This is a genomic window from Brevibacillus sp. JB24b (assembly GCF_051713385.1).
Classification (GTDB): Bacteria; Bacillota; Bacilli; order Brevibacillales; family Brevibacillaceae; genus Brevibacillus_B; species Brevibacillus_B laterosporus.
In genome coordinates this window covers 362501-420171 of record NZ_JBNVQV010000001.1, presented here as the reverse complement: position 1 = coordinate 420171, position 57671 = coordinate 362501, and the positions used below count along the sequence as shown (strand labels likewise).

Here is a 57671-nt window from a genome sequence, read left to right as displayed (position 1 = left end):
AATCCCCTTTCTTTGGCAATCGTAGCACGTGTACGACGCTTTTGCTTATAGGGACGATAAAGATCCTCCACCTCCTGAAGTTTGGTGGCCTTTTGAATAGCGATTGATAATTCTTCTGTTAGCTTTCCTTGTTCTTCAATTAAACGAAGAACCTCTTCTTTTCGGGCAACTAAATTTCGTAAATAACGTACACGCTCTTCAATATCCCGTATTTGTGTTTCGTCTAATTGACCAGTCATTTCTTTCCTATAGCGAGAAATAAATGGAACGGTATTCCCTTCATCCAGTAAGGTTATTGTTTGTACAACCTGCTGAACACCTACACCTAGTTCTCGTGCAAGGGTGGCAGCCATCTGTTTAACATCCATGTACCTATCCTCCCAAGGTTTACAGAAGTTCTCAATCTTTTTACATCTATCTAGTATGATAGCCCCCTGAGGTTTCGTTTACAAGTTCACCTAGATTGGCTCACAGGGTTTCTCGTAGTTTTACAAAGCTCTGCGTTGTCATAAAACGACATTCATCTCTACTCCGCTGAAAAAAGGACCCTTCGCATGTATTCAGCGAAAGGTCCTTTTTTCATCCGTTATTAAAAATCTATTAATCCGAGGCTGATCTGAAGTGATTCATTCACTCTTTCCATCATCTCATCGTCCAGATGAGTGATTTTATCAGTCAACCTTTGCTTATCAATGGTTCTTATTTGTTCCAATAAGATGACAGAGTCACGATCAAACCCATATGTTTTTGCATCGATTTCCACATGCGTAGGCAGCTTTGCCTTTTGAATCTGAGCAGTGATCGCAGCGACGATAACCGTCGGACTAAATCGATTTCCAATATCGTTTTGTATAACTAATACCGGTCTAACTCCACCTTGCTCGGAGCCAACCACAGGGGAAAGGTCCGCGAAAAATACATCGCCACGTTTAACATTCACTTACTACACCCCGCTAACTAAGCGGTCTAAGGTAAGATCGGCTTCCTCTTCTGCTTCAAAAGCCTCCGATGCCATATTGAGATTGATTTTAGCCATTTCCAAATAGCCACGTTGCATTGTTTCTCGTATAAATCGTTTTTTTCGCTCCTTGAGGTAGAGACTCATCGCTTGACGAATCAATTCACTTCGGTTTGATCTCTCTTTTTGCACGACTCCGTCTACCTCTTGCAATAAATGTTGCGGCAAACTGATCATGATACGTTTTGTATTGCTTTTAGACAAGACAAATCCACCTCCAGCCATGACCGTAACCTCTGTTCTCGAACGCTCTCCGTTCTCTTTATCTTATCAGTACCATTATGTCGAACCATATGCAAAAATATACCTTTTTGATGCTTTTCACCGATGCATGATGCCCACCTTAAAAGGTATTCGATCTTTTCCGCTAAATTCCTGCCATTTTTCGATATTCTTCCAAGAATTTATTGGCAATTCCATGACAGATACCGACAATTTTCCCATTTCGTAAATAAACGCGAGGAATGCGATAATTGAGCATACATGTTACTTCATAATTGATCGTTCCCAGACACTCAGCTATCTCATCGAGAGTAATTTCTTCATTCCCCTGTTTTCCGTACAAAACTACTTCATCTCCAACCTGAGCATCTCCTGAGTGAATATGAAGAATGGTTTGATCCATACACACTCTTCCTACAATCGGCACTCGTTTGCCATGACACAAAGCGACACCTCGATTTGACAATAAACGTGAAAATCCATCTCCATATCCAATTGGTACAGTAGCTATCTGTTCGTGATCGGTGGTTGTATAGGTGGCTCCATAGCTGACTGTAGAATGTGGGGGCATATTTTTAACATGGGAAATCCGGGTTTTTAAGCTGAGGGCTGGTCTTAGATCAAGAGTATGCTGTTGTTTTATGAAGTCAGAAGGATACAATCCGTATAAGCCTATGCCCAATCGAATCAAATCATAACTCCATTCTGGAAAAACAATAGCTGCAGCCGTATTATTGCAATGAATGAGAGGAAGTTTGTAGCCCGCTTTCTCAACAGCTTTCAGACGTTCTTGAAATAAGGCATGCTGGCCTTTTACATGTGTAGTGTCTTCCTCATCCGCACAAGCAAAGTGCGTGAATATTCCAACCCAACGCATAGAATCATTCGTAGTTATCGCATGGATAAGCTCCAGTAACTCTGCTTTATCACTAACCCCAATGCGTCCCATACCTGTATCAACTTTTACATGAACCTCCAGTTGATGAGAACTACCTACCAATAGATTGGCAGCCTCGTGCAACCACTGAAGATGATAAACAGTCAATTGAATATTCTCTTCTACAGCGGTTTGCATAGCATCTACGGGGGTATAACCTAAAACAAGGATCGGTGCTGTAATACCTGCTCGTCGCAACACAAGCGCCTCATCTAGAGCAGCTACCGCTAGTCTGGTAGCTCCATGCGCAAGTGCTTCTCTGGCCGTATATTCTGAACCATGACCATATCCATCCGCTTTAACTACTGCCATAATTTCTGAGTGGGCAGGGATATGTTGGCGCAGGGCAGAGACATTAGCCGCAATCGCATCCAAATCAACTTCTATCCATGTATCGCGGGCATATGGCTTCATGAATTATCGCCTCTTATTCTTTCTGTTAATAACATGCAGTCTCTCATTTAAATGAGCTAAAAATTTATGAGATATCATGAGGGGCATACGTTTCCCATTAATACGGTACATATGTCTCCCTTCAATAATCGGCTCTACTTGCGTTAGTGGATACGCTGTTTCTTGTCCACGAATATTGATAATGAGATGAGATTTCGTCACAGTGTAAGCAGGACGAAGGCTCCATTTATAAAAGAAAGGAGCTAATCCCACCAGTGCCACGGCACTTGCAATGGCGAATACTTTAAATACTGTGCTATCCCGATCTCCAAACAAACCCGAAAGCAGAATCATTATTATCACAAAAAGTACTGTTTCCATAATTCTCATCTTTGCATTTTTACGTAAGAATAAATCTGAATAGGTCGCTTTTTCGTGATAGAGTACCTCACCGTATTCATGTTTCATCTAAGCTGAATCACCCCTTATAAATAACTCGTTACGTATCTTACCGTTTTTTTAGGGAGCCTGTCAATGAAGCAACATGAAATGTCAGAAAAATTTGTATATATTTGTCGGTTTGATATTGCTAGGATAGACACCTAAAATCCCTAGATAATAAATATTTTGGTACTTTCATAGAACGACAACATAGAAAAAGAGACGAAGACTTCCTTCGCCTCTATTAGCTTTAACATCTTATTTACCGCCTACTCCATAAGTAGATTGTGCTACTTTTAGCATTTCATCTTCAGGAAGATCGCCAGATAGTGTGAATTCGACACCATCCAACTCCCATTTCAGAATGCGTTTTTCTTCAGCAGTCTGATATAGAACACCAATGGTAAAACCTAGATCAACAGGCATGCCTTGTTCATAGGAGACTGTAGCAGCAGTTGGCCGGCTTTCCATCAAAGAATAGTTGTACTCTCCTTTATACTGTAACAATACGCTCTTCTCTTTATTATGCGTCACCGGTTCAATGTTGTTTAGCTTAATTCCTGCTGGTACATAAGTAGGTTGTATCACCCCAAATTGGCTCGTAGGTTTCTTCACACCAGTTTCAGCTTGACCCATAGTGGGAACAGAAGGGAGCGCACTTGTCATGTTCTTATCTTTATCGAACGCATCTTTCGGAAATTCAGGATTAAAGTTGAACTCAGTGAAATTAATCTCTACCAGCTTATTCATGTTATTATCCATAATCTCTGCTCTCATCGGTCTCAAATCATTGCTCATCCAAATCTTTTGCTTACTAAAAGAACGATTACCACTGTAATTAGCTTTTACTTCAAAAACATACTCCTTATCATCCATTTTCAATTTACGCTCAGTATCATTTACGATGCTGTTAACCAACGTTTCATATAAGTAGAGGGGTCCATTATTTTCTGGCCATCCACTTTGGAAACGGAAGCTTTTTTTGAGATGTGGGGTTAAAACAAAAACACCTTCATCATTACGTAAAATGATTTGCGTAATGTTACGCTGTTTAGAAGTGAGAGCTACGCGATAATTGTTCTGCTTAGAATACCAGACCTCTACATCATATTCTTGTGGTGTCGTACCGGTCTGCAGAGTTAACACTGCATTGGTCTTGTAACCGGTAATTTTGTCCATTTTCCCTCCTAATTCATTCACTACATCCTCTGGTGTCTTTGTCCCGAAGCATCCCGTCACGAGCAACGAGAGCACCAATAGCATGACTAAACCTAAAGCTCTACGTTTCATTACCTCAACTCCCCTTGTCTGGTTTCGACAATGAAGGGCTTGACTGTCTATTTCCTAGGAAATTTGTCAGATCGTTATCCAGTTTCAGTCAACATATACTACAAGCTGACTGAATCTTGTACATTCCGCAAATATTCCTGCGCTAACAGAACTTTAGTAAGTCTGTAGAGCTAACAGTTTCCCCTCCTGCTCTATGCGTTATATATCTATGAGCCTTCTCGTCCCAATATGCAGACAAGTTGGAGTTTGTCTTGTATAGGATCAAAAAACCTGTGTTCCTTTCATATAAGGCTTCTGTACAAGAAAAAGACCCTCACCCTGAAGGGTGAAGGTCTTTCGCGAAACCTATTATTTAGTAGCGTTGTTTTGTTGTGCAGCGCGAGCAGCAGAAGCTCGATTCTTTTGCACTTGAGCTACGTTTGTTTCGCTTGCGAACTCAGTCGCTGTATTTTGTTGGGCAGCACGAGCAGCAGAAGCTTGATTTTGGTTTTGCACTTGAGCTACGTTTGTTTCACTTGCAAACTCAGTTGCTGTGTTTTGCTGTGCAGCAGCACGAGCAGCAGAAGCTTGATTTTGGTTTTGTACTTGAGCTGCGTTTGTTTCACTTGCAAACTCAGTTGCTGTGTTTTGCTGTGCAGCAGCACGAGCAGCATTGTTCAAACCTTGTTGTTTGTTTTTCATGGATATCTCACCTCCCTTGATACACATATAATTTGTGCTTAATCAAAGGGGCGTATCCACACCTTATTTTAACAGGTATATCTCAAAATGATTTTTAAACAATCATTTAAATCCTATATTTTACCCGGAATTTTTTCGCCATTTCTTTATTGCCATACAAAAAAGGAGCCTCTGCTAGCACTCCTTTTAGTATGATGGTCTTCCCTATTTAACTGCTTAAGGTTACGCGCTGTTGCTTTTCAACAAGTGGCTTAACATCAGGCAAATGCTCAAGAATAAGCTTCATAACTGGAGCAGCATCGTTGTTTAGGGAGTAAAATACCCAAGCCCCACGCCGCTCTTCTTTTACCAATCCTTGTCCTTTTAGTTTAGCCAAATGCTGCGAAACGGATGGCTGAGAAGCTTGTAAAATTTCTACCAAATCACGTACACATAGAGATTGAACTTGTAACAAAGCCATAATGGTTAATCTCGTCTTGTCACCGAGTAGTTTGAATAGGTCAGCAAGCACCATCATTTGAATCACATCTGTGGTTTCCATATTCTTCCCACCTTTGTATGAACTTTCTTCACCAAGTATACTATATGGATAGTGATAATTGGAATCCAAGGTTTTGATTTCTCTGAGTAATAGCACGATTTTTACAGTTACACTGGAATTGAGGTAAAAAAAAGAAACGGCTTTAGCCGCTCTTCAAAATAAAGGGGGTATAACTGTATCTCATAATCAGCCAAAACGGCCGGAGATATAATCCTTCAGGCGTTGATCTGTTGGATTCTCAAACACCTCAGTGGTTTGCTTCATTTCAATGCACTCACCTTGTAAAAAGAAAGCGGTTTGATCGGAAACGCGAGCAGCTTGTTGCATGTTATGCGTTACCATAACCAACGTATAGCTTTCCTTTAGTTGTATCAATAGCTCCTCTATTTTAGCTGTAGCAATAGGATCAAGAGCAGATGTCGGTTCATCTAACAGGATGACCTTTGGCTCTACGGCTAACGCCCGTGCAATACATAAGCGTTGCTGTTGCCCCCCAGATAAACCATGTGCTGGTTTATACAAACTATCTTTTACCTCTTCCCACAAAGCCGCTTTTTGCAAGCTTGCCTCAACCAATTTCTCTAGTTCCTTCTTATCTCGAATACCATGCAACTTCGGACCATATACAATGTTTTCATAAATGCTTTTTGGAAAAGGAGTAGGCTTTTGAAACACCATTCCAACTTGCTTACGTAATTGTTCCACATCCCAATTGGCGTCATATATATTTTTACCCGCAATCTGAATGCTTCCTGTAATTTTAACTTGCGGGATCATATCATTCATGCGGTTAATTGTCCGTAAAAAGGTTGATTTTCCACAGCCGGAAGGACCGATTAAAGCGGTAATTGACCTTGGTTCAATTTCCATTTCAATATGCTTTAAGGCATGGGTTAATCCGTAATAGACATGCAGGTCTTGCACCTTAATCATGCTCAAGAGTTTCGCTCCTCTCCTTGCTTCTATTCACAGATTACATTACACACATGAAGCCTGTATTAGATTTATGTAAATTTTTTTTAAAGGTGCACAGGCAAAAGCTATTCATGAATAATCTAATTTTGAAAAGGAAATCATGAAACTAGTTACAAAGAAAGGAGTGAGTAAGGCATGGATAAATTAGTATTGCTTCTTGTTATTATTGGTGCAATCAACTGGGGACTAATTGGCTTATTCCATCTTGATCTGGTTTCCACCTTGTTTGGGGGAATGAACTCTATCCTAAGCCGTATCGTTTACACGATAGTAGGCATTGCTGGAATTTATGCTATCAAGTTTTTTGGGAGCGACCGTCAACGCACGTAGAAAAATAGCTTATACATGTAAGCCAAATCATATAAAAGCGGTGCGTCATTTATAGACACACCGCTTTTTGATTCTATCTTCATTCTTTCCAGGGTTGTTTTGTTATGGTGTAGAGCGAGTTAACGGTTCATCAATACTAACATGCCCCATTAGGGATTCTGTCTTCTTACCATCTACTAAGATAATGATTTTCATAACCTCTGGGAATTGAAACATGGTCTGTTGTAAGGCATCAATGGCAAAAGCTTCGCCACTAGAACCCAGATTATATTGGTTTGTCCCTTTAGCATCAATTGTTAACGTACCATTTTCAAACGTAATGGAGTGGTATTCAAAATTTTTCCAAAGAGCATTATGTTCAGGCTTGGATGGTTTCCCCAACAATTCCATTGCCTTTTCATACTTGTCCTTATCAGACACAGGGTTTGTAATCTGTTGTTTCTCCTCCATTAGCTTGGTTAGATCATTATCTACATAATAAAGGGTAAGCGTTAGTTGCTGTCCTTCCTTAGCAGGTTGTTCTGTCTTGGTATCATTCCCTGGTTCCACTGTTACAGAATTATTACTGCATGCAGCCACCAGTAAGGCCAGAATGGTACACATGATAAGAGCTATTCGTTTCATCTCACACCCTCCTTTCTTGAATTAATAGGTTTGATAATATTCAAAGATCGCATCTGCTAATGATTTTGCTACTTTGTCTTGAAATTGCGGGGACATTAACTGAGTATTTTCGATTTGATTCGTTAGAAAACCTGTTTCTGTCAATACCGCAGGCATTTTCGTATTCTTTACAACGTAAAAATTGTTTTGTTTTACTTTTCGATCAGGAAATTGAGTGGCCGCTAGCAGATGCTTATGAACAACACGCGCTAAATCCAAGCTGTTCTGATTGTAATAGTATGTTTCGGTTCCTCTCGTTTCCGGATTAAAGGAGTTAGCATGCACGGAGATAAATACATCAGCATCTATCTCATTAGCTATATCTGTACGCTCCTTTAACGTCAAATACGTATCGTTGCTACGGGTTGCGATCACTTGAAATTCTTTATGCTGCTTTAGGTACTCCACTAAACGATTAGCTACAGACAGATTAAAATCCTTTTCATAGTTTCCAACCGTTCCCTTGGCTCCCACATCATGACCACCATGTCCTGCATCTACAACAATAAGGTAGCCTGTTTTCTGTGGCTGTGCTTGCAATTGTAGTTTTACACCATCACTTGTCGATACTAGCTGATATTTACTTGATCGATTCAATTCCACCACGACTCTGACCATTTTTGGATTGTCTTGATATTGGCTGTATCGAATTGAACGAATAAGCGGTTGAGTCTGTTGGCTAACTGTACTAAAAGATGCATTATCGGATTCTACATCACCTTTTTCCAGTCTTTCTGGACTATCCATATTAGAGGAGTAATAATCGGAGGTTCCACTACTTTTCCCTTGATCAATCACAATCTCTTTACTTTCATCATCGCGCATTTTATTGGATAGTTCCATTTCCGGGAAATCCATTACAATCCGATAGGGATTTTGTAAGACGGACACAGTTGGCGATACCTTATATCTGGTTTCCATCTGCACGCTGTCATCTTGTGGTTCAATACCTGACAATCTGTTCATTCGAGTGATAACCACTTCATTTCGCTTTTCATCCCACTCAGCGACATCTGTTCCGATACTTTCTTCTATATCTTGTAACGATACAACTGTCGTCGTAGAATCAATTACTTTCTTCAAGCTGGCTTTGGCTGTTAGCTCGTCTTGGGAAACCCCCAGCTTGTCTGCAATTGTCTTCGCTGGTAATAAAATTTTGTCCTCCCAGCGGTATACTTTTTCACTAGCCGATAGGGTTTGTCCATTAATTTGCGCTTGAACTGGTTGATTGACAATCACAGTCCGACTATCATTGTCCCATCCTATCGTCGCTCCTAGTGCTTCTCCCACAAATCGGAGAGGCAATAACATCCGATTATTAACGAGCTGGGGAGCGGCCTCCAAGGTTTGCGCTTTACCATTTATGTAGGCTTTCTTGTTGCTTAGCTGCAATACAACCTCTCGATTATCTTTCGTAATCTTGGCTTTTCGCTCCTCCTGATTCCAATCAATTTTTGCTCCCAAACCTTCTGCAATAACACGAACAGGGACAAGGGTACGTCCATTGGAGATGAGCGGAGGAACTTCCGCATTAACGCTCCTGCCCTCTATCCGTAATTGAATATTGCCCTGTGTCGACTGTCCTGCGGCATCTATTGCTTGAGGCGCCATCCAAATAAAACTGCTCAAGGCAACCAAGCCTAATACAAACTTTTTCAAAATTTCTCCTCCCCTATCTTGCTGTTCATTACTTTAGACGTAACTTGTCGAAAAAAGTTTTTAGGCTTTTGGTACTAAAAATCCTCACGCTTGTATTTCAAGTGTCGACAACTTATGATAGCAGAACAATCAAGTTAGTGGTTCATTTTTAGCCCCTTACCATCATAAAAAACTGCCCCAAGGGTCTTTCACTTGAAGGGGCAGCTTTTTATCATACTCTTTTTTACATATTTAACTTTTGTTTTAATCAATAATACAAATCTTTTTCGTTACCCTTTTTTTATCGTATTTTTAACTGGAACTGGTAGGTTGTTTGTTTGAAGGTTACCTAATAACTGCTGGACCACATTAGCTACGGCAGGATTAGAAAGTAACTGCATAGTATCCTTCATCTTAGATTTAGATAATTTAGGCATCATTTTACTAATTTCCGGCATTATTGAACTTAGCTGAGGGAGCAACGGTAGTACTTGTTCCAAATTAATTCCGAGACTTGGTTTTGGTGCTTCTTGCACAATGACAGGCTCTGGCGGCTTCCTTCTCCTAGGAAAAAGACTAAAGCTAAGCCGTTTACGTTCTGGCTCGGTAGGTTGTAATCTCCCCAGCATGGTTTTTATTTCGTGAATTTCTCGTCGGAGATTGGCCATTTCCTGTTGAACATGTACATACTGGTTTTGCTGGAGTGTAGATAGCATCTTTAGTTGGTTGCTCTGGGTTGGATTTCGCCGTTTAAATGGTGTCTTCTTAGAAATGACAACCCTCTCCTTTACTTCATCCCTTTTTTGATTTTGTCTATATCACTTTGATCCAGGCCTTTTTTCTTTAATTGATCCAGCATACTGCCAACGTCTTTTTTCTGCATGAATTTCTTTACCTGCTCCGTATAATTGTCTAAGTCCCTTTTTGATAAATCTTTGCCTGATCTACTGGCTAAATCCTTGATAACATCACGAATACCTGATTCCGTTTTTAATTTATTCTTGTCAACTGTCGCTGCCATTTTCAAAATCTTTCCCCAGTCCATAATCATCCTCCCCTGTTATCATCGTTCTCTTTACTCTATGAAATAGATGGCGAACTCGCTTGGTCATTTGTCCTATCAAAATGAAAAAAACAGAATTCCCTCTGGAACTCTGTTTTTTTCTGTTACGATTTATACGGTTTTTAACGTCTTTCACGTTTATTCAAAAGAAGTCCACTTGTAATCTACATTACCCATGGCATCTACAACAACGCCTTTAAGGTTGTCATTTTGTAACCATACGTTAGAGTCAAAGTAGATCGGAATAATCGGCATTTCATCAATTATAATTTTCTCTGCATCTGCCAAATACCCTTTACGTACCTCTGGGTTTGTTTCAGCATCAGCTTTATTTAGCAATTCTTTGTATTTTGGATTTTCCCACTTGGTGTCGTTGTTACCACCTGTTTTATCTTTATAAATCTGTAAGAAGCTAATTGGATCATTATAGTCGGCATTCCAACCATTGCGACCTACTTGGTAGTTACCTCTGTGCAGGTCATCAATAAATACTTTCCATTCTTTGTTAGTAAGCTTCACGTCAATATCAAAAGCCTTTTTCCATTGATCTTGAATCGCTTCAGCAATCTTCTTATGTTTTTCTGCTGTGTTAAAGGAGATTTCAATTGGTGGAAGCTTCGTTAAGCCTTCTTCCTTCATACCTTCAGCAAGAAGCTTTTTCGCCGTATCCACATCACCATCTTTAAAGAATCCTTCTTTTGCTAAAGCCATAGTTGGTGGCAGCAGATTAGTAGCAGGGGTTTGGCCAGATTGTGTAATGTTATCTGTGATTGTTTTGCGATCAATTGCGTATGCAAATGCTTTACGGATTTTAGCATTATTAAACGGTGCCTTTTCCGTATTAAATTTGTACCAATAGATACCTGCCTTAGGCTGAACGTGCGCCTTGCCAGATGCCATGTTAGGAGCAATTGCATCAATTGGCAGCATACCATTAGGCTGACCTGCCCAATCGAGATCTCCATTTTCAAACATGGATAGCTCTGTATTTTCATCATCAATCATTTGGTAGATGATTTTTTCTAATTTCACATTATCTTTATCCCAATAATTATCGTTTTTCACAAGAACAATTTCATTTTTGTGCTTCCAGGATTCCATTTTAAATGGTCCGTTCCCAATATGCGTGCTTGCTTCCCCTGCCCACTTATCGCTAGATGCCACAACTTTTTCATTTACAGGATAAAGCGTATAGAATGCTGTTAGCTCCAAGAAGAACGGGGTTGGATTGTTCAGGGTTACTTCGAGCGTGTGCTCATCAAGTGCTTTTACACCGACGTCCTCAGCCTTTGCTTGCCCTTTGTTATAAGCTTCTGCATTTTTCAAATAATACAATTGATAAGCATAAGAAGCCGCTGTTTTCGGATTAAGTACTCGTTTCCATGCATATTCAAAATCTTTTGCTGTTAATTTTTCACCGTTAGCCCATAGTGAATCACGTAAAGTAAATGTATAAGTTTTGCCATCTTCAGAAACTTTATAATCTTTCGCTACAGAATTTGTTACTTTGCCGTCCTTATCTGAGCGCATCAAACCATCAAAAGTAGCTCTCAAAATAGCAGAAGAAGCATTGTCATCTGCAAGACCAGGGTCCGCAGTAGGTGGTTCTGAATGTAGATTCACACGTAGAACTTGTTCATGAGTAGTACCACTAGCCGCTCCCGTTTTATTCTCAGAAGCTGTACCGCCACCACAGCCAGCTAATGCTGTACTAAGAACTAATATGGAGCTTACAGCTGTAAAAATGCTTTTATTCATGTGTATTATGCCCCCCTAAAAAAAGATATATAGAAATAAATATACCTTGTTTTTTTCGAGAACAAACACTTTTATAACAAAAATTAATTTTAATTTATGTTATAAAATTTACATTTATATGTTCAAAAAAATAAAGAGGAGCATCATTTGCCCCTCTTTTTATCTATCTGTTTTCTATCAACCTTATTGTTCTAAATCTGCCCATTTCCAGTCAATGTTACCCATAGCATCAAAGCTTACACCCTTCAGCTTAGGATTTTGCACCCAAGAATCGGTGTAGAAGTAAACTGGGATAACTGGCAGTTCGTCCATAAAGATTTCTTCTGCTTTTTGTAGTAACGCATCACGCTTCGTTTTATCTAGCTCTTTTTGAGACTCGTTCACAAGTTTTTTGTATTCAGCATTTTCCCAGTTGGTATCGTTGTTTCCACCCTTTTTATCACGGAACAACTCAATATAGTTAATTGGATCGTTAAAGTCAGCGTTCCAGCCCATACGTCCAATTTGGTAGTTACCTTGGTGAAGTTTATCCAAGTATACTTTCCACTCGGAATTCTCTATCCTCACATCAACATTCAGACCTTTTTTCCATTGGTCTTGAACTGCTTCGGCAATTTTTTTATGGTTTTCAGAAGTGTTGATCGAAATAGTAATTGGAGGAAGTTTATCCAAACCCATTTCTTTCATACCTTCTGCTAATAATTTTTGAGCTTCTTCAACATTATTGTCTTTAAAGTAGCCCTCTTTTTTAAATGCCATAGTAGGTGGTAGCATACCCATTGCCGGAATTTGTCCTGATTGTGTTACGTTCTTAACGATCGCATCACGATTCACAGCATAGGCGAATGCTTTACGAATTTTGGCGTTATTGAATGGTGCCTTCTCTGTATTCATTTTATACCAATAAATGGATGCTTTTGGTTTTGTAATCAACGAATTATTTTGTTGCAGGGCAGGGATAGAGTCCAACGGGATATTGCTTAGAGGGGCACCTGCCCAATCCAATTCACCGTTATCATACATGGAAAGCTCTGTATTTTCATCCTCTACCATAGAGAATTCTAGCTTGTCGATTTTAACTACATCGGCATCCCAGTAGTGTTCATTTTTTTCAAGAGTCATTTTGCTCTTATGTTCCCAGTTAGTCATTTTAAATGGTCCATTACCAACGATAGTCTTAGCTTCTTTTGCCCAATCCTTGTTGGATTCAACCAGCTTCTTATTTACAGGATAATACGTATAGAAGCTAGTAAGCTCCAGGAAGAATGGTGTTGGGTTTGCCAATTCTACTTCCAGGGTCTTATCGTCAGTCGCTTTAACACCTACATCCTCTTTCTTACCTTTTCCAGTGTTAAATGCTTCTCCACCTTTAATGTAATACAGCTGGTAAGAATAGTTAGACGCTGTCGCTGGATCTAATGCACGCTTCCAAGCGAATTCAAAATCATGCGCTGTTAGAGGCTCGCCATTACTCCATTTAGCATCTCTCAAATGGAATGTATATTTCTTTCCATCAGGTGAAACGTCAATTTTTTCTGCTACGGATGGTTGAGGTTTCCCCTCGCTATCGGTACGAGTCAAGCCGTCATAGATTGCGCGTACCACTGCACCAGAAGTGGAATCCTCCGCAATACCTGGGTCAGCTGTTGGTGGTTCAGTGTGCATGTTCAATCGTAATACTTTCTTCTCACCTTTTGAAGCTTCTTGTTTCGTCCCATCAGTAGCTGCCGGTGCTGATGTATTTGTGTTACCTCCGCAACCTGCTAAAGCTGCGCCTAAAACTAAAACGGAACTCATTAGTACAAAAATATTCTTTTTCATCTTTTTGTGTCCCCCTTTTTTCTTTCTCATATGCTTTACTATACCCTTTATCAGAATAATATAATATAATTTTCTTTTACATTTAATTATTTTTTATTAATTATCAAGATAAATAAATAAAAATAAAGTGTATTTTTGGTAATATAGAACTAAAGATGAATTTCATGGAAAATCGTAGTTCTAATTTACTAAATAAAAGGTAGATTTTCAATTAGATAACTCTGTCAAATTGTAAAATGAATTCCATTTAGGTAACCAAAAGATTAGGCTCTACTTCTAGTTTTATCCTTCCCTTTTAGTAAAAAAAGTACCTTTTTGAACAGCTTTCATCCACTGACTGTCTTTCTACCAACATGAAACATAAATGGACAATTGGAATAACTGTTCCTTTTGTTTATATTCTCGTTCAAACATGGGGTTACATGCATCTTCTTCTCTACTTCACTATATGGAAAGAAGCGTTATTTATACAGTTTTGGATTGATTACTGAAAATTGTAAATTTATATTGAAATAAGCATGATAAAAAGATACAATTTTCGTTAGATAATTCTGACAATTGCTTTTTTATCACCTGCTCGTGCTTACCAGATGTGTTATGGATAGTTGCCTAAGCTACCCCTATCCTTGTTTCTATACCTAAAAGGAGTTGGATTGTATGGAACAAAGACCTATCTTAAAAGAAATTCACCCTATTATTGAAATTGGCTCCGACACTCTCCAATTTGGACAAGTATCTGGCTTTCTCAATCATATTCCCGATGAAACTGGGTCCATCAAAACATTAATTCAGTTACTTGATGGAACACGCACTACTAAGAAAATACACCAGGAGCTTGTCAGCAAACATCCCGAAGTCACATTTAAGGAACTAACCGAGGCAATTACTGCTCTTAACTCTCTAGGATATCTTGAAGATAAGACATGGGAAGAAACAACTACTCTATCAACAGCTCAAAAGGATCGATACCGAGCTAATATTCGTTTCTTTTCGATCTATTCAGATATAGACAATCCTCCTAGTAAGATTCAGGAAGTTTTATTGCAAAAGAAAGTAACGATTCTTGGATCAGGTGCCTTTGGCTCTACTCTGTTGTCTAACTTTGCTGGTCTAGGCATTACAAATGTCCGTATTGCCGACTTCGACCGTGTGGAGCTTAGTAATTTAAATCGCCAATTACTTTTTAAAGAGGATGATATTGGTCGATTAAAAATCGAAGTAGCAGAAGAATTCGTTACAAAACGCAATTCAAGCATGTCGGTAGAAACCATTATGAAAAAAATCTCCTCTGCTACTGATGTCAAAGAACTTATAGCAGGCAGTGATCTTGTTATTTTAGCTGCTGATACTCCCTTTTTCTTTATTCAAAGATGGGTAAATACAGCATGTGTTGAATTAGGAATCCCCTATATTGCAGGAGGAGTCAATTTAACAGAAGGAACTTTTTATCATATTCACCCTGAAAAAACTCCTTGCTTGGATTGCTTCCATCTGCATCACTATGATCAAAATCCAGATCATTACGAAGAAGAGGTCAAGTATTTGGTTGATTCAGGATACCATCTTCCTACAGCCACTATCGCTCCAAACTTAGCCATTATTACAGGGATTATCGCTTCTGAAGCATGCAAAATTCTTACAGACACCAGTCAAGTTCAATCGCAAGGTAAATTTATGTCGATCAACTTCTTAACGTATGAAACCAAAATTCTTTCAGAAATAGAACGAAAAGAATTAGATTGCCCGACCTGCGGCGAAGGAAATCGAACACTTTCTATCTTCTCGTTGGAGCAACCAGCCGAAGAAGTGCTTAGCTAACGGAGGAATTAATCAATGGAACTAACTAATAGTAGCATGTTGCGTATGCATCCCCTACAAAAACGCCAAGTAAATGAAGAAGAAACCATAATTGGCAGACCCGATAAAAGTGAATATATCATGCTACCTACCTTTGCTGTTGAAATTATTGAGATGTTAGATCAGGGACAAACCATTACCCAAGTAGCTGAAGAAATGGAAAGACGCTTTGGTGAACCTGTCGATGTTCATGATTTTGCACTTGATCTGATTAACGAATATCAATTTGTATATACAGTAGATGGAACAGTAGTTAATGAAAAAGAGATACGCATCGATCATTTTCCATGGATATCCGAACGGGTTGGAAAAGTACTTTTTAATAAATTGACATTCTCTATCTCTATTGCCTGCTTTTTATCTGCTGTTACTCTTCTCTTTTTTCAGCATGAATATTTTCCTGTCTTCACCGATATTTTTAGCTCGCCGTCTTTGAGCGCTTCTCTTTTGTTAGCAGTTGTTGTTAACTATCTTTTTTTGTTTATACACGAGACAGCTCACTTAACGGCTGTGCGTTCTCTAGGGGTGGGGAGTCGAATCGGTTTTAGCCATCGCTTATTCTTTCCTGTGGCAGAGACAAACATGTCAGACATCGTTCTAGTTGAACCACATAAGCGTTATACAGCCTACCTCGCTGGCATGTCTGGAGATGCGCTCTTTTTTAGTATTGGTGTCTGGCTCTTGTATGCTAATGATGTAGGAGCCATCATGTTATCTGATTTTATGCTCTCCTTTATCAAATTAATGAACTTGAATTTCTTAATGGCTCTGGGCTTTCAATTTATGTTCTTTATGCGAACGGATATTTATTATGTATTCACTACCTTTTTTGGCTGTAATAATTTATTTGATAATACCCAGTTGTTCTTACGTAAATTTTACCGCAAGTGGACTCCTGCTGATCAAGAGCTATGGGACACGGTAGATATGCGAGAAAAACAAGTGATCCGCTGGTACTCCATCTTCTTTTTGTTAGGCTTTTGTTTCGCGCTCTATTTCTTCTTCAATTTCTTCTTGCTTCAATCAATCGAGATTATTCGTCGAATTACGACTGATTTCTTGCAATATCCCATTCTCTCTTGGCAATTCGTTGATGGCATTCTCTTACTTCTATTAACATTGCTTCCATTTGGTATTGTACTGTGGTCATGGAATCGCCAAAGAAAAATGACCCGTAACGTAACCCGCCAAGTATCGTGAACCTTGTAAACATAAGTAGGCTGGAAAATTCAAGCGAAAAAAGATGACCAGGGATTATTCCCAAGGTCATCTTTTTTCTATTTTGTATCTCTTTTCAGCTAAAAAACTGCCGGTTTTATCCGACAGTTTTTTCGACATTATTATTTAAGCTGCCCGACAAATACTACTGCCCCATTATACTTCTTATCAATGAAGTCTTTCACTTCAGGAGAAGTCATCGCTTTAGCAAGCTTCTTAATTACTTCACTATCTTTGTTATCTTGACGAGTTGCCAACACATTTACATTTGGATTATCTTTACCCTCTTCGATATAAATAGAGTTCTCTGTTGGTTTTAGTCCAGCTTCCATCGCAAAGTTAGAGTTAATCACAGCTGCATCAATACCTGGATCGTCAATAGAACGTGGCAACATGGCTGGTTCTAACTCTTTTAATTCTATTTTTTTCTCAACGATATCAGCTACTGTTCCATTCGTATCAACGCCATCCTTTAATTTCAACAGACCCGCTTTTTCGAGAATGCCAAGAATACGGCCTTGTTCAGCAGAGGCATTCGTAATCGCTACTACTGCGCCCTGTGGAAGAGCTGCTACATCTTTATATGCTTTTGATTTATTAGAGTAAATTCCCATTGGCTCAATGTGGATACCCGCTACATACGTAAGGTCTAGACCCTTTTCTTTATTTGTTTTTTCTAACCAAGGAATGTGCTGGAAATAGTTAGCATCTAATTCCTTCTCAGCAAGTTGTGTATTTGGCATTACAAAGTCTTGGAATAGCACAACATCAAGATTAATGTTTTCCTTCTGTAGCATCGGTTTAACCACTTCATTTAAAATCTCCGCATGAGGAACAGCAGTTGCTCCCACCTTTAGGGTTACTGGTTGTCCTTCTTGTGGTGTAGCTGTGTTAGTATCCGTTTTATTACCAGCACCGCACGCCGCCAAACTTAAAGCTAATACCCCAATCGCTAGTGTAGAAAAAATCTTTTTCATTCTTTTACCCCCCTATTTTCATTCATTTCATTATTATCAACGATGATCCAGTCTCCGCGAGATCGCGTCACCAATCATCTGAATAATTTGTACAAGAATAATCAACATGACAGTAGTAACCAGCATGATATCTGGCTTAAATCCATTAAAACCGTAGTTAAATGCCATTGCTCCTAAACCACCCGCGCCTACGACACCTGCCATCGCTGTATATCCTACCAAGCTAACAGCAGTAACCGTAATTCCTGAGACAATACCTGGCAGCGATTCTGGAATTAAGATTTTATAGATGATTTGCCAGTTGCTAGCACCCATGGATTGAGCCGCTTCAATCACACCTCGATTTACTTCACGAATAGATGTTTCCACCAAACGAGCAATAAACGGTGCTGATCCGACAACAAGACTTAGAATAGCCGCATTTGGCCCGATTGAAGTCTGTATTAGTGCGCGCGTAACTGGGATAAGGATAATAATCAATACAATATAAGGAATGGATCGAAAGATGTTCACAATAAAACTAAGGAATTGATACAAAGCTGGCATAGGCTTTAGATGACCTTTACTTGTAACTACGAGTAGAATGCCCAACGGAATACCAATAAGTGCAGCAAATAGTAATGAAAACAAGACCATATAACCTGTTTCCCAAATGGCCTTCTGAATAAGATCCCAGAATTTCATTACGTTTGGTAAATAAGTTAACAAAAAGTCATTCATCAGCGATTACCTCCTTCAGCGCCTCGAATGACATCGACAATAACGCCACTCTTCTTTAAGTAGGCAATTGCTTTTGATTCTGTATCAATATCACCTGGTATCTGAATGTATAGAGTACCAAAGGCAACATCTTTTAAACGTTTAATCTGCCCCTGTAAAATATTTGCCTGCACCCCAACCTCGCTGACTAACTGACTAATCATAGATTGACTAGCTGATCCACCCAAGAAGGTAAGACGCAGGACTGCACCCGGTCCTAAACTATCCAGAAATTCAGGAGATAGCTGATCGTTACCAGATACTTGACTCAAGAATTCCTTAGTTGTAGTTGTTTTAGGATGGGAGAACACTTCTACGACATCACCCGCTTCAATGATTCGTCCACTTTCCATTACAGCTACCTTGTCACAAATTTTTTCGATCACATGCATTTCATGCGTTATTAAAATAATGGTTAACCCTAGTTTCCGATTAATATCCTGTAACAATTCCAAAATAGAATCGGTGGTTTTCGGGTCCAGGGCTGATGTTGCTTCATCACATAAAAGCACATCAGGCTGATTGGCCAATGCACGAGCAATACCTACACGCTGCTTTTGACCACCAGATAATTGAGATGGATACATATCCGCCTTATCAGACAACCCTACCAATTCTAATAATTCTTTTACCTTTACTTGATGCTGTGACTTTGGCACGCCAGCAATCTCTAATGGCAATGCTACATTATCTGCTATAGTACGCGACCATAGCAAGTTAAAATGTTGAAAAACCATACCGATCTTGCGTCTGGCTTTACGTAATTCTTTTGGTGTTAAATTATGGAGATGTGTGTCACCCACAGTAACTTCACCGCTTGTTGGCGATTCTAGTAGGTTAATCATACGTACTAGCGTTGATTTTCCAGCTCCACTGTATCCAATGATGCCATAAATATCTCCCTGTTGGATTGTCAAATCGACTCCATTTAGGGCTGTAAAGGTTCCAAAACGATTTTTAAACACCTTTACAATGTTAGTCAGTTTAATCATGAGAGTAGAATCGCCCCCTGCTTCACCCACGGCTCTAACCGAATGGGCAATCAAATTACGTGATACTTTTCGAAATCTTCGAAAATTTGAAAGATATATCAATTCCTACACAATCACTAGGAATTAGGTACTATAAGAATAAAGAATTAGAAATCTGGTGTCAATGGAAAATTGATAGGAGATGGCCCGTCATGAACCATCTCTATCACAATAAATGACTCTCTTACGAAGCATGCTTTATAGAGGAGTCTTGATGGGTGTTAGAGGGATCTTCTTGTTTACCTTCCTTATCCTCTACCACGTTGCTTTCGTTTAGCTGCTCGTCCACATATTTGATGACGTCTTTTTCGGATGGAAGTAGAACAGCGCCTTTCCCAGGGACATTCGCTTCTTGGAACATATGCATTGGCGGTAATTGATGACCACCTTCTCCTGACTGTTTAAGGGACATCCCCAACGAGCCCAGCTTAATCATATCAAGTGTGGCAAGATTGGTCTGGATATAAGGTTGGACACTATCCAAAATTTTGGGAATTTGAAAAATAGTGGTGGTAGACTTTAATTCTGTAGCCAGAGCGCTTAGTAGCTTACGTTGACGTTCTGTACGAGTATAGTCAGAAGTGGCATCATGTCGGAATCGAGCATATTGCAATGCCTTCTCACCATCTAAGTGTTGTAATCCCTTTTTTAAATTAATATCGTACTTTCCTTTATCTGTTGGGTCATGATAACGCATATTCTTTTCTACATCTATCTCAACACCCCCAACAGCATCTATCAAGCTCTTGAAGCCTTCAAAATCAGTTATTAAATAGTAATGGACTGGTTGTCCTATAAAATCACTGACTGTTTCCATGGCAAGCTCAGGGCCTCCATACGCCAACGCTTCATTTACACGCGTTTTTCCATGTCCAGGTATACGCACAAGCGTGTCGCGCATAATGGAGAAAAGATCATACGTTTTTTTCTGTGGATCAATACTTACTAGCATCATGCTATCAGAACGTGGTAACTCATGTGGACGCATCTCTCGTTTGTCTACACCCATTAACAGAATGTTAACTCGCTCGGTACCCGTCCATACAGGTGGAGCTTCTGGTTTTGTGGCAGTTGGATTCGATGTTGGAGGAAATAATGTTGTGTCTTGAATGCCTGACAAAAAACCAAAGATTTTATATGCAAAAAAAGCCGCCGTAATTAAAATAAGAAATAGACATAAAAATAGAATACGCTTTGTTCGAATACTCAAACTGGATTTCACCATCCTTGTCAGTCCGTGTCAAAATTTGTTGGCTTGTTTCATCCTACTAGTATACTCGAAACAGCTGTTTTGCGAATCATTTTTCTTTACCACTTTTGGAGAATAGAAGAAAAGGAGCCACCTGATGGTCAGCTCCTTTTTTGCATTTTCTCTTCATGGTATTGGATATTCACGCGCGATTCCTGTTCTTTCGGAACTTTAACCTTGTATACCTTTACCCAAGCATGATTTTCATGAATCAAGTGTTTTTTACTATGATACTCGACGCCTTGTTCCTCAAGATGCTTACACCATTGGACAAATTCCTTCTTATCAGTAGTACGAAGTAAGGTTACCCATAATCGCTCTTCAAATAAGTAAGCGATGAGCGAACAGACGAGAGTCATCACAAGAAAGAAGATTTCCATAGCACCCCCTCCTGTTGCTACTGTATGCATACTGGCGAGAGTACGTTTCTACTAGTTGATTTTATAAGCCTCTTTGGGCTGTGAAGAACGCAGAGCTCCCCCCATACCAGCAACAAAAGTAGGAATTCCTGCTGCGACAAAGATTAAAGCCCAATCCCGTAACGAGAGATAGGTTGTTTTAAATACTGGCTGCATTACATCCCAGTAAATAACGACTAGTACTAAAGCCATTGACGATAACACTGCCCAGACCAAGTACTTGTTGCTAAATGGGTTGCGGTGGAAAACGGAATGCTCACTACGACAATCAAATACATGAATGAGTTGTGCAAGAACTAAAGTAGCGAACGCTACCGTTTGGGCGTGGGTTAGGTCATTCGGATTTTCATGATACGCAACGACAAACGCTCCTAGGGTCATCAATCCAATTAAAAAACCCCGACTAATAATCTTCCAGCCCAATCCACGGCCAAAAATATTTTCATGTTTTTTGCGCGGTTTATGTCGCATAGTGTCTCCTTCAGACGGATCGATCCCTAATGCCATAGCAGGTAGTCCGTCGGTTACCAAATTGACCCATAGGATTTGAATAGGAAGTAATGGTAACGGAAGTCCCATTAGCATAGCGAAAAACATGACTAAAATCTCTCCTACATTTGACGCAAGTAAGTAACGAATAAATTTTCGTATATTATCATAGATGTTTCGCCCTTCTTCTACAGCAGAAACAATGGTAGCAAAATTATCGTCTCGCAATACCAGAGATGCTGCTTCCTTAGTAACATCTGTTCCCGTAATTCCCATCGCAATCCCAATATCAGAAGCCTTGATGGCAGGTGCATCATTTACACCATCACCTGTCATTGCTACAATATGACCACAGCTTTGCAATGCCTTGACAATACGCAACTTATGCTCCGGAGACACACGGGCATAAACATATACCTTGTCAACAGTTCGCACCAGTTCCTCCTCAGTCATCTCATCAATTGTGGCTCCTTCCAGCACATGGCTGTTCCCTTCTTGAAACAGACCAATCTGACGTCCAATCGCTTCTGCGGTTATTTTATGATCTCCTGTTATCATCACTGTTTTAATTCCTGCTTGGCGACACAACTGGATAGCAGACTTTACTTCTTGACGTGGAGGATCTATCATGCCAACCATCCCCACAAATATGAGATTTGTTTCTAATGCAGATGGTGTTTCACCTGTTATATAGTTTTGGAGTGACCTGTAAGCAAAGCCTAGAACTCGCAGGGCCCCACTCGCCATCTCTTCTGTCTGCTTAGCAACTGCGATACGATGAGCAGTTGTAAGAGGTACAATCTCCCCTTGCCAGTATATGTGGGAGGAGTGCTGTAGCAGAGCCTCGACAGCTCCTTTGGTTAGCAATTCGGTTTTCCCATCTGGTGATTGTTCTACCACAGACATCATTTTACGTTCAGAATCAAATGGTAATTCATCAATACGAATGGTAGGCTCGTCTTGTTTTTTACCCTCCTTCAATCCCTTGTAAGCTAAAGTAAGTAGGGCTCCCTCAGTCGGATCTCCAATTACATTCCATGTCGAAATATTCTTAGATAAAAATAACTTGGAGCGTTCCTTTTGCTGAGCATTTACTAATTTTGCATTATTGCATTTTTCTGCTATTTGACAAATTTGGGATAGTCCTTGATCTATCGTTGCCCTGATTGAATTTCCTTGCCATATAATTTCCCCATTTGGCTCATAGCCATTACCAGTTACATCAAAGCTTTTTCCGCTATGCCAAAGATGAGTTACTGTCATTTTATTTTCAGTAAGGGTCCCAGTTTTATCAGAGCAAATAACTGACGCACAACCAAGAGTTTCGACGGAGGGAAGCTTGCGAACGATAGCATTTCTCTTGATCATTCTCTGCACACCTAGAGCTAGGGCTACTGTTACAATTGCAGGCAATCCTTCTGGTATAGCAGCTACAGCGAGGCTGACCCCTGAGAGAAACATTGTCATTAATTCTTGTCCATGCCAAACCCCTGCTACAATGACAAAGATCGTGAGTATCAGTGCAATCCAGACGAGCGTTTTCCCCATCTGTTCCAATTTAATCTGTAAGGGAGTTTCTAACTTATCAGCTTGATTGATCAAGTGCGCAATTTTTCCTATCTCGGTAGACATGCCTATTTCAATAACAATTCCCTTTCCAGTTCCGCCAGCTACCATAGTTCCCATAAAGGCTACGTTTTTCTGGTCACCTAGTGGAACCGCTCCTGTTGATTCAATAACCTTAGCTGTTTTCATTACTGCTATCGATTCTCCAGTAAGCGTAGACTCCTCTATCTCCAGCCGATTGGCATTAACCAGTCTCATATCAGCAGGAACACGGTCACCTGCTTCAAGAAGTATAAGATCCCCTGGGACCAATAAAGTAGCAGGTATCATGTCCAAGTTTCCGCTACGAATCACACGAGCCATAGGAGATGCCATATCTTTTAAAGCGTTTAACGAACTTTCTGCTTTAGCTTCCTGAATAAAACCTAATACGCCATTTAAAAAAATGATAGCAATGATAGTGATAGCGTCTAGGTACTCCCCTAAGAAAAAGGAAAGGATGGTGGCAACCACTAGAACTCCCACCATAAAATCTTTAAACTGATTCATAAATACAACATAGAGTGGAACTTTTTCGGCCTCAGCAAGTTGATTTTTACCATATTTTTGTCTACGAGTAGCCGTTTCCTCCTGTGTTAAACCGTTATGAACATCACTGCCTGTCATACTGGGTAATTCCGCTAGAGGGACTTGGTACCACGGTTTATTCGGCTTCAATACAATCTCCTCCAATGCTCTTCTTCAACTTATTCTCATATCTATGCAGACAAGCCGATTAGTATGAAAAAAGCTTAAAGATGAAAAACATCGGACGTACGAAGCTCTTTTACAGCAGCAATCCCATGTGATAGTCGACAGTCCATTTGATCGAAAAAGCTTCGGTTCCTTCACTTGAGAATGGATACCGAAGCTTTCCGTTCGTCTCCTCACCATTTAAAAAGACCAATACCTATTAACAGGATCGCCGGAAGAAATGATAGCCTCTGGAACCATCCGACCGACGAAAAACGACGTCCCACCTTTATTCCCGCCCACAGTAAGATAATACTGGTTAAGGCCACCCATAGAGAGGTGAATAGAGGTGCAAACCCCAATAACGTTAAACTAATTCCAGAACCAAACGCATCAAGAGACAATGCCAAACCTAGCATGACCGCTTCCGTGCCTACGATATGTCCCGAATGATCTGTATCCGCTCTGGCTGGATCACGTAAAATGTGTATCATTAATCCAAACATTCTTATCGTCCAGCGAAACTCCCGATATGTTGGCTTCTCCTTTACAGGTAGAATATCCGATGGCTTCTGTTTTTCTACCATCATCTTCCAAAAAGTTAAACCACCAATCAGAATAAGTACGGTTGCTCCAATTTTAGAGCTTAGTTCAGACGTTACCCAATATTGAAGCCATTGTCCTATTGTCATAGAAACAAAGATGACGGTAAAGGAACACAGACCAATTACCATAAAAGAAAGAAACGGCATCTTCATTTTACGTAAACCGTATGACATCCCAACGCCAAAACCATCCAAGCTGATCGCTAAACAAATCAGCATTAGCGACAATACCCCCATGTCGATATCCACCTCTGCTTTCATCCCATCATATGAAGGAAAGCTGGGGGCTGGTTCCTTTAGCGCCTAAAGTATTTTTGCTGTTGTCTATGCACCACTGTACGCCTTCTAGGCATTCGTATCACATCTTCCCTCATACCCTATTACAACAGGGATACGTCATAAATGAAAAACGTCCATTCCTATTTGGAATGGACGTTACATTTCCTACTATCTATTTGCAATGTTGATCAAAGGCATCAGTTAGGAGCTTCGCAATGGATTCAAGTTCATTGCCTTCAATTTGATGGCGTTCAACCATTGCTACCAGCTTACCATCCTTCAATAGCGCATAAGATGGTGAAGATGGTGGGTATCCTTCAAAATACTCGCGAGCTTTAGCAGTTGCTTCCTTATCTTGACCAGCAAAAACCGTGTAGAAATGGTCTGGCTTGGATTCATGGCGAGTCGAATAGATAGCTGCGGGACGAGCCAATCCTGCTGCACAGCCGCATACAGAGTTAACCACTACCAATGCAGTTCCTTTTAACTCCGAGAAAGTCGCTTCTACTTCATCTGCTGTGCGAAGTTCTTCAAATCCAGCATTAGTTAGCTCATCTCGCATTGGTTGAATAACTTGGCTCATATATGCTTCATAAGACATCATAATCGTTCAACTCTCCTTTACATACATACATTTCTTCTATTATACCTGTTCTCGTATCAATCGAGTACAGCCGATCTGCATTTATTACACTTCCATTACAATGGTAAGAATCATCGGGTTACGTCCGGTTTTTTCAAAGATGAATGGCTTTAATACCTGATTAATCTGGGCTTTCAATTCAGACCACTCTCTCACTTTGCGGTCTAAAGCTTCCAATAACTTGTGTTTGACTAAACCAGTAGCTTCCTGAATGAGAGATTCAGAACCCCTAACATAGACAAAACCACGACTTACGATATCTGGTCCAGTTAAAAGCTTGAATTGTTTCATATCGATACTAACCACAACAACCATTAAACCATCCTCTGCAAGATGCTTACGATCGCGTAACACGATATTACCAACATCTCCAATACCGCTACCATCAATAAGGACGATACCTGCTGTCACTTTGCTCGTCACACGCCCTGATTCTCGGGTACAAGAAACGACATCCCCATTATCAATAATAAAGATGTTCTCAGACTCTACGCCCACCTGTTCAGCTAATCTAGCGTGTTGTTTCAGCATCCGATACTCTCCATGGATTGGAATAAAGTATGTAGGACTCAAAAAGCTGAGCATAAGACGCAATTCTTCACTACTACCATGACCCGAAGCATGAATATCGAATGCAGTGTTTTGTACCACATTAGCCCCAGCACGATATAACTTATCAATAATGCGACTTACATTGACCGTATTTCCCGGAATTGGCGACGCAGAGATAATCACTGTATCGTCGGGATAGATATGAACAGAACGGTGTGAACCAGACGCGATACGCGTTAACGCCGCCATCGGTTCTCCCTGACTACCCGTACAAATAATTAATACCTTGTTATCAGAGTAATTATCAATGTTTTTAATATCAATCTGACATCCCTCGGGCACCTGGATATAGCCTAGTTCCTGTCCAATCATGAAGGCTTTTTCCATGCTTCGACCGATAACAGCAATCTTCCGGTCATCCGCCACTGCGGCATCCACAACCTGTTGCAAACGATGGACATTGGAAGCAAAGGTCGCCAAGATAATACGACCTCGTGCTTTGCTAACAACATCCATAATGCTATCGCCAACCATACGCTCTGACATTGTAAAACCAGGGCGTTCGCTGTTGGTGCTATCAGACATCAAGGCTAGTACACCATTTTTTCCGATGCGGGCAATTTTTCCAAACTCAGTAGGACGTCCTACTGGTGTCAGGTCAAATTTAAAATCCCCTGTGTGAACTACTGTTCCTTCTGGAGTTTCAATCGCAACGCCAAACGAATCAGGAATACTATGATTAGTACGGAAGAAAGAAACAGAGAGATTTTCAAATGGTAAAATCGTATCTTCAAACACAGGTACCATCTTTACATCATTTTGCATACGGTGCTCTTCAAGCTTAGCCTTTACTAATCCAAGTGTCAGGCGTCCACCATAGATCGTTGCCTGGATTTGTTTTAACACATAGGGAATAGCACCAATATGATCTTCATGTCCATGAGTAAGTACCATAGCCTTGATCTTGTGCTGGTTTTCAATTAGGTAAGAAACATCTGGTATCACCAAATCTATCCCAAACATTTCAGTCTCAGGAAACTTTACGCCACAGTCGATGATGATAATCTCATCCTCGTACTCCACGCAATACATATTTTTACCAATTTCCCCCAGACCACCTAAACCAAAAATTTTAACCTCACTCAAAAAAATACCTCCTACAAATACGATGTGGGCCGTTCTATGCACTCTGCTTTTATAGTAACATAATTTTCATATGGATAGTTGTATTCTCCCAAGGCTTTCACACTTTCACTTTCCTTCCACTAAAAAATTAGTATACTCATTTTGTCTATAAAACAGACTAAAAAAAGAAAGAATCCGTAAAAAACAGGCCATTGTCATGCCTAATCACAAAAAAAGCGGATTTGTACCCTTACAACCACCATATATCGTTATGCTTTCCTGTTATATAAAAAAACCAGCAAGGACTAAAAGCCATGCTGGTTTTTGCTTTTGTATTACTTTATTTTAACCAAAACGGCCACTAAGATAATCGGCTGTTTCTGCTCGCTTCGGATCATTGAATAAATTGTTAGTTGAAGCTTTCTCCACTAGCTCTCCCATGAGAAAGAAAGCCGTCTCATCTGCTACTCGTACAGCCTGATGCATATTATGAGTCACAATGACAATCGTATAATCCTGTTTCAACTGGATGATAAGCTCTTCAATCTTCGAAGTAGAAATTGGGTCTAACGCTGAACACGGCTCATCTAAGAGCAGAACTCCCGGCTTCATTGCGATTGCTCGTGCTAAGCATAGACGTTGCTGCTGACCACCAGACAGAGCTAGGGCGGAATCATTCAACCGATCCTTCACTTCATCCCATAGTGCAGCCTTTCGTAAGCTTTCTTCCACTATATAGTTCAATTCGGCCTTATTTGACGTCCCGTGAAATCGTGGTGCAAATGCAATATTTTCATAGATGGATTTTTGGAAGGGATTCGCACGTTGGAACAGCATTCCCACCGATTGACGAAGTCCCTCCTTATTTACCGAAGAACCATAAATATCCGCTCCATCTAGCAAAAGTCTTCCTGTCACACGACAACCTCTAATCTCTTCGTTCATTCGGTTAATCGTGCGTAAAAAGCTAGATTTCCCACAACCCGACGGACCGATCAGCGCCGTTACTGTATTGCGCTCCATTTGGATGTTAATATTTTTTACAGCATGTTTATCACCATAAAACACGGACAAGCTCTCCGCTTCAATAATAGCTGTTTTCTGGGCAATTGTTATTGGCATGATTGATTCCCCTCTTCCTTACGCGGCAATTTTGGTTAAACGTTTATGCAACCAACGGCCAAACCAACGTGCCCCACCATTAAACAGTAGAACTGCGATCACTAGAATAGCTGCCGCTCCATCCGCAATTTCCCGTGCATCTGCAACGAGACCTTCCGCATTAATTTTCCAGATGTGCACAGCCAAAGACTCTGCTGGACGGAATACGTTCCATGGAGAAGAAGGGCTACTTGGGTCAAAATTATTGAATTGGATATCAGGGGAGGTCATACCCGCTGTAAACAGTAACGCCGCCGCTTCTCCAAATACGCGCCCAGAAGCAAGTACAAATCCTGTAATCAAGCCAGGCAACGCAGCAGGTAATAGGACCGAAACAATTGTTTTCCATTTCGTTACACCTAATGCATAGCTGGCTTCCTTCTGGTCTTGTGGGACAGAACGCAAGGCATCCTCTGTAATACGGACGATTAATGGTAGATTAAATACAGTCAGAGCCATCGCACCAGAGATCAATGAATATCCCCAGCCTGTCATACTAACAAAAAGCAACAGTCCAAACATACCTACAACAATGGACGGCAGGGAAGAAAGTACCTCAATAGACATACGAATCATTTGCACCCACTTTCGATCAGGTGCGTATTCAGCCAAGTAAATTCCTGCGCCAAGCCCAATAGGAACAGCGAAGCACATAGTTAAAACCAATAAATATAGGGAGTTAAATAGCTGTGGACCAATTCCTCCACCTGCGTTTAACATGTCAGGCGGGGATGTGATAAAATTCCAATTTAATTTTGCTGCCCCTTTGCTGATCACAAAACCTAAAAGACCAATCAACATAGCAATTAAGAGAATAGCAATTCCAGTTAGTAGGAGGGTGGCAATTTTATCCTTTTGCTTGTTAGTCATTATTTTGCCCCCTTCTTTCTACCGATTAAGCGAACCACCAAGATAAACAATAGGGACATAGCCAACAGAACCAAGCACATGGACCAAAGCGCATTATGGTAAGGAGTACCTGGGATCGTATTTCCCATATTTAATGTGATACCACTTGTCAGAGTAATCGACGGATCGAATAAACCTCCAGGTAGCTTCATCGTATTTCCGATAACCATTTGGACAGCTAACGCCTCACCGAAGGCCCGAGCCATACCAAGAACAACACCTGTCAGACAACCAGAACGTGCTGTATATAGCACAACATGGCGAATCGTTTGCCAACGAGTAGCACCTAGCGCTAGCGAGGCATTGCGTAATTCCTGTGGCACAGTGGCGATTGCATCAGCCGCAACACTGGTCACAGTGGGCAGGATCATAATTGCTAGAACAATTCCCCCTGCAAGTAAGCTAAATCCTAAAATATCAAATTGACTGCGAAGAAACGGAACAAGCAAGGTAAGACCTACATATCCGTATACAACCGATGGAATTCCAACTAACAACTCCATAACTGGCTTCAATACCTTTTGACCAAACTTGGGAGCAATCTCCGTCATATACACAGCTGCTCCAATACCTAAAGGGGCTGCAATCATTGTTGCAATCAATGTAACTCCAAAGGAACCTAGTATAAAGGCTACTGCTCCAAATTGACCTGGCTCTGCTTCCGGGTCCCATTTTGTACCGGTAAAAAATTGCGACACGCTAACCCCGTCCACCATAAAGGTAGCGAGGCCACGCGAAGCAATAAAATAGAGGATGGAGAGCGTTAGAAGGCCTAACAATCCCGCACAGACAGCTGTAATCAGCTTCCCTGCTTTTTCTTCCCATTCATGTTTTTTATTGATGTGGAACCGGTCGGAAAGTTTTTTGGCAGAAGCGGAGTTTCTCATTTGCCCCGCTCTTACTGTTGTTCCCTGCTGTAACAGTGTTGTTCTTTGCTCAGCGCTCACTAAACGCTCCCCCTTTAATTAGTTACCCTTTTTCTGAGCTACACGTTTCTCTATTTTTGTGTAATCTCACCCTTAGCTGTTCTTTCCACCTTCATGGCAGAGGCTGGGATGTATTTCAATTCTTGTACGATTCCTGTTTGTACTTCGTCACTTGCCATAAATTCCAAGAACTCTTTTTGCGCACCAGTTGGCTCACCTTTTGTATACATGTGCTGATAAGCCCACACTTTATATTTATTCGTTACGATGTTTTCTGTTGTAGCTTCTACACCATCTAGTTTTACTGCTTTAACAGTGTCATTTAGATATGAAGTACCAAGGTATCCGATTGCCCCAGGTGTTTCAGCAATAATTTTGCGAACTGTACCGGAAGAATCCTCTGTGATACCTTCAGCTTCCTCTGCACCATCCAAAGCATATTGTACGAAAGTAGCACGAGTACCAGAGTTTTTCGGACGGTTGACCAATGTAACCTTTTGATCTGCTCCACCGACTTCTTTCCAGTTCGTTACTTTGCCTGTAAAGATATCAATTAATTGTTGCTTTGTTAGATTATCTACACCCGCCTTAGAATGAGCCACAGCTGCCATACCTACTACAGCAATTTTGTGATCTACCAATTGGTCAGCAGGAATTCCTTTCTTTTCTTCCGCAAAAATATCAGAGTTTCCGATAGTAGATGCACCATTGGCCACCTGGCTCAAACCCGTACCACTACCTCCACCTTGCACTTGAATTTGCACTTGCTGATTTTTCTCCATAAATTTCTTAGCTGCTTGCTCTACTAACGGCTGCATTGCTGTGGACCCTACAGCTGTGATAGAACCGCTGCTGGCTGTATTTGTATCTGTTTTCGTTTCTGTTTTGGCTGGTGCTGGTGTAGCCGGTGCTGTCGCATTAGAAGTGCCTCCCGCTCCGCAGCCAGTTAAAAGTAAACCTACAGATAGCATACCTGCCATAAGAATGGATGAAATCTTTTTCAAAGGAAATCCCCCTCGTCGCCTTCAATCATTTGATTTCTTTTACACTCTCATCCTACCTCCCTAGCTTAAAGCTAGGATGAACGTAACGTAAAAGGAGTGTTAAGGATTGTTAAGGTTTTATGTAGGTAAGTTTGAAGGAAGCGCTTTTTGGGTAAGAAAAAAGCTGCCATATACTCTTGGCAGCTTTCACATTCTTTTCTAGCTATTTTAAAGGAATTGAAATAGTGAACTACTTCAACATCTATTGAATCTCTTACTCTTTGACTAGTTTTTTCATTTCTCGCAAAATCTTTTCTTTGTCCATATCATCCGCCATACCATATATCTGACGAATATTTTGATTTTTGTCTAACAGGAATGTCTTCATGGTATGTACATATAAGCCGTCTTTTTGCTTCTCTGCCCCGATCCAGAAATCGTTCAATATAGGCTTCATAATGTCATCTGGTCCACGTAGGAATTGCCAGCCGCTTGGATCAGCTTGAACTGCTTTCGCATATTTCTGTAATGCTTCTGGAGTATCGTTCTCATAATCAAATGTGACCGAAATAAACTCTATGTCTTTTCCATACATCCCATCTTCTTTTAATTTATTCTGTAAATCCACCATATGTTGCGTGGTAAGCGGACATACGTCGGGACAACGTAAAAAAATGAATGAGATGAGGCGGACTTTACCATTGGAATCAGAAAGTTTGACATTCTGCCCGTCCATACGCTCCAACGTAAAATCTTGAACTTTCTTAATAATTGGCATATCAGCCGTAGAAAAATAGCTCTTGTACAAAACACTGCCTACAGCGATCAGAATAATAATAACTCCAAAGATGGGCAACCACTTTCGATAGAGGCTCCCTGCTGTTACATCCTCCATTTTTATCCCCCTACTCTTTTATCTCGTAGTTGTATAGAAACGTGTGCACTTTGCCTTGATCATCTTTCCATTCCAGCGTGCTCTGCCATTCGCCAGGCATCATAATATGAGGGCCGGATTCTTGCCAATGTGTTTCCTTTTGCTTCTTTAACTCCTTTTCACTTTTACCATGAGTATCCATGCTAGGCATCTCAAAATGCAAGACAGCTCCTTGCCCTGATTCCGCTTGCGCTTTGTCATTGGTAATCGTGACTGTGTACGTATTAACTCCAGCTATTCCCGGCTTTATTTCCAGCTTCGCCTGATAACCATCTTGGGTGGCTTGCAATTCGATAGTGCCTTCCTTCTTATCGCTGCCACCACAACCTGCTACGACGAGTAACAGAAACATTGCTCCAAGCCAGCCCAACCATTTCATCTGTTGTTTCGGCATGTTACTCCCCCACTTTACTTTAGCGAGCAATCTCTCCTGGCCAAGCCAGCATGCCGCCTTCCATATTGACTGCTTCAATTCCATTATGCTTTAAAAATTCACAAGCATGGTAGCTTCTTGCTCCACTTCGGCATACCATGATGATTTCTTTGGAAGTATCAAATCGGTCCAGAGAAGCTGGTACATCATTTAAGGGAATTAAGATCGCTTCTGCAATATGACCTGCTACCCACTCTTCTGGTTCTCTCACATCAATAATTTGAATAGCAGCCTTCTCCTTTACTTTCGTCAACACCTCTTCAGGTGTAATTTCCCTCACGATATTACTCATCAATAATATCCTCCTCATTTTACGATAATTCAAATATATCATATGTCCCCTATAGAAAAAAAAGAGAAGCAGCCCCAAACTGCTGGAGTACTTCTCTTGTCAAAAATTGTTAACAAATTACTAGTTTTTCTTGTCCCCTTTGACGTATTTAGCGTCAAATAAGAAGAGCCTCATCAACAAAATAAGCGAAGGAACTAATAAACACAGCCCTGCTATGAATCCAATGACCAGTGCTTTCCCCATCTCTGGACTGTTAATACTATCAGTGATTGTGATGTAGGGATACAACAAGTAAGGCAAATGCGCTTTACCATATCCGAAGAAAGCAAAGAAAAACTGTAGCATGACCGCAATAAACGCCCAACCATACGCTCGTCGTTTATACAATAAAAAGGTGGCTATCATAAACCAAATAAAAGATACGACGAAAAACCAGCCGTTTTCCAGCATTTTGGCATAATGCTCTGGGTTATGAATCTGAATGGTCCAAAACACAAGCAAGCTAGCAATAATAGTTGGAAGAGACCAGATCATTGCATAAGAGTGCAACATCTTGGTCGCGCCCTTGTCACCTGCTTTGTTAGCATAAAAGGTCAAAAAGGTTGCACTAATAAATAATACGCTGACTAAAGCAAGTAATATAACAGCATATGTGTAAGGTGTTGCCAGCATTTTACCCATTAACAGATGGATCTTATTGCCTTCTTCCACAATAAATCCACCCTCTGATGCTACAAGAACGGTAGATAAAGCAGCAGGAAGCAACAAGCCCGTAATCCCATAAATTCCATAATAAAATGTACTGTCTCTAGCCCCGTAATGCGCAAATGCATAGAAAGAACCACGTAATGACAACAACACTAAAGCTAAACTACCGGGGATTAATAACGCTGTGCCGTAATAATAAGCTGTGTCTGGGAAAAAGCCGACAATCCCCACAATAAAGAAGATTAAAAACACATTTGTAACTTCCCAGACAGGAGACAAATAGCGCTGAATAATTCCGTTCACGATGTGGTCCTTCTTGCGGCGTCTAGAATAGTAAGCAAAAAATCCCGCTCCAAAGTCAATGGAAGCAATGATCAGATAGCCATACAGGAAAATCCAAAGTATGGTAATCCCAAGAAGTGCAAGCGTCATGTATTCCTACCTCCCCGTCCTATTTTTCCAGTTCCAATTCGACTGGTTTATCTTTGAACATTCGCTTCAGGACAAGGGCGCACACCGTTCCCAGAAAGGCGTACAGCAAGCAGAAAAGAATGAGCATTTCACCGACATTATTTGCCGTCGTCGCTGCATGCATCGTTCGTAAATAACCATTTAATATCCAAGGTTGTCTACCAATCTCCGCAAACATCCAGCCAAATTCAATCGCTAAAAATCCGAGTGGAGCTCCAAGAGCAGAAGCCCACAAAATCCATTTAGGTGGTACTCGCTTCCGTACTTTTACAATCAAGAAGTAAAGCACTGGAACTAATGCCATATATCCGCCAATGGCTGCCATACTATCAAACAGATAATGAATAAACAGTGGAGGCCATTCATCGCGGGGAATGTCATTTAACCCCACCACTACGCCATTTGGGGAATTAGTCGCTAAAATACTCAAGGCATAGGGTACCTTAATTGCATACTTAACCTCTTGCTTTTCTTTATCCAAAACACCACCAAACACAAATTCTGCCTTGTCAGTGGTTTCAAAATGCCATTCTGCTGCCGCTAGCTTCGCAGGTTGATACTCGGCTAGGAATTTACCAGCGATATCTCCCCACACAGCAGTCCCCATGGAAAAGATAAACGCAAGTGTCAGTGACAGGTTAAGTGCTTTTTTGTGATAGGAATGCGTCTTCCCCTTCAGTATGCTTAGGGCAGCGATTGCAGCCATCACATAGGCACTAGTGGCATAAGCAGCAAAGACCATATGCCCCACCTTAGAAGGTGTAGCTGGATTAAACATCGCTACCATCGGTTGAATATCACGCAGTACTCCATCCACTAGGGTGAAGCCCTGCGGCGTATTCATAAAAGCATTCACTGTCATAATGAAGAAAGCAGAACCAGTGGAACCAATTATCACTGGAATAGAGATAAGCCAGTGAAGATACGGATTCTTAAATCGGTCCCATGTATAAATATAAATGCCTAAGAAAATTGCTTCAAAGAAGAACATAAACGTTTCTAAAAACAGCGGTAATGCTATTACTTCTCCGGCCAATTTCATAAATGATGGCCACAAAAGACTTAATTGTAACCCGATACAGGTTCCTGTCACTACCCCAACTGCTACTGTCACAGTAAATCCTCGTGTCCAACGGCGTGCCATTAATAGATAAGCTTTGTCTTTTTTACGAATTCCAATAAACTCGGCAATAGAGATAACCAAAGGAATACCTACACCCATTGAAGCAAAAATAATATGAAACCCCAGTGTCACGGATGTTAGTATTCGAGCTAACATAGTACTATCCAGATCCAATCGTACTCCCCCCTCATACCATAAATCATTCTCTTACAGTGTGAATTTTATCACACATACTCAACATTTATGTTAAAAACTATCGTTATGTTGTGAACAATGCAGGGCGAATTTTTGTCGAATTTGTAGCTAGTGTTTATTTGTGAATAAACTATGTCTAGCCCATGCCATCTTTTCTAAAACTGATTAAATAAAGCTTGATTTCCTTCTACTTCTATCAATCTATTTATAAAAAATTGGGAATGGACTAGCTTTCTTAGTATAGCTAGCCCAAGCTACTATTATGTTTAAGAAAAGAAAAATCCAGCCTTATGCCAAAGGCTGGATTCTACAAGTATTCGTTATCGATACTTCAAAACAGTGTGTTATATTCTTTTACAATTCTATAGGCTTAGCTACTCGATAAAAGGGAAACAGCGATAAGGAAACATAACCCTTAATATCTGTAATAGGTATTTGACCAATGCTAGGATCACGGCTATCCATACTTTCACCCAATGTTCGATTATCTCCTAACACAAACATGTGATCCTGAGAAATTGTAAGTGGAGCTATATCCTCCGATACGCCTTGCGTATATAGTTCTGGCAGAGGGCTATCATTCACATAGACGACTCCTTTTTCAATTTTCACCGTATCACCAGGCAAACCAATAATTCTTTTTATGATTTCGTACCCCTTCGCTTCCTCATGAATAACCACTACATCACCAAAAGCTGGCTTTGCAAAATGAGTCGGAATTTTATTCAACAGGACGATACTTCCATCCTGCATGGTAGGATCCATCGAATGACCAACTACCCTTGTAAGACCAATGCTATTTATCATAAGAAAGTAACCGACTGCTAATACCAGAAAAAAACGTAGCCAACTGAAAAGCTCAGATTGGAATGACTTTTTAGGTTGGTTAGGTGCGTCATCATTTTCTTTTGTTTTTAGTTTTATCATTTCCATCCTTAACACCTTTTTCTTATAGAGTGGTAGTTTTCTCATTATGAATAGATCATGGTGTTGGGAGTGGTTCTTGCGCTGTGTTTGTTGGGTCTGGAATATCTGCTGGGCGCTCCTGACTCTCTCTTGGATCAGGTCCCTCTACAGTTAGGATTGACTTCTCATCTGGTGGCATTTCCTGATGTTGTTCAGGTGCCGGCTGGTGCGATTCGCTCGGGTTTGGTGCTGGTGCCGGCTGTTGCGGCTCGCTTGGATTTGGCACTGGTGCCGGCTGTTGCGATTCGCTCGGGTTTGGCACTGGTGCCGGCTGTTGTGGCTCACTTGGATTTGGCACTGGTGCCGGCTGTTGCGGCTCACTTGGATTTGGCACTGGTGCCGGCTGTTGTGGCTCGCTTGGATTTGGCACTGGTGCTGGCTGTTGCGGCTCGCTTGGGTTTGGTACTGGTGCCGGCTGTTGCGGCTCGCTTGGGTTTGGTACTGGTGCCGGCAGTTGTGGCTCGCTTGGATTTGGCACTGGTGCTGGCTGTTGCGGCTCGCTTGGGTTTGGTACAGATACTGGTGGTACTTCTGGCGTTGGAACCGGCGTGCCTCCCTTTACAGGTGGTGGAGGTGGAGTTGGAATAAACTCCAGGGAAGGAGCTTCATAACTGTCCGCCAAGTCCTTCATTGCATGTTTAGCGCTACTTAGAATGGCATCCATTTTTCTTTCTACTTGCCGTTTATCCTTTTCATTGGAGATATCCAGATTATCGATTAGGATACCGGCATAATCTGCTAAAGATGTAAGTCGTGCTGCTCTTTCTTCCACAGTGAATTGCTTTAAATCTTCAGCCGATTCTAGAAGTTTTCGTTGGATTTCTGCCTTCAAGCGCTCCTTTTGTACTTGCGTCTCCGTTTTTAGGGCATCAGTTACCGATTGCTTGGCTGTCTCGGCACTTTGTGCATACCATCCTTGTAATAATTGCGTAACATCCACATCAGCATAGGCAACACCCATCGTTAGACCAAAACACATGCTTAAAGAAACAAATCCAAGGAAAATTCGTTTTCGCACTTTATTACGCCGTTGCTTTTCTTTTTTTGATCTACTTAACACATCTTTTCCCCCTTAATGGGCATTGTCAGAGCTTACAACAGAAGCTCTGACAATGTATGATAATAGTTTTTTATTTAAATTGATCAGCTACTAGTTGATCCAAGCTATTCTTTGCATCCTTTTCAGCCTTAGCACCTGTATCTTTAATAGCATCCTTCGCTTGTTTCTCCAATAATTTAGCTGATTCGTCAACTACTTTTTGGATTTCGGCTATTTTTTCGTCGATAAAGCGTTTTGTTTCCTCTTTAGAACTTGCTTCTTTCTCGCGAATTAAACCATTAATCGTGTTCTTAGCATCGTTAATCGCACCGGTTAGTTCTTGTTTTGCTTTGTCTTGTGCACTAGTAACGTTTGTTCTTACCTCTTGTTTTCCTGCTTCTCCAGCTTGGTTCACTTTATTCGTAAGATCGACGATCGAATTGACTTTTGTATGATTGGCTGCTTTGTTAATTTCCTGCTTTAATCCCTCTACCTTCTGGTTGTATTGGTTTTGCATATTGCCCTTGATTTCGTTCGTTTTGCCTCTCAAAGCATTCAAATAATCGTTTTTAGCAGCTGTTACTGAAGCGACGGCACGATTTGCTTCCTCGGTACCCGCTTGCTTAACACGGTCAGCAACCTGATTCTTTAGCTTATTAATCTCACCTTCTGTAATTGCCTTTTTCTCATTTCCGTAATTAACCGCTTCTTTCGTAATAGACGATGCTGAAGCAGCGAATTGTTTATCATACCAATTTTTAAGCTGACCACCTACATCAACGGCCGCAAATGCAGTACCTAAGCTACCAATCAGACCAACTGCTAACACACCAATCACGATTTTACTTTTTACTTTTTTCAACCTCTTCATCTCCTGTCTTTTTTTAAAGGGGATTTAAGGAAACAATGCCCTTCTATTTGTCAAACACCTGTTGTTCTGAAGTAAATTTATGAAGGAAATCAATTGTTTCTTTATCTAGTTCTTCCTTGATGTTCTCATTGGATTGTTGTACAAATTGTTTGAACTCCGTAGGTAATTCTTGCTGTTCTAATATGTTTTGTTTTTGATTCAATCGTGTTTTCTGACGGTCTACGTACTCATCAATTGATTTTTCTCCTGTTTTGGACACTTGAATCATTTCTTGTTCCAGCAAGAAAAGGGTTTTATCAGTTTTGAACTTTGCTTCTTCTACCACTTTGTTATTACTATTTTGCTTATAAGAGTCAGTTGTTTCTTCAATTGTGTTACTCGATGCCCTCATCTTCTGGTTGTACCAGATACTTAACTGATTCTTTACATCAATCCCAGCAAAGCTTAAACTCACAGCTACGGAGGAGACCAATACAGATAGGATGGATATAATTTTTATCCCTTTTCCTTTTATCATTACGGTACTTCCTCCTTTCGAAATGTAGAGACTAAAAAGGTATCAGGAGGATAGGCATCAAAGCTAAACTGGAATGCAAACCGGCTATTAATACATGCCAGTTTGATCGTGTGTGTTCATCCTCATCTTCCAAGTTCTCACTATGACGGTACGTAATGAAACAATGATTAATGTGGACATATTGATACAAAATGTGTAACTCAGCCGCAAGTTCAACCATCTCATCATGTGTTAAGCGCTCTGAATCCTTTTCCACAAATAACGTCTCGCCGTCCAGCACGATCTCCCATGTGTTTAGTTTTTTTGTTATAAGCATCAGCCTTCCCCGCTTTACTTTTCTTGCTCTTATTGTAAGAAAAGCCCAAAATCTTTTCCTCCACTGTGAGAGGTACTTTATCAGATAAACAGGATGATCTTTATCTACAACCCATGAAGGAGGATGAAATCATACTTTGTGAACAATTTCACTTATAAACACAAAAAAAAACGGGCTACAAGGTCCCGAAGGTGGTTACCTATCGATTTCTACGTGAAAAAAAGAGGAATAATGCCCATGAGCTACTCTCTCTCTAGCTCCTGACCTACTACTGCTTGAAATAGTGCATCAATGACATCAGCTCGAAACGATTGATCTTTTAATAATTGTAACTCTTTAAGCGCTTCTTCCGTGCTAAAAGCATTTCGGTAAGGCCTCGGTTCAATCATAGCCAAATAAGTTTCAACAGCCCCAACAACCTGAGAAAGCAAAGGAATTTTATCACCCTTCCATTGCTTTGGATAACCACTTCCATCATATCTCTCGTGGTGATAACGCATCGTTTCAATAATTCGTTGATACTGTGGCAAATCATCAAGTAGTTCCTTTGCTATCATACAATGCTTCTGAACCATCTCATACTCATAAGCAGTCAACTTTTCTTTCTTTTCAAACAAATAGTCCGGCCATTTTATTTTACTGACAAAGTGTATAAGCGACAGGCACTGTAGCTCCCAGTCTTGTACATCGATAGGCCTCTTTAACAGAGAAATGGTTCTTTTTAAAAGGGAACGCATCTGCTCAATTTGTCTACTGGAAGTTTGCGATTTCCGCTCCACTGTTGGCACAAAAGCGTATAGCATTCGATATAAGGTAGCTAAATGATTGCGTTCCTGCTCCTCTCTCATTCTATGCTCCTGCATGGTAAATAAACGCAACCATAATATTGCGAGCAAATATCCCACAATAGCAAATACCATTACAGGCAGAATAACAGAAAACGCTTTTTCTACGTGGCCCATATAAGCTTGCCAAGACAGTGAAATTATTACTACTACAATATAGATGATACTTCCTGTATGCATGACCTTTCCCTGTCTTGTCATACTGAGTAATAGTGGGTATGCCAAGACCAAGCACCCCATTTTTATAGTAGAAAGAGGTGGAGCTAACAATACAAACAAAAATAAAAATAGAACACAGAATGAAACCATCCAGTCTGAATAAGAGTAAGACTGTTCATACATGCAATACAAAAGATAAACACCCCAACATACGCAGAGGTAAAATAGCCAGCTAAGAAAAGACGGAATCCAGATATCTTTCTGTTCAAGACCATGTACAAGTAGGGTGAAGGTTAAAAACAACGAAGCCAGATAAACTGCATATCGCATCATCTGTTTAGCCAGCTTCTCTTGTTCAAACTTCATTTTGTGAAACTCCTCTCCTATTCCTACCTTTATCCAACCAAACCTTTACTTCACTTTGACCAGTCCCTGTTTCAGTGCGTATAATACCGCCTGAGACCGATTTGGTTGTCCCATTTTACGTAGGATACTGCTTACGTGAGTTTTTACGGTCGCCTCGGATATGTATAGCTTCTCAGCGATCTCATGATTACTCAAATTATCAACAATAAGCTCAAATATCTCTCTTTCCCGTTCTGTTAATTGAAGCTGTGATGTTTGTGTAGACTTCTTCCGTTCTAATTTAGGCTGAAAGCAGGAGTACCCCATCAAAATCATGTCGATGGTATGCAAAATTTGCTCAGGCATCGTATCTTTCATTATATATCCATCAATTCCGCCATCGAGAGCTTGAAAGATATCCTCACTATCATCGAAGGCTGTCAGGATTAAAATCTTAATAGCTGGGAGCTGCTCTTTTAGAAGCTTCCCACTTTTAAGCACGTTTTGCCCAGGCATTTTAAGATCAGAGATAATCAAGTCCGGTTGGCAATCCAATGCTTTGCTATACAATTCATCCCCATTAGCTGCTTCCCCTATTATTTCGAATTTACCTGCCATCTGTAGAATCATCTTGACTCCTTCGCGAACAATCCTATGATCGTCAGCGAGAAGAACCTTTATTTTCTCCACCACTAACTCCTCCTCTAGGGATAAACGCCGTGATTTCTGTACCCTGTTGTTCCACGGAACGAATTGTAATCGTACCACCTACACGCTTCATTCGTTCTCGCATATTAGAGATTCCAAATGAACGGTTAGAAGCATGTACGCTGTCTGTAGTAAATCCAATTCCATTATCCTTTATCTGTAGTGTCCATTGTACAGAGGTAGCTTCTACATAAATTTCGACTTGATCTGCTTTAGCGTGTTTTAGCATGTTGTATAATGCTTCTTCTACCACACGATAAATCGCTTCCTCTACCGCTAAGCTCTCTTCCAGCACTATTCCTTTCGTCACATAGTGAAGCTGTACCCCTGTACCTTTTAAAATACGTTCTCCCATGTCACGTATCGCATCAAAAAGAGGTTCTGCTTCCCGATTAAATCGTAAATGCTGGATATACCCACGTACTTTGAGATGACATTCTTTCATCTGTTCTTCCATTTGATCAATAGTGGCCGACATCTCCTCATTCATGACAGGATAAAGCATTTGTTTTACATAATAAAGCTGGGCCGATAGAAAAAATAATTGTTGTGCTAAGCTATCATGCATATCCTCCGCCATTTGTTTGCGAGTCTCTGCATCCGTACGGAATACCAATTCCTCGGTATCCTTAATTTGGCGCAAATGGCTAGATGTCACGATCGCAAAGCTATGTAAAAAAAGCAATTCAACGATAGACAAAGCCTCTGCCCTTTGTCCAATAAGTAGAATAGCTCCTTGGTGTTTACCTTTTTGACCTAATGGAAAATACAGTACATCCTCTGGTTGACCAGTGAAGTTACTCACCGTTATCGTTCCATGCTGCTTTAGTTCTTGCCAATTACTTTCTAATAGGGCAAGCTGGTAAAACTCTCTTTGCCAATCCTTCTGTACTCTCGTATGATTAAACCAAAAAACATACGATCTTTTCTTAGGAAAAAGTCGTTTCAAAAACCGTTCGCCTACACGGCATAAGTCACTGGACTCTTTATTTTTACGTAACAGCTTAATATATGACATAAAAGATAGCCAGTGCTGAAAGTAAACTTTGCATTTTTTATGAAGAATGTGGATTAATCCACACAAAATGGTTGTAGTAACGAAATGCGTACCTAAAAGCCCCTCTGCATGTAGAGTAGAATTATCCGCACTGGTCAGTCCTCCACAGATAACAAAGAGAATTGCACTTCCAAATCCCAATACAAGGATTCCTAGCATATAACGCAAAGGTAAACGCAAACCCAATAGTATTAAGGACGTATAAGTAAACCACAAATCAGAAATTCCCCACATTTGTTGTATTACTTCCCAATACAACAGAAAGAAAAATTCAGCTATTAGCAACACTTGCCTGACCATTACGATTCGGTACAGTGTTACTATACTTAGTAACGTTTGTATCACAAGTAACACATACACAGGAATGGACAAGTAAATATTTGTTGTATCAGTGGTAGCATACAACATAATGAGTAAAACCCAACGAAACAATACGATAAGCCACTCAACATTTCTAACCAGAAGATTAACGATCATGAAAAACTCCATTATTTTAAGTTTTAGGTAAATTATAACAATTGTTACTGGATAAAAATACATATTTTTGTGACAGAAGACTTACAGATCGTCTATAGCCAAGTGCCCTAGCTTATTTTATCAGCGCTTGTTTACTTAATAGACTAGAAAATAAATTCAAGTTGCACTTCTGTTTTTTTCTAAATTTTTACAACATTTTATCTACTTGTAAATTGCCTTTCCTCGATCTTTTGTTATATCGTTATGGAAAATACATTACTGGTGCTAAAAAAGGAGGACTCTATGCAGCAAGATAAGATTCAAAAACTTCTGGAGACAATTAACACAGTTGTAGTAGGAAAAGAAAAAGAAGTTCGCCTACTCGTAGCTGGGCTACTGGCACGTGGCCATGTTTTATTGGAGGATTTACCTGGCATGGGAAAAACCGTGTTGGCAAAGACAATTGCTCAAACAATTGGAGGAGCATTTCAACGATTGCAGTTTACAGCTGATCTATTACCATCTGACGTTGTTGGGCTCCATTATTTTAATCCGAAAACAAGTGATTTCGAACTGAGACGAGGACCGGTATTTACAGATGTTTTATTAGCAGACGAAATTAATCGTGCCACTCCACGTACACAATCTGGTCTCTTGGAGTGTATGGAAGAGCGTCAAACGTCTATTGAAGGAACAAGCCTGACCTTATCCCCAGCCTTTTTTGTTATTGCAACTCAGAATCCGATTGAATCTGAAGGAACTTACCCTCTTCCAGAAGCACAATTAGATCGGTTTCTCTTCCGCTTATCGCTCGGTTATGGAACACGGTCAGACTCTTTGGAAATGATGCGCCGCTTTCGTAATGATTCTCCACTTGACCAGGTATCAGCAGTCGTAACTATCGAAGAGATTCTATTCATGCAACAAGAAGTACGACAGGTACATGTAAGCGAAGCCGTGGAGACTTACATCATTGACCTGACTGAAGCAAGTCGCACACATCCTTCTATCGAAATCGGGATAAGCCCACGGGCGATGCTATCACTTGTACGCGCTGCCCAAGCAGTTGCCTATGTAGAAGGTCGAAATTACGTACTCCCTGACGACGTAAAGCTTGTGGTTCCTCCTCTCTTCACACATCGAATTCGCTTAACTATGGAAGCAGAGCTTTTACTCATGGAAAGCGATGTTGTACACGAACTGCTGCTCTTAGTACCTGCTCCTGTTGAAGAGGGAGTTCGGTAAATGGTGACTGTGGATTCGTTTCGATTGATGGGAGGCATTTTTCTTTTGGTCGCACTCCTATCTGGTCAATTGTTTTACTTTACTCTAGGTGGTTTCTTCTTTTTTTTAGTATACGTTCATAGATGGTGGATAAAACAAATTCCAAAGCTTATTCACATTACTTGTACAAGTGATCAGGTGCGTGTCATGCCACATACACCTATCACCTTAAAGGTCTTAGTTCAAAATCATTCCTATTTACCGTTGCCCGCTACCAAGCTTGTCCTTACATTACCTCTCTCTGTCAAAATAGAAGGGGCTGATTCCTGTAACGAAGAAAACAAACAGCACCACGTTCAAATATTCATGCACATCCCACCAAGGGCCCAAGCCACGAGAGAGATTACATTGGTTCCTAGTAAGCGTGGTGTCATCTGGTTCAGCGAAATAAAAGTAGAGCTTATCAGTCCATTTGTTACAGAGGTTTGTAATCAAACGCTACCAACAACTTATACTCTGTTAGTCTATCCCGAGATAATTCCGATTCCACCGTACCAACAGGGGGCATTTGAGCCTTTAGGTAAACATTTATCTAGGCAACGCCTGCAAGACGATCCCGCCTTTATACGTGGTACTCGTACCTACATGCCAGGTGATCGCCTCAAAAATATCGATTGGAGAGCAACCGCTAAAACATCTTCCTTGCAAACCAGATTATTTGAATATACCTCTCAGCAAAAATGGATGATTGTAGGTCATATCCTTCCAATCTATGAAGCAAAGCTTCAGCGCTTTCATGATCTGGAAAATGAAAAGCTGATTTCAGCTGTAGCCTCTGTTGCCACAAGATTTCGGCAGGAGAAAATCCCCTACACGCTTTATCTGAATGTGAGACAACGTGGAAAAGATGTCTTACAGCTAGCAGAAGGTAGTGGAAAAGCTCATTATGTACATGTCATGACGCAACTAGCCAAAATGCATCAATTCATGCCAACGTCCATAATAGGAGCATTGCGGCGTTTGGAAATACATACACAAAAGTTGTCCATTCTGCTTATCTCTTCGCGTTTTGATGAAGATATGGCACTTGTAACTAAACGGCTCATATTGCGTGGTCATGAGATCATCCTGTTGGACATGGCCGATGAAAACCCAGTTTTTCGCTTGTTAAAAGGCAAGCCAGTCTCGAATAAACGCGCTACTACACCAAAGCCAACTTCTAGTCAGGCTGATTCGTCTTCCTCGGGAAAGGAGTGTGTCAGCTCCCATGATGGGTAAGACTTCGTTTCGCAATACACTACTATTAACCCTTGAGGCACAGATCATTACGCTTTTCCTCTTCTTAACAGCTTTTCTACCCTTTACGTTTAAAGAAGGAGTAGGTTTATTTATCTGGATCTCTCTTCTATTTGCAATTGGTACCTGCTGTTACGAAAAAATAAATCAAAAGTTTGTCGGATTACTCATGTTATATGGGATGGTAGCCCTCGTAGGAATAGTAGCTTTCCTCTATTTTAATTCCATGCTTCTTGCACTTCTGGGGGCAGGCATTTACTATTGGCGGCTTCACGCTATAACAAATCATGATGTAATACTTCCCGATCTCATGAAACGCTTCACCATTATCATGTTGGCCTATGCCTACTTTTTGCTTTTTCAAAAGCTGAGCGCTGACCCTCATCTGGGAGATACTCCCCTGTTATTAACCGTTTCTATGATTTGGTTTCTAATGATTTGTTATATGGAATTCATTACACGATATAAAAGGATGAGTCTTACATCTGGCGGTACATTATCAATATTAGTTACACAGCATTGGGGATTAGAGACATTACTACTAGGAGCTTATGTAGTAGGAGCAAGCCTTGTTTATTCTCTGGTTTCCCTTGGTTGGGGTCTATTGTTAGGTCCTATTGGAACTGTAGCTAAAAATTTACTTACTCCTATCTTGCTATGGCTAGATCGTGTCATTCAAAACCTGCAAGAAATGGCTTCTTCTAATAGCTCATTAACCAACTACCTAGATGACCAAAAACCAGAAGATAAGAACTGGGAAGCTCCTTTAGATAATAGGGATTACATACTTTCACTCCTTGAACCTTATCTCATTTCAGCTTTTGTGATCTTGATACTTGTATTCTTGAGCTGGAAAATCTGGAAGCATTCTCGCCAGAAAAAAAAGCAGGATATTCAATCCAATATGTTCTCTCATGCTACAACCCAGATCGACAAATTGAATCAGTCTGCAAAATCAACAAAAGAAGATAGTCAAAAGGAGTTACAAACATGGAAAGTGCAAAAAGAAGACAGCATTCGCTACGCTTATTATCAGTTTCTCATGCATATGGGTAAAGAAGAATTTCTCATCTATCCAGAGGAGACAAGCAGCGAATATTTGTACCGCCTACAAAGCATATGTCCTAACCAACAAATGGTTGAGCTTGCTAAACGTATCACTACTGCCTATGAGGCTCACCGCTACGCAGGCGTAACATTATCCGAGCAGGAAATCGCGCTTTTGCAAGCAGATGTTGGACAGCTTTGCTCTTTATCCAAGACTTTATCCTACTCACTCAGCGACCATAAATAAAAAAGAAAAAAGCTTTTCTCCTCAATAGGTATTCTACCCAATGTTGGAAAAGCTTTTTTCTCGTTGAATCAATTACTTTTTCGTATTATTTTACGTTTATCATTTTTCTAGGAAGTTTGAATAGACGCTTCTATGTTCCTCACGATTAAGATTTCGGCATATTTCCTGTATATTCTGATTCCGGACGAATGATTCTATTACGACCCGCTTGATCCAAAATGTGTGCACACCAACCGACTGTACGACTAACAGCAAAGGTGGGGGTAAACAATGATTCGTCCAAACCAACTGCTCTCATAACCGCAGCAGCAAAAAATTCTACATTGGTATGAAGTTTGCGTTTTGGCTTATACTCCGTCAATAATTTTGTTCCTACTTGTTCCACATGAGTAGCTAAATCAAACCATGGGTCATCTGCCGCTAATTCTGCCGCTACCACACGAAGTGCTGTAGCCCGTGGATCAATGGTTTTATATACACGGTGCCCAAAGCCCATTAAACGTTGTCCGCTCTCCAACCGTGTCCGAATCCATTCTTCTGCCTTATCTTTACTGCCAATCGCATTAATCATCTCTGTAACTTCAGACGGAGCGGCGCCATGTAAGGGACCTTTTAAAGCACCGATTGCTGCTGTCAGCGCAGAATAAATATCCGATTGAGTGGAAGTTACTACCCGTCCAGCAAAAGTAGAAGCGTTCATCCCATGTTCTTGAGTCAAAACTAGATACGCATCTAATGCTCTGACATGTGCGTAGCTGGCTTCTGTTCCCTTTAACATATACAGATAGTTTGCCGTATGACTAAGCTCCATCCGAGGCTCTAGCGGTTCCCTGCCAGCTTTTCGAGCTTCCCGATAAGCAATGATAGTTGGCATTTTTGCTGTGATGGCAATAGATTGCTCTAAAGTAGGAGGCCAGCTTTGCTCAGCACCCCCCAGAGCAGAGACAGCCGTCCGTAATACTGTCATCATGTCTCGATCATGGGGAATAGCGTCTATGACCTGTTTTACCTCTTTAGGTAGGGCTCTTTGTTGAGCTAATGCTGTGTGAAAACCGGATAATTGTTCTTCTGTAGGCAATGCACCAAACCATAACAAATAAGCGACTTCTTCAAATGTATGGGAAATGGCTAGATCGCGAGCCCAATGACCCCGATAAACCAATAATCCGTTTTGTCCATCAACTAGGCTTAAATCCGTTTCTGCAACAACAATTCCTTCAAGCCCAATCGCCAACATTTTTTCCATTCACTTCCACTCCTTTCTTTTCATTACAGTATACCAATATGTTCAGAAAAGTAGAAATAGATAGTAAATGAGTGATTGATTACAAAACATAATTAAGGAACGTTCATTTGAATGGTTATGTGCGCTCTATTTTATCTTTAATTCTGTATGAGTAATCGGAGTTATTTTAGAATTTATTACTAAACGGTATACCTGTATGAAGCTTGTATCTTCATGGCACACTAATCAGAATTACTTCTAATACAAACAACTAGCTTTCCTAATACAAGAAAGGAAGATTACATTATGCCAGCAAAAGAAAAACAAGCTCCACTTCGCTACATTGTCTACGTCTTTTTTGGTGTCACGATCTTTCTAGGTGCCCTATGGGGGCTTCTAATGGTTCTTGATATTTTTAGTCGTTAACCCAGCTTTCCTAATCTTAGGTCACTTTTGGTAATGGAGCATATAATGTCGCTAGAATATCAACAAATCGTTGTCCGGATGCTATCAAATTGTTATTTGGCAAAATGACATAGGAAGCCACTTTTGGTAGCTCTAGGCCTGGGGTTGGTAATTCCATAAAGCGATTTTCGAACAACTCACGTAAAATGGCAGAGCGTGGTAAGAAAGAAATACCCAGTCCTTCTTCAATAAAACGTTTGGTCACGTCCACATGCGTAACTCCCATCGTGCGAATAGCAAATCCTCGCTGTCTGAGCGATGTTAAGAGAGGGTCCCAATAGATTGGATGATTATGCGTTAGCAACCTCTTGGTAATTAACTCCTGCTCCCAGTCAGGTAAGGGAGCATCCATATCTCCACCATAATGAGGCACAGCAAATACGATCGGGTCCGTCTGCATGAGATAAGCAGCCAGTTGCCCTTCGTAAGGAATCATTCGAGATAATCCCAAGTGAGCCTGTCCACTTTGAACCAAGAGACCAATATCAATGGAGTCGGCAACTTTAATTGTAATATCTACCTCAGGGTGTTCTTTGGTATAACGATGAATAAGCGAAGGGAGTGAGGTGCGAGCAATGATCGGAGAGACCGCGATACGCAAAATCTCCTTGTAGCCTTGCTTCCATGTCACCATCTCTTCAACACCGGCGTGCCATTGTGACAAAATCAATTTTGCATGCGACAAGAAGCGCTTCCCAGCTGCTGTTAGCCTCACCCGTTTGCCTACTCGTTCAAATAAAGCGACATCCAACTCTTTTTCTAATTGACGTATATGCTGCGTCACGGTAGGTTGAGCGATATATAGCGTTTCTGCCGTCTGGTGAAAGTTCTCACAGGATGCCGCTACTTCGAACGTTTGCAGAAGCTTTATATCCATACGACTCACCTCAAAGCATTTATTTTGCATGCATCCAGTTTTGTAATCTGCTAAAGCTTTGCTGTGCCTCTTCCAATAAAGCATGCATAATATCTGCTGCTGTCTCTTCCTTTTGGAGCATACCTACCCCTTGACCAGCCCATAACGATAGATAGTCAGCATCTAAGGCCTTTCCGGCTGCTTGGCGGATCTCCTTGGTTAACTCATTCTGAATGGGGTATACCAACGATCCTACTTGACTTTTAGCAAACTCTTTCATAAATTGATTCACAACTCCACGCGCTGGTCTGCCCGAAAAAGCTCTTGTAACAGCTGTATCTGTCTCTTTTGCATGAAACAATCGTTCCTTATAAGCCTTGTTTGCCGTACTTTCTGAACATCCCAAAAACCGAGTACCCAATTGCACAGCTTCGGCACCAAGCGCTAAGGCCGCTACTAAGCTTTGACCATTCATAATCCCACCCGCTGCAATGATAGGCACCTCACGAATAGCTGAAGAAAGCTGAGCCACTAAGGGTAACGTACCTATACATTCTCCAGGTCCATCTTCCCCTGCATTAAAAGTACTCCGATGGCCACCAGCTTCACCACCTTGTGCCACGATCGCGTCAACGTGCTGACTTACTAATTGCTCAGCCTCTGCCTGTGTGGTCGCCATACCTACAACCTTCATTCCTGCTGCCTTTGCACTTTCTCCATATTTACCTGGCAATCCCATCGCACAACTGAATACAGCAGGCTTCTCTTCTAAAATGACCGTAAAACAATCGGTAATCTCGTCTTGAAGGGTTGGCCAGTCACCTGTCCATGGTGGAAGATTGAATCGTTCCCTTTGTTGATTAAGCCATTGCCTAAAAGCAGGTGCTACTTCCTGCTGTTCTGGTTGTTCAAATAAGAGTAGGTTCACAGCAAAAGGGCGATTGGTTAGAGCCCTCACTTCACGAATTCTCTCCCGTAGAGCTTGAGGTGTAACATATGCTCCAGCGATGGTTCCTAAGCCTCCTGCCTCTGATACTGCTGCCACAAGTGAAGCTGAGTTTATATTTCCAGCCATTGCTGCAAGTATAATTGGATTTTCAACTCCAAAGATATCGCAAAATCTGGTCTGAAACTGCATGGACATAGTCGTCTCCTCCCGCGTGTATAATTCTGTCTTTTCAGATCATTCTCGTTATGTGTTGCTATTTCCTTCTTCTTCTTCTGCATACTCCAACATCGATATTCTTCCAAACAGGTCATTTGCTTCTAAAATAATCGACATCATACCGGACTCTGTAATGGTTTCATGCCATTCCCCCGGTTCCCAATAGATAGCATCTCCACTTTGTACATAAACATAGTCACTTGTATCTGTACGTACCCATCCATCCCCACTGAGTACCAACAATAATTGAGGTAATGTAGCCTGATGATAGCCGATTTTTCCTTGAGGAGATAAATAAGCACAATTCATATAGGTATTTGCTGGTAGCTTCCCAATTCGTGACATTATCAGGTGTAGACTATCATAATGAGTGATACTTTTCCCATACGTTAGAGCAAACGAAAATCTTTTCATCCTACTCTCCCCTTTTTACGTAATGAGTGCTGGTTCTCAAACAAAAAGCCAGTTGCTAAGGTGGCAACCAGCTTCCATGTTTATTCAATCCTGATATTCTTCATTTCTTCTTCCATCTTGCTGTTGCACAATGGGCAACGTGGGTCCTCAACGATCACAAACTCTTTTCGCGACCAACAGTTACAAGCTGTACACTGCCATACAAGGGTATCCTCATAGACGTGTTCCTTCATCGTACGTTTTGAACGATATGCCATTGTGTCCCCCTATCTTTTCACAAGATTCTTTACTACTTTATGCCGTATTACTTACATCTAGAACTTTTCCAACCTCTTCGTAGTGTTAAATCCACTTATGCCCTGACTGTTTATGACAGATCCACATCAGAAGATCGCTCTTTTGCTCGGTTTAGAAGCGTGCTTACCGTCGACGATTTTTTTCGTTTTCTTTTTCCCTTTTTTTTGCCTAAACTAACAAATGCTAAAATAAGTAGACAAAGAGTGAGTAATTGACTACTATGCATCACTTCTTTACCAAATAGTTCTCCAATCCCAAGAAGATGAACAAGAATGGCTAACAAAATGACTATTTTACTGATTTGAATGGAGCTCAAAATGCCTTCTCCTTTCTATTTACTAACAGGATCAATTCAGTCAAATACATGCAGAAAAAACCAGCCTATTTTTGCTGGTTTTTTTATAGATATCACATGTTTCTTAAATAATTGATCATCTCTAAAAATCCTTTTATTTGTCGCCGGTATTGCTCATCGTAAATTAGTAACCTTTTCATACTCCTTTAATGTAGTAATTCGATAAAAGATTCCTAACTCCTGTCTTTCTTTTCGATTACTTTATCAACAATTCCATATTGTACTGCTTCCTCACCTGACATGAAGAAGTCTCGATCAAAATCTATGGATACTTTTTCCACACCCTGATTCGATCGCTCTGCAATGATGGAGCAAAGTAAGTCTTTCGTTTTTAGTATACGTTCTGCTCTAATTTGAATATCTGAGGCTTGCCCCTGTTACTTATACTTTTATGTATACTTATACTCATATCGCATTTATCCACTTTGACATCTAATCTTCAGAAGATAGACCATGACGCAGTGCATAGGAGGCTAGCTGCACCCGGTTTTCCAAATAAAGCTTTTCCAGTAGATTTTTCATATGGTTTTTGACCGTATGTTCTGTAATCACGAGACGCTGGGCAATCTGTTTATTCGTCTCTCCCTTTGATACATATTTTAAAATTTGAGTTTCTCGCGGAGTTAATACACTCGGGCTAGGTTCATCGATGACAGGACCTGATCGAAATTTATAGAAGAGCTTGTTTGCCAATTCACGTGAAATATCACTATTATCTTCTAGCAAAGCGCGCAAGTATGATAGCCAGTCATGTGGATTCATATTTTTTAGTAAATAACCTTGTGCCCCAAATTGCACAGCTGTAAATAGATCAGCTACATCATCCGATACACTCAGAATAACGACTTTTATATGTGGATAGGCTTGTTTAATCCGTCGGGTTGCCTCCAAGCCATCGCATACAGGCATGCTAATATCCATCAATACCACATCTGGTTGCAACTGGCTACAAAGACGTACTCCCTCTTCTCCTTGTTCAGCCTCCCCTACAATTTCAAAAGAAGAATCCTCTGCTAACATACTTTTTATAGCTGTTCGAGCCAATAAATGGTCGTCTACCACTAATACCCTGTATTTCTGCACCTTCCGCTCTCCCCTTTAAATGACTCTATCAAAATTTCTGTCCCACCCTGTGTTCCTGGACGCATCTCAAAACTAGCTCCTAATTTCCAGCTTCGCTCTCGCATCATTGTCTGACCATATCTCTCGCGTTTTACTGTTTCTGCATCGAATCCCATCCCATTATCTCTAATCAGTAGATACCAGCCTGTTCCTTGAAGTTGCCATTGGATCTCCGTATGACTCGCATCTGCATGCTTGCGAATATTAGTGAATGATTCCTGAATAATACTAAATAAATGGACTTGTTCCGCTTGTTTAAAATATTCATCCATTCCATCAAGATCCTGTTTAACCTCGATACCTGTGATCATGCTCCACTCGTGTAGCCACTTGCCCAAACGATCGGTTAATAATACACCCTCTTCTGGATGAGAACGGAGATTAAAAATGGCTTGTCTTAGCTGGTTATCAATTTCGGAGATCGTTGCCTTCGCTTCTCCAATTTGTTCTTGGTTTAATTTTACGTTTAAAAAGAAAATGGCTTGTGCAATATTATCATGTAGCTCTTGGGCTAAACGTTCCCTTTCTTCATACACAGCATGCTTGGCTTTTTCTTTTGCTAATCTCTCACTCATTCTTTTGATTTTTCCAAAAACCCAGGTGGCAAATATAAATGAGAGAACCAAAGTCATAATGGTAATAATGACATTTCCTTCATCCATCGTAAAATACGGTAACAAAAACTCGTGTCGCGCATATTCAAAGCCACCTATCATAATGGTAGGTAGCATGATGCTTGTTAATTTTAGCCATCGATAATTCAAGCGTATCCTCCTGACTTACTGTAATTTACAATCATAACCAATCATCCATTTGCTACTCTATATTATAGAGGAAGCGCTTTACCAGCATGTAGGGTCAATTTTTTGAATAAAACTAATATTAACTAGAAAGCCATGCCACTTTTATCGACAATAGAAAAAAGTCCTATGCAACACGTTGCAATAGAACTTTTCACTCATTCTCTTATCGTTAAAATATCATTATGGTGATCTCACGTTTGAAAGTGGCCAGTAAACGAAATCAGCTCTGCCAACGACCTCTGTAATAGACACAGGGCCGATCATTCTACTATCCTTACTGTTTTGCCGATTGTCTCCCATGACAAAAATATAACCTGCCTCAACCGTGACTGGCGGAAAATCCTCCGTTACCTTTTTTCCCTCTGCATGAGCTTTCTTTTTTTGCTCATCTAAATAAGGTTCTTCTACAGGTTTTCCATTAATAAATAGCTGATCTTTACGCATCTCTACCCGATCACCAGCTATTCCGATCACACGTTTGATGTAGTCTTCCTTTTGGTTTGCATGAAATACAATAATTTCTCCTCGTTGTGGTTCATGCAAACGATATACCGCCTTATTTACAACTACCTTCTCATTATTTTGCAAAGTGCTTTGCATGGATTCTCCATACACAACATAGGGCGCTCCCAGCCACGTGTACAAAGCAAATGTAACAATAAAAACTGTGATGATGGAAGTGAGCCAGTCCTTAATTGCTCTACTCCATCCGGAGCGAGGTTCTGTCTGATTCATAAAGAATTAACAGCCTCCTTTTGGTTAGTCTTATTATAAAGGACGTACTTCCTAAAAAAAGGTTTCAAAACGTAAAAAAGATAGAGATTTTGCTCTATCTTTTGAGAAATATGAAGTGGGTGATAGGAATCCACCCCACGCGACCAGCTTGAAAGGCTTTTGCTTGGTGGCTCAGCAATGAAAACTTGGCATTACTTAGATTTCCTTTATAAGTTCTGCTGCTCCTATCCACTAGCTACCCTTACCCGATCGGCAGTTCACCAAAGTGGGAACGCCCATATTTTTTATTTTACTTGTTTGGTTGCATATCTTACGAACATGTTCCACCCATAGTAGTTCACATCCCAGAAAAAGGAATTTTCCACGTATGGGTGGTGAATCCTGCTTTGTAACTACCTTTTTTGTTCTTCTAGACTAAAAATTGGTTGATCTATGTTGTTTGCTGTACCTAGCGAAAATCAAAAAACCCCACTATTTTGTACAACTCAAAAAATCTATCGACTTCAATTTCTCTCACAAAGATGTAAATAATTCTGAACCTCGTTATATGTTTACGTTAGTTTTACAATTGTAAGTGTGGCATTTGTATTATTATGGAGCTGTGCTGGCGTATTATTTGCATTCACGAGCTGCACAGTAGTCGGAGAAGTAATATTTAAAATTATACTACCAACAATTGGACCTCCCCCATCTCCAGCGAGTGGTGTTGGCGTTACAGGAACACCCCCAATTTCCAAGTTAAAAATTGCGTTTCCCTGATTATGAATGGCAAAATCAAACAGGTAAAAACCCGATTGTAAGATTGTAATTGTATTCGATGGAGCAGTAAAAAGAAACGCACTACCAACATTGCTACTTAAGTTTGTGAAGGTTATTGGATTAAAAGCAGGTACTGTGTCGGTTCCTGTTCCAGAGAAACTTCTGAATACACTAATAAAACTATTCAAACCTGGTCCTGTCGCTCCCGTGCCCCCTGTTGCTCCGGTCGCTCCTGTTGCTCCTGTTGCTCCTGTTCCTCCGGTCGCTCCTGCGGCTCCTGTTCCTCCGGTCGCTCCTGCGGCTCCTGTTCCTCCTGTTGCTCCTGTTGCTCCTGTTCCTCCGGTCGCTCCTGCGGCTCCTGTTCCTCCTGTTCCTCCTGTTCCTCCTGTTGCTCCTGTTCCTCCGGTCGCTCCTGTTGCTCCTGTTCCTCCTGTGGCTCCTGTTCCTCCTGTTGCTCCTGTTGCTCCTGTTCCTCCTGTTGCTCCTGTTCCTCCTGTTGCTCCTGTGGCTCCTGTTCCTCCTGTTGCTCCTGTGGCTCCTGTGGACCCGGTTGGACCCGTTATTCCTGTAATCGGGGAAAAAGTAGTAAAGTCCGACGTGCAAGAAGTAGTAAAGTCCGTGCAAGAAGTAGTTGGGGAAGAACGTTTTCGACGTGCATAGAATTTGTTACCACTAATTGGATCGCGACGCATAAAGTCAAACAAATCAGGTTCATTAATATTACTTAATACCTGTTGTAAATCATCGTAGTTATCGTTGAACAAAAAACACACCTCCAATTATTTCATATACCATACTATGTAAGGAACGATTAATTCGCCATTCCTCTTTTAAAAATTATTCGGTATGAAATATCTAAGAATTACATTTATTTGTCTAGGGAAATTTATTATTCTATAAAATATAAATAATTGCCCTCTTTTATTTTTGGAAATAAAAAGCGCCTTTCTCAGATGAGAAAGGCGCTACATATCTATTTGTAAAGCTAGATACTCGTCAGCAGGGATTTTGATATTCCTCTAGTAAAGATTCAACTTTTCAGCATCCTGCCCTAATCAGTAAGCTATATACAGGAGTCAACTATTGTATTGTCATGTTCGTTCTCTCATTCAAGTTTTTGAATTTTTCTTTCCAACATTGCTATTTTTTCATCTACCTGTGCAATAGCTTCAGAGACAGCAAATAACTCTGATGTAACTTTACTCTTATCTTATTCTTCTCTGATTTGAGTAAGTAGTTTCGCATTTTGTAGTTCAATAATCAATCGCCCGAATTCTTGGGAATGAAAGAGGACTTGTAACCGATCGCTCTTCAAGTCGGAACCGCATGTCAATGCTTGGTAAAACAAAAAAAGCCTTGATATACAAGGCTTCTTACGATGTTTTCATATGGAGCGGGTGATGGGAATCGAACCCACGCGACCAGCTTGGAAGGCTGGAGTTCTACCATTGAACTACACCCGCGTAATGGCGTGCCCTGAGAGATTCGAACTCCCGACCTTTTGATTCGTAGTCAAACGCTCTATCCAGCTGAGCTAAGGGCACATATATGGAGCGGACGACGGGTCTCGAACCCGCGACCTTCGCCTTGGCAAGGCGACGCTCTACCAATTGAGCTACGTCCGCACAAGTGTTATATAACTTAATGTATTTAGATCTTCGATTAACTATACACCACTTTAATCTGAACCTAGCTCGTCTTTCAATGCTATAATGACCGCTAAACAAAAAAAAGTGGTGAGCCATGAAGGACTCGAACCTTCGACCCTCTGATTAAAAGTCAGATGCTCTACCAACTGAGCTAATGGCTCATGCAAATGGCTGGGGTACCAGGATTTGAACCTGGGAGTGACGGAGTCAAAGTCCGTTGCCTTACCGCTTGGCTATACCCCAATAAAAATGGTGCCGGCGATAGGACTTGAACCCACAACCCCCTGATTACAAGTCAGGTGCTCTACCAATTGAGCTACACCGGCATTTTTAATATAACCAACAGCCTATTTAATTGAAAATGGCGGAGCTGACGGGACTCGAACCCGCGACCTCCGGTGTGACAGACCGGCGTGAACTCCAACTTCACCACAGCTCCAAAATTTTGGTTGCGGGGACAGGATTTGAACCTGCGACCTTCGGGTTATGAGCCCGACGAGCTACCGAGCTGCTCCACCCCGCGACAATATGAAAATAAAAATGGTGGAGGATGACGGGATCGAACCGCCGACCCTCTGCTTGTAAGGCAGATGCTCTCCCAGCTGAGCTAATCCTCCAGATAAATGAATGGTGACCCGTAGGGGATTCGAACCCCTGTATGACAGCGTGAAAGGCTGCTGTGTTAAACCGCTTCACCAACGGGCCATGTAGTTATAATGGTAGCGGCGGAGGGAGTCGAACCCCCGACCTTTCGGGTATGAACCGAGCGCTCTAGCCAGCTGAGCTACACCGCCATATTGTTCTTTCAAAACTAGATAATGAAGTCAGCATAAAGGCAATGTGGATAAGTCCTCGACCGATTAGTATTCGTCAGCTCCATGCATTACTGCACTTCCACACCGAACCTATCAACCTCATCGTCTATGAGGGGTCTTACTAGCTTGCGCTATGGGAAGTCTCATCTTGAAGGGGGCTTCACGCTTAGATGCTTTCAGCGCTTATCCCGTCCGCACATAGCTACCCAGCTGTGCCACTGGCGTGACAACTGGTGCACCAGAGGTGCGTCCATCCCGGTCCTCTCGTACTAAGGACAGCTCTCCTCAAACTTCCTACGCCCGCGACAGATAGGGACCGAACTGTCTCACGACGTTCTGAACCCAGCTCGCGTACCGCTTTAATGGGCGAACAGCCCAACCCTTGGGACCTACTTCAGCCCCAGGATGCGATGAGCCGACATCGAGGTGCCAAACCTCCCCGTCGATGTGGACTCTTGGGGGAGATAAGCCTGTTATCCCCAGGGTAGCTTTTATCCGTTGAGCGATGGCC

The 57671-nt window shown here is 40.9% G+C and carries 57 protein-coding genes, 11 tRNA genes, 1 rRNA gene and 1 pseudogene (2 of these 70 running past the window's edge); 6 read left to right on the top strand and 64 right to left on the bottom strand.

Annotated elements, in window-relative coordinates; all coding sequences use genetic code 11:
• From ACQV1I_RS02200 to pstB (ACQV1I_RS02160), 9 genes are all read right to left on the bottom strand, one after another.
• On the bottom strand, positions 1 to 368 hold the 5' end (the start) of the coding sequence (locus ACQV1I_RS02200) for a Tex family protein (protein WP_094701756.1). The gene continues 1792 nt to the left of window position 1, outside the view; the window shows 368 of its 2160 coding nt (coding positions 1-368); it begins with the start codon at positions 366 to 368; its stop codon lies beyond the left edge, outside the window.
• A 221-nt stretch (positions 369 to 589) separates the two neighbouring features.
• The gene (locus ACQV1I_RS02195; protein WP_003333534.1) at positions 590 to 940 is read right to left on the bottom strand and encodes a type II toxin-antitoxin system PemK/MazF family toxin; all 351 of its coding nucleotides are present in this window, start codon (positions 938 to 940) and stop codon (positions 590 to 592) included.
• Between the two features lie 3 nt (positions 941 to 943).
• Positions 944 to 1243, bottom strand: a complete 300-nt coding sequence (locus ACQV1I_RS02190; RefSeq protein WP_003333535.1) for a CopG family ribbon-helix-helix protein — start codon at positions 1241 to 1243, stop codon at positions 944 to 946.
• A gap of 142 nt (positions 1244 to 1385) precedes the next feature.
• A complete protein-coding gene (gene alr / locus ACQV1I_RS02185) occupies positions 1386 to 2591 on the bottom strand; it encodes an alanine racemase (RefSeq protein WP_116335287.1) in 1206 nt (401 codons plus the stop codon).
• A 3-nt stretch (positions 2592 to 2594) separates the two neighbouring features.
• The gene (locus ACQV1I_RS02180; RefSeq protein WP_094701758.1) at positions 2595 to 3038 is read right to left on the bottom strand and encodes a hypothetical protein; all 444 of its coding nucleotides are present in this window, start codon (positions 3036 to 3038) and stop codon (positions 2595 to 2597) included.
• 231 nt (positions 3039 to 3269) lie between these two features.
• Entirely contained in the window at positions 3270 to 4301 is a 1032-nt protein-coding gene (locus tag ACQV1I_RS02175) for a DUF4367 domain-containing protein (RefSeq protein WP_094701759.1), read from the bottom strand.
• A gap of 348 nt (positions 4302 to 4649) precedes the next feature.
• Positions 4650 to 4982 carry a gamma-type small acid-soluble spore protein gene (locus tag ACQV1I_RS02170; protein WP_094701760.1) on the bottom strand — a complete coding sequence of 111 codons (333 nt, stop codon included), beginning with the start codon at positions 4980 to 4982 and terminating at the stop codon, positions 4650 to 4652.
• Positions 4983 to 5190: 208 nt separating this feature from the next.
• The gene (locus ACQV1I_RS02165; protein ID WP_094701761.1) at positions 5191 to 5523 is read right to left on the bottom strand and encodes an ArsR/SmtB family transcription factor; all 333 of its coding nucleotides are present in this window, start codon (positions 5521 to 5523) and stop codon (positions 5191 to 5193) included.
• Positions 5524 to 5709: 186 nt separating this feature from the next.
• Positions 5710 to 6462 (bottom strand): phosphate ABC transporter ATP-binding protein PstB, encoded by a 753-nt coding sequence (pstB, locus tag ACQV1I_RS02160; protein WP_116335286.1) that lies wholly within the window; start codon positions 6460 to 6462, stop codon positions 5710 to 5712.
• 171 nt (positions 6463 to 6633) lie between these two features.
• Here pstB (ACQV1I_RS02160) and ACQV1I_RS02155 point away from each other — a divergent pair, with 171 nt between their 5' ends.
• Positions 6634 to 6828: a DUF378 domain-containing protein gene (locus ACQV1I_RS02155; protein ID WP_094701763.1), complete on the top strand. Its 195-nt coding sequence runs from the start codon at positions 6634 to 6636 to the stop codon at positions 6826 to 6828.
• Between the two features lie 102 nt (positions 6829 to 6930).
• Here the strand turns inward: ACQV1I_RS02155 and ACQV1I_RS02150 are convergent, their stop codons facing one another.
• The 6 genes from ACQV1I_RS02150 to ACQV1I_RS02125 form a co-directional block, all read right to left on the bottom strand.
• The gene (locus tag ACQV1I_RS02150; RefSeq protein ID WP_018673811.1) at positions 6931 to 7452 is read right to left on the bottom strand and encodes a GerMN domain-containing protein; all 522 of its coding nucleotides are present in this window, start codon (positions 7450 to 7452) and stop codon (positions 6931 to 6933) included.
• A gap of 21 nt (positions 7453 to 7473) precedes the next feature.
• Positions 7474 to 9150: an N-acetylmuramoyl-L-alanine amidase family protein gene (locus tag ACQV1I_RS02145; RefSeq protein ID WP_116335285.1), complete on the bottom strand. Its 1677-nt coding sequence runs from the start codon at positions 9148 to 9150 to the stop codon at positions 7474 to 7476.
• Between the two features lie 269 nt (positions 9151 to 9419).
• Positions 9420 to 9845: a hypothetical protein gene (locus ACQV1I_RS02140; RefSeq protein ID WP_094701765.1), complete on the bottom strand. Its 426-nt coding sequence runs from the start codon at positions 9843 to 9845 to the stop codon at positions 9420 to 9422.
• Between the two features lie 71 nt (positions 9846 to 9916).
• Positions 9917 to 10174: a stage VI sporulation protein F gene (locus ACQV1I_RS02135; RefSeq protein WP_094701766.1), complete on the bottom strand. Its 258-nt coding sequence runs from the start codon at positions 10172 to 10174 to the stop codon at positions 9917 to 9919.
• 156 nt (positions 10175 to 10330) lie between these two features.
• On the bottom strand, positions 10331 to 11950 hold the full coding sequence (locus tag ACQV1I_RS02130; protein ID WP_018673815.1) for a peptide ABC transporter substrate-binding protein: 1620 nt from the start codon (positions 11948 to 11950) through the stop codon (positions 10331 to 10333).
• Between the two features lie 183 nt (positions 11951 to 12133).
• Positions 12134 to 13771 carry a peptide ABC transporter substrate-binding protein gene (locus ACQV1I_RS02125; RefSeq protein ID WP_116335284.1) on the bottom strand — a complete coding sequence of 546 codons (1638 nt, stop codon included), beginning with the start codon at positions 13769 to 13771 and terminating at the stop codon, positions 12134 to 12136.
• 657 nt (positions 13772 to 14428) lie between these two features.
• Here ACQV1I_RS02125 and ACQV1I_RS02120 point away from each other — a divergent pair.
• Together ACQV1I_RS02120 and ACQV1I_RS02115 are read left to right on the top strand one after the other, a co-directional pair.
• Positions 14429 to 15589, top strand: coding sequence for a HesA/MoeB/ThiF family protein (locus ACQV1I_RS02120; RefSeq protein WP_116335283.1), 1161 nt, complete (start codon positions 14429 to 14431; stop codon positions 15587 to 15589).
• 15 nt (positions 15590 to 15604) lie between these two features.
• The gene (locus ACQV1I_RS02115) at positions 15605 to 16828 is read left to right on the top strand and encodes a PqqD family protein (protein ID WP_116335282.1); all 1224 of its coding nucleotides are present in this window, start codon (positions 15605 to 15607) and stop codon (positions 16826 to 16828) included.
• 140 nt (positions 16829 to 16968) lie between these two features.
• Here ACQV1I_RS02115 and ACQV1I_RS02110 read toward each other — a convergent pair whose 3' ends face one another.
• The 26 genes from ACQV1I_RS02110 to ACQV1I_RS01985 form a co-directional block, all read right to left on the bottom strand.
• Positions 16969 to 17823, bottom strand: a complete 855-nt coding sequence (locus ACQV1I_RS02110) for a MetQ/NlpA family ABC transporter substrate-binding protein (RefSeq protein WP_104032872.1) — start codon at positions 17821 to 17823, stop codon at positions 16969 to 16971.
• 36 nt (positions 17824 to 17859) lie between these two features.
• A complete protein-coding gene (locus ACQV1I_RS02105) occupies positions 17860 to 18543 on the bottom strand; it encodes a methionine ABC transporter permease (RefSeq protein WP_018673820.1) in 684 nt (227 codons plus the stop codon).
• On the bottom strand, positions 18543 to 19574 hold the full coding sequence (locus ACQV1I_RS02100; RefSeq protein ID WP_176452459.1) for a methionine ABC transporter ATP-binding protein: 1032 nt from the start codon (positions 19572 to 19574) through the stop codon (positions 18543 to 18545). Before ACQV1I_RS02100 ends, ACQV1I_RS02105 begins: the two co-directional genes overlap by 1 nt.
• Before the next feature lie 223 nt (positions 19575 to 19797).
• Complete coding sequence (locus tag ACQV1I_RS02095; protein WP_236645923.1) at positions 19798 to 20838, bottom strand: LCP family protein; 1041 nt, start codon at positions 20836 to 20838, stop codon at positions 19798 to 19800.
• A 125-nt stretch (positions 20839 to 20963) separates the two neighbouring features.
• Positions 20964 to 21242, bottom strand: coding sequence for a hypothetical protein (locus tag ACQV1I_RS02090; RefSeq protein ID WP_018673823.1), 279 nt, complete (start codon positions 21240 to 21242; stop codon positions 20964 to 20966).
• 51 nt (positions 21243 to 21293) lie between these two features.
• The gene (locus ACQV1I_RS02085) at positions 21294 to 24002 is read right to left on the bottom strand and encodes a calcium-translocating P-type ATPase, SERCA-type (RefSeq protein WP_236645927.1); all 2709 of its coding nucleotides are present in this window, start codon (positions 24000 to 24002) and stop codon (positions 21294 to 21296) included.
• Between the two features lie 260 nt (positions 24003 to 24262).
• On the bottom strand, positions 24263 to 24910 hold the full coding sequence (gene ytaF, locus ACQV1I_RS02080) for a sporulation membrane protein YtaF (protein ID WP_116335279.1): 648 nt from the start codon (positions 24908 to 24910) through the stop codon (positions 24263 to 24265).
• A 214-nt stretch (positions 24911 to 25124) separates the two neighbouring features.
• On the bottom strand, positions 25125 to 25556 hold the full coding sequence (locus ACQV1I_RS02075) for a BrxA/BrxB family bacilliredoxin (protein WP_018673826.1): 432 nt from the start codon (positions 25554 to 25556) through the stop codon (positions 25125 to 25127).
• A gap of 84 nt (positions 25557 to 25640) precedes the next feature.
• Positions 25641 to 27293, bottom strand: coding sequence for a ribonuclease J1 (rnjA, locus tag ACQV1I_RS02070; RefSeq protein ID WP_116335278.1), 1653 nt, complete (start codon positions 27291 to 27293; stop codon positions 25641 to 25643).
• A gap of 324 nt (positions 27294 to 27617) precedes the next feature.
• Positions 27618 to 28394 (bottom strand): phosphate ABC transporter ATP-binding protein PstB, encoded by a 777-nt coding sequence (gene pstB, locus ACQV1I_RS02065; protein ID WP_094701778.1) that lies wholly within the window; start codon positions 28392 to 28394, stop codon positions 27618 to 27620.
• Positions 28395 to 28412: 18 nt separating this feature from the next.
• Positions 28413 to 29303, bottom strand: a complete 891-nt coding sequence (gene pstA / locus ACQV1I_RS02060; protein ID WP_116335277.1) for a phosphate ABC transporter permease PstA — start codon at positions 29301 to 29303, stop codon at positions 28413 to 28415.
• Positions 29303 to 30289: a phosphate ABC transporter permease subunit PstC gene (gene pstC / locus ACQV1I_RS02055; RefSeq protein ID WP_094701780.1), complete on the bottom strand. Its 987-nt coding sequence runs from the start codon at positions 30287 to 30289 to the stop codon at positions 29303 to 29305. The genes pstA and pstC overlap by 1 nt, the downstream gene beginning before the upstream one ends.
• A gap of 50 nt (positions 30290 to 30339) precedes the next feature.
• Positions 30340 to 31272, bottom strand: coding sequence for a phosphate ABC transporter substrate-binding protein (locus ACQV1I_RS02050; RefSeq protein WP_094701781.1), 933 nt, complete (start codon positions 31270 to 31272; stop codon positions 30340 to 30342).
• Between the two features lie 253 nt (positions 31273 to 31525).
• Positions 31526 to 32146: an SCO family protein gene (locus ACQV1I_RS02045; protein WP_094701782.1), complete on the bottom strand. Its 621-nt coding sequence runs from the start codon at positions 32144 to 32146 to the stop codon at positions 31526 to 31528.
• A gap of 10 nt (positions 32147 to 32156) precedes the next feature.
• The gene (locus ACQV1I_RS02040; RefSeq protein WP_116335276.1) at positions 32157 to 32579 is read right to left on the bottom strand and encodes a hypothetical protein; all 423 of its coding nucleotides are present in this window, start codon (positions 32577 to 32579) and stop codon (positions 32157 to 32159) included.
• 19 nt (positions 32580 to 32598) lie between these two features.
• Positions 32599 to 32910, bottom strand: coding sequence for a rhodanese-like domain-containing protein (locus tag ACQV1I_RS02035; protein ID WP_018673834.1), 312 nt, complete (start codon positions 32908 to 32910; stop codon positions 32599 to 32601).
• Between the two features lie 120 nt (positions 32911 to 33030).
• Positions 33031 to 34050: a cytochrome d ubiquinol oxidase subunit II gene (locus ACQV1I_RS02030; RefSeq protein WP_094701785.1), complete on the bottom strand. Its 1020-nt coding sequence runs from the start codon at positions 34048 to 34050 to the stop codon at positions 33031 to 33033.
• A 19-nt stretch (positions 34051 to 34069) separates the two neighbouring features.
• Entirely contained in the window at positions 34070 to 35386 is a 1317-nt protein-coding gene (locus tag ACQV1I_RS02025; RefSeq protein WP_116335275.1) for a cytochrome ubiquinol oxidase subunit I, read from the bottom strand.
• A 375-nt stretch (positions 35387 to 35761) separates the two neighbouring features.
• Entirely contained in the window at positions 35762 to 36340 is a 579-nt protein-coding gene (gene lepB / locus ACQV1I_RS02020) for a signal peptidase I (protein ID WP_094701787.1), read from the bottom strand.
• Positions 36341 to 36389: 49 nt separating this feature from the next.
• The gene (locus tag ACQV1I_RS02015; RefSeq protein WP_116335274.1) at positions 36390 to 37433 is read right to left on the bottom strand and encodes a hypothetical protein; all 1044 of its coding nucleotides are present in this window, start codon (positions 37431 to 37433) and stop codon (positions 36390 to 36392) included.
• A 70-nt stretch (positions 37434 to 37503) separates the two neighbouring features.
• Positions 37504 to 38283, bottom strand: coding sequence for an apolipoprotein A1/A4/E family protein (locus ACQV1I_RS02010; RefSeq protein ID WP_236645922.1), 780 nt, complete (start codon positions 38281 to 38283; stop codon positions 37504 to 37506).
• 43 nt (positions 38284 to 38326) lie between these two features.
• A complete protein-coding gene (locus ACQV1I_RS02005; protein ID WP_094701790.1) occupies positions 38327 to 38800 on the bottom strand; it encodes a hypothetical protein in 474 nt (157 codons plus the stop codon).
• A 31-nt stretch (positions 38801 to 38831) separates the two neighbouring features.
• Entirely contained in the window at positions 38832 to 39116 is a 285-nt protein-coding gene (locus ACQV1I_RS02000) for a hypothetical protein (RefSeq protein ID WP_094701791.1), read from the bottom strand.
• Between the two features lie 242 nt (positions 39117 to 39358).
• Positions 39359 to 40486 carry an HD-GYP domain-containing protein gene (locus ACQV1I_RS01995; protein ID WP_116335273.1) on the bottom strand — a complete coding sequence of 376 codons (1128 nt, stop codon included), beginning with the start codon at positions 40484 to 40486 and terminating at the stop codon, positions 39359 to 39361.
• Positions 40487 to 40531: 45 nt separating this feature from the next.
• Complete coding sequence (locus ACQV1I_RS01990) at positions 40532 to 41155, bottom strand: response regulator (protein WP_094701792.1); 624 nt, start codon at positions 41153 to 41155, stop codon at positions 40532 to 40534.
• Entirely contained in the window at positions 41127 to 42707 is a 1581-nt protein-coding gene (locus tag ACQV1I_RS01985; protein WP_116335272.1) for a sensor histidine kinase, read from the bottom strand. The genes ACQV1I_RS01990 and ACQV1I_RS01985 overlap by 29 nt, the downstream gene beginning before the upstream one ends.
• A gap of 282 nt (positions 42708 to 42989) precedes the next feature.
• On the opposite strand from ACQV1I_RS01985, the gene ACQV1I_RS01980 reads away from it, so the two are divergent.
• From ACQV1I_RS01980 to ACQV1I_RS01970, 3 genes are read left to right on the top strand one after another with little or no spacing between them, the layout of a single operon-like run.
• Complete coding sequence (locus ACQV1I_RS01980; RefSeq protein ID WP_094701794.1) at positions 42990 to 43931, top strand: AAA family ATPase; 942 nt, start codon at positions 42990 to 42992, stop codon at positions 43929 to 43931.
• Positions 43932 to 45188: a DUF58 domain-containing protein gene (locus tag ACQV1I_RS01975; protein WP_116335271.1), complete on the top strand. Its 1257-nt coding sequence runs from the start codon at positions 43932 to 43934 to the stop codon at positions 45186 to 45188.
• Positions 45178 to 46500: a DUF4129 domain-containing protein gene (locus tag ACQV1I_RS01970; RefSeq protein ID WP_116335270.1), complete on the top strand. Its 1323-nt coding sequence runs from the start codon at positions 45178 to 45180 to the stop codon at positions 46498 to 46500. Before ACQV1I_RS01975 ends, ACQV1I_RS01970 begins: the two co-directional genes overlap by 11 nt.
• A 145-nt stretch (positions 46501 to 46645) precedes the next feature.
• Here the strand turns inward: ACQV1I_RS01970 and ACQV1I_RS01965 are convergent, their stop codons facing one another.
• The 23 genes and pseudogenes from ACQV1I_RS01965 to ACQV1I_RS01855 all read right to left on the bottom strand — a co-directional run.
• A complete protein-coding gene (locus tag ACQV1I_RS01965) occupies positions 46646 to 47746 on the bottom strand; it encodes a citrate synthase/methylcitrate synthase (protein ID WP_094701797.1) in 1101 nt (366 codons plus the stop codon).
• 421 nt (positions 47747 to 48167) lie between these two features.
• Complete coding sequence (locus tag ACQV1I_RS01960; protein WP_094701798.1) at positions 48168 to 49067, bottom strand: LysR family transcriptional regulator; 900 nt, start codon at positions 49065 to 49067, stop codon at positions 48168 to 48170.
• A gap of 19 nt (positions 49068 to 49086) precedes the next feature.
• Positions 49087 to 50190 (bottom strand): NAD(P)H-dependent flavin oxidoreductase, encoded by a 1104-nt coding sequence (locus tag ACQV1I_RS01955; RefSeq protein WP_116335269.1) that lies wholly within the window; start codon positions 50188 to 50190, stop codon positions 49087 to 49089.
• A 48-nt stretch (positions 50191 to 50238) separates the two neighbouring features.
• Positions 50239 to 50625 carry a cupin domain-containing protein gene (locus ACQV1I_RS01950; RefSeq protein ID WP_094701800.1) on the bottom strand — a complete coding sequence of 129 codons (387 nt, stop codon included), beginning with the start codon at positions 50623 to 50625 and terminating at the stop codon, positions 50239 to 50241.
• 80 nt (positions 50626 to 50705) lie between these two features.
• Positions 50706 to 50882, bottom strand: coding sequence for a cold-inducible protein YdjO-related protein (locus tag ACQV1I_RS01945; protein ID WP_018674329.1), 177 nt, complete (start codon positions 50880 to 50882; stop codon positions 50706 to 50708).
• Positions 50883 to 50992: 110 nt separating this feature from the next.
• Positions 50993 to 51238, bottom strand: a complete 246-nt coding sequence (locus ACQV1I_RS01940; protein WP_018674330.1) for a hypothetical protein — start codon at positions 51236 to 51238, stop codon at positions 50993 to 50995.
• A gap of 212 nt (positions 51239 to 51450) precedes the next feature.
• Positions 51451 to 51642 (bottom strand): annotated as a pseudogene (locus ACQV1I_RS01935) (ClpP family protease); the annotation flags it as partial.
• A 67-nt stretch (positions 51643 to 51709) separates the two neighbouring features.
• Positions 51710 to 52360, bottom strand: a complete 651-nt coding sequence (locus ACQV1I_RS01930) for a response regulator (protein ID WP_018674332.1) — start codon at positions 52358 to 52360, stop codon at positions 51710 to 51712.
• Positions 52339 to 53163 (bottom strand): sensor histidine kinase, encoded by an 825-nt coding sequence (locus ACQV1I_RS01925; RefSeq protein ID WP_094701801.1) that lies wholly within the window; start codon positions 53161 to 53163, stop codon positions 52339 to 52341. The genes ACQV1I_RS01930 and ACQV1I_RS01925 overlap by 22 nt, the downstream gene beginning before the upstream one ends.
• A 219-nt stretch (positions 53164 to 53382) precedes the next feature.
• The gene (gene lepB / locus ACQV1I_RS01920; protein ID WP_094701802.1) at positions 53383 to 53937 is read right to left on the bottom strand and encodes a signal peptidase I; all 555 of its coding nucleotides are present in this window, start codon (positions 53935 to 53937) and stop codon (positions 53383 to 53385) included.
• 551 nt (positions 53938 to 54488) lie between these two features.
• Positions 54489 to 55469: a hypothetical protein gene (locus tag ACQV1I_RS01915; RefSeq protein ID WP_236645924.1), complete on the bottom strand. Its 981-nt coding sequence runs from the start codon at positions 55467 to 55469 to the stop codon at positions 54489 to 54491.
• Between the two features lie 616 nt (positions 55470 to 56085).
• Positions 56086 to 56159, bottom strand: a tRNA-Gly gene (locus ACQV1I_RS01910).
• A gap of 4 nt (positions 56160 to 56163) precedes the next feature.
• Positions 56164 to 56240 (bottom strand) — tRNA-Arg (locus tag ACQV1I_RS01905).
• A 5-nt stretch (positions 56241 to 56245) separates the two neighbouring features.
• Positions 56246 to 56321, bottom strand: a tRNA-Gly gene (locus ACQV1I_RS01900).
• 109 nt (positions 56322 to 56430) lie between these two features.
• Positions 56431 to 56506: transfer RNA gene (locus ACQV1I_RS01895), tRNA-Lys, on the bottom strand.
• 7 nt (positions 56507 to 56513) lie between these two features.
• Positions 56514 to 56588: transfer RNA gene (locus ACQV1I_RS01890), tRNA-Gln, on the bottom strand.
• Positions 56589 to 56595: 7 nt separating this feature from the next.
• Positions 56596 to 56671: transfer RNA gene (locus ACQV1I_RS01885), tRNA-Thr, on the bottom strand.
• 36 nt (positions 56672 to 56707) lie between these two features.
• Positions 56708 to 56784 (bottom strand) — tRNA-Asp (locus tag ACQV1I_RS01880).
• A 7-nt stretch (positions 56785 to 56791) separates the two neighbouring features.
• Positions 56792 to 56868: transfer RNA gene (locus tag ACQV1I_RS01875), tRNA-Met, on the bottom strand.
• Between the two features lie 18 nt (positions 56869 to 56886).
• Positions 56887 to 56962, bottom strand: a tRNA-Val gene (locus tag ACQV1I_RS01870).
• An 11-nt stretch (positions 56963 to 56973) separates the two neighbouring features.
• Positions 56974 to 57050, bottom strand: a tRNA-Glu gene (locus ACQV1I_RS01865).
• A gap of 12 nt (positions 57051 to 57062) precedes the next feature.
• Positions 57063 to 57139: transfer RNA gene (locus ACQV1I_RS01860), tRNA-Met, on the bottom strand.
• A 46-nt stretch (positions 57140 to 57185) separates the two neighbouring features.
• Positions 57186 to 57671, bottom strand: a 23S ribosomal RNA gene (locus tag ACQV1I_RS01855) (it continues 2443 nt past the right edge of the window).

Bases quoted from the DNA above. Each gene is read 5' to 3' on its own strand.
- ACQV1I_RS02190 (WP_003333535.1), bottom strand. From the start codon at position 1,243: ATGGCTGGAGGTGGATTTGTCTTGTCTAAAAGCAATACAAAACGTATC.
- alr (WP_116335287.1), bottom strand. From the start codon at position 2,591: ATGAAGCCATATGCCCGCGATACATGGATAGAAGTTGATTTGGATGCG.
- ACQV1I_RS02180 (WP_094701758.1), bottom strand. From the start codon at position 3,038: ATGAAACATGAATACGGTGAGGTACTCTATCACGAAAAAGCGACCTAT.
- ACQV1I_RS02175 (WP_094701759.1), bottom strand. From the start codon at position 4,301: ATGAAACGTAGAGCTTTAGGTTTAGTCATGCTATTGGTGCTCTCGTTG.
- ACQV1I_RS02170 (WP_094701760.1), bottom strand. From the start codon at position 4,982: ATGAAAAACAAACAACAAGGTTTGAACAATGCTGCTCGTGCTGCTGCA.
- ACQV1I_RS02165 (WP_094701761.1), bottom strand. From the start codon at position 5,523: ATGGAAACCACAGATGTGATTCAAATGATGGTGCTTGCTGACCTATTC.
- ACQV1I_RS02155 (WP_094701763.1), top strand. From the start codon at position 6,634: ATGGATAAATTAGTATTGCTTCTTGTTATTATTGGTGCAATCAACTGG.
- ACQV1I_RS02150 (WP_018673811.1), bottom strand. From the start codon at position 7,452: ATGAAACGAATAGCTCTTATCATGTGTACCATTCTGGCCTTACTGGTG.
- ACQV1I_RS02140 (WP_094701765.1), bottom strand. From the start codon at position 9,845: ATGCTATCTACACTCCAGCAAAACCAGTATGTACATGTTCAACAGGAA.
- ACQV1I_RS02135 (WP_094701766.1), bottom strand. From the start codon at position 10,174: ATGGACTGGGGAAAGATTTTGAAAATGGCAGCGACAGTTGACAAGAAT.
- ACQV1I_RS02130 (WP_018673815.1), bottom strand. From the start codon at position 11,950: ATGAATAAAAGCATTTTTACAGCTGTAAGCTCCATATTAGTTCTTAGT.
- ACQV1I_RS02125 (WP_116335284.1), bottom strand. From the start codon at position 13,771: ATGAAAAAGAATATTTTTGTACTAATGAGTTCCGTTTTAGTTTTAGGC.
- ACQV1I_RS02120 (WP_116335283.1), top strand. From the start codon at position 14,429: ATGGAACAAAGACCTATCTTAAAAGAAATTCACCCTATTATTGAAATT.
- ACQV1I_RS02115 (WP_116335282.1), top strand. From the start codon at position 15,605: ATGGAACTAACTAATAGTAGCATGTTGCGTATGCATCCCCTACAAAAA.
- ACQV1I_RS02110 (WP_104032872.1), bottom strand. From the start codon at position 17,823: ATGAAAAAGATTTTTTCTACACTAGCGATTGGGGTATTAGCTTTAAGT.
- ACQV1I_RS02105 (WP_018673820.1), bottom strand. From the start codon at position 18,543: ATGAATGACTTTTTGTTAACTTATTTACCAAACGTAATGAAATTCTGG.
- ACQV1I_RS02100 (WP_176452459.1), bottom strand. From the start codon at position 19,574: ATGATTAAACTGACTAACATTGTAAAGGTGTTTAAAAATCGTTTTGGA.
- ACQV1I_RS02095 (WP_236645923.1), bottom strand. From the start codon at position 20,838: ATGGTGAAATCCAGTTTGAGTATTCGAACAAAGCGTATTCTATTTTTA.
- ACQV1I_RS02090 (WP_018673823.1), bottom strand. From the start codon at position 21,242: ATGGAAATCTTCTTTCTTGTGATGACTCTCGTCTGTTCGCTCATCGCT.
- ACQV1I_RS02085 (WP_236645927.1), bottom strand. From the start codon at position 24,002: ATGACAGGCAGTGATGTTCATAACGGTTTAACACAGGAGGAAACGGCT.
- ytaF (WP_116335279.1), bottom strand. From the start codon at position 24,910: ATGGGGGTATTGTCGCTAATGCTGATTTGTTTAGCGATCAGCTTGGAT.
- ACQV1I_RS02075 (WP_018673826.1), bottom strand. From the start codon at position 25,556: ATGATGTCTTATGAAGCATATATGAGCCAAGTTATTCAACCAATGCGA.
- pstB (WP_094701778.1), bottom strand. From the start codon at position 28,394: ATGCCAATAACAATTGCCCAGAAAACAGCTATTATTGAAGCGGAGAGC.
- pstA (WP_116335277.1), bottom strand. From the start codon at position 29,303: ATGACTAACAAGCAAAAGGATAAAATTGCCACCCTCCTACTAACTGGA.
- ACQV1I_RS02045 (WP_094701782.1), bottom strand. From the start codon at position 32,146: ATGGAGGATGTAACAGCAGGGAGCCTCTATCGAAAGTGGTTGCCCATC.
- ACQV1I_RS02040 (WP_116335276.1), bottom strand. From the start codon at position 32,579: ATGCCGAAACAACAGATGAAATGGTTGGGCTGGCTTGGAGCAATGTTT.
- ACQV1I_RS02035 (WP_018673834.1), bottom strand. From the start codon at position 32,910: ATGAGTAATATCGTGAGGGAAATTACACCTGAAGAGGTGTTGACGAAA.
- ACQV1I_RS02030 (WP_094701785.1), bottom strand. From the start codon at position 34,050: ATGACGCTTGCACTTCTTGGGATTACCATACTTTGGATTTTCCTGTAT.
- lepB (WP_094701787.1), bottom strand. From the start codon at position 36,340: ATGGAAATGATAAAACTAAAAACAAAAGAAAATGATGACGCACCTAAC.
- ACQV1I_RS02010 (WP_236645922.1), bottom strand. From the start codon at position 38,283: ATGAAGAGGTTGAAAAAAGTAAAAAGTAAAATCGTGATTGGTGTGTTA.
- ACQV1I_RS02005 (WP_094701790.1), bottom strand. From the start codon at position 38,800: ATGATAAAAGGAAAAGGGATAAAAATTATATCCATCCTATCTGTATTG.
- ACQV1I_RS02000 (WP_094701791.1), bottom strand. From the start codon at position 39,116: ATGCTTATAACAAAAAAACTAAACACATGGGAGATCGTGCTGGACGGC.
- ACQV1I_RS01995 (WP_116335273.1), bottom strand. From the start codon at position 40,486: ATGAAGTTTGAACAAGAGAAGCTGGCTAAACAGATGATGCGATATGCA.
- ACQV1I_RS01985 (WP_116335272.1), bottom strand. From the start codon at position 42,707: ATGATCGTTAATCTTCTGGTTAGAAATGTTGAGTGGCTTATCGTATTG.
- ACQV1I_RS01980 (WP_094701794.1), top strand. From the start codon at position 42,990: ATGCAGCAAGATAAGATTCAAAAACTTCTGGAGACAATTAACACAGTT.
- ACQV1I_RS01975 (WP_116335271.1), top strand. From the start codon at position 43,932: ATGGTGACTGTGGATTCGTTTCGATTGATGGGAGGCATTTTTCTTTTG.
- ACQV1I_RS01970 (WP_116335270.1), top strand. From the start codon at position 45,178: ATGATGGGTAAGACTTCGTTTCGCAATACACTACTATTAACCCTTGAG.
- ACQV1I_RS01965 (WP_094701797.1), bottom strand. From the start codon at position 47,746: ATGGAAAAAATGTTGGCGATTGGGCTTGAAGGAATTGTTGTTGCAGAA.
- ACQV1I_RS01960 (WP_094701798.1), bottom strand. From the start codon at position 49,067: ATGGATATAAAGCTTCTGCAAACGTTCGAAGTAGCGGCATCCTGTGAG.
- ACQV1I_RS01955 (WP_116335269.1), bottom strand. From the start codon at position 50,190: ATGTCCATGCAGTTTCAGACCAGATTTTGCGATATCTTTGGAGTTGAA.
- ACQV1I_RS01950 (WP_094701800.1), bottom strand. From the start codon at position 50,625: ATGAAAAGATTTTCGTTTGCTCTAACGTATGGGAAAAGTATCACTCAT.
- ACQV1I_RS01945 (WP_018674329.1), bottom strand. From the start codon at position 50,882: ATGGCATATCGTTCAAAACGTACGATGAAGGAACACGTCTATGAGGAT.
- lepB (WP_094701802.1), bottom strand. From the start codon at position 53,937: ATGAATCAGACAGAACCTCGCTCCGGATGGAGTAGAGCAATTAAGGAC.